Below are 55,701 nucleotides of genomic sequence, written 5' to 3'. Positions count from 1 at the left end.
CGCACCGACCTGGTCCCCGGCCACCGCAGCCCCTTCGAGGAGGCGCAGGTACCGGGCAGCGCCGCGTCCCTCGTCGAGTACCGCCTCCTGGAGGCGGGCCACGACGTATTGGGCGTCGCCGCGCACGTCCCGCACTACATCGCGCGCTCCGCGTACCCGGACGCGGCCCTCACGGTCCTGGAGGCGATCACCGCCGCCACCGGCCTGGTGCTGCCCGGTGTGGCCCACGGACTGCGCACCGAGGCGCACCGCACCCAGACCGAGATCGACCGGCAGATCCAGGAGGGCGACGAGGAACTGGTCGCGCTGATCCAGGGACTTGAGCACCAGTACGACGCGGCGGCCGGCGCCCAGGAGCGCGGCAACATGCTCGCCGAACCGGCGGACATCCCCTCCGCCGACGAGATCGGCCGGGAATTCGAACGCTTCCTCGCCGAGCGGGAGGGCGACGCGTGACCCGCAGGCCCTAAGCTGCCCGTCATGCTGAAGGTGGGCCTGACCGGCGGAATCGGCGCCGGCAAAAGTGAGGTGTCGCGGCTTTTTGTCGCGTCCGGTGCCGTCCTGATCGACGCCGACAAGATCGCGCGTGAGGTGGTGGAGCCGGGGACTCCCGGCCTCGCGGCCGTCGTCGAGGCGTTCGGACGGGACGTCCTGGCCCCGGACGGCTCGCTGGACCGCCCGAGGCTCGGCGCCATCGTCTTCGCCCACGCCGACAAGCTCGCCGCCCTCAACGCGATCGTGCACCCGCTCGTCGGCGCCCGCTCCGCCGAGCTCGAACGCTCCGCGTCCGGCGACGCGGTGGTCGTCCACGACGTGCCGCTGCTCACCGAGAACGGCCTCGCCCCGCTGTACGACGTGGTGGTCGTCGTCGACGCGAGCCCCGAGACACAGCTGGACCGCCTGGTGCGGCTGCGCGGCATGAGCGAGGCCGACGCCCGCGCGCGGATGGCGGCGCAGGCCACCCGCGAGAAGCGCCTGGAGATCGCCGACATCGTGATCGACAACGACGGCCCCCTGGAGGGGCTCCAGGAGCGGGTCGCCGAGGTGTGGGCGGACCTGGAGCGCAGGGCACGTACGCAGGATTAGGCCGCCCCGTGGGCCGTCGCATCGGAATAGGGACGGCCGCGACGGGCGTTGACCCAGGGGAGTGAGGGAAGGAGTCCAGCGTGCCCGAAATAACCCCGGAGACCCACGTCATCGACTTCCGAGCGGCGGAGCAGCTCCTCGCCGCGCGGGATCCGCGGGGCGCGGTGAAGCTGCTCGACACGGTCATCGCGGCCCATCCCGAGAACACGGCGGCCCGGCTGCTGCGCGCCCGCGCGTTCTTCGCCGCCGCGCAACTGCGCGCCGCGGAGCTGGAGTTCAGCATCGTCTTGGAGCGCGAACCGGACAACGCGTTCGCGCACTTCGCGCTCGCCCGCACCTACGAGCGCGGCGCCCGCCCCGAGCAGGCGCGGCGCCACTTCCGCCTCGCGGCCGCCCTCGACCCGCAGCCGGAGTACCTCGCGGCGGCCCGCTTCGACGAGCAGGACTGACGTCGACGAGCAGGACTGACCATGAGCGGGACTGGCCTCGCCGGAGCAGGGTGCCGCTAGGGGATGTCCGGCGGATCGTACGGCGGGACGTCTCGCCCCGGCTGATAGTGCGGGCCCTGCCGCATGCGGTGCGTCACCCACGCGAGGTCGGCCGCGACCACCAGGAGCAGCACCCCGCACGCCACCGCCCACCCGGTCCGCCCGGTCAGCGCGAACGCGGCCGTGCCGAAGGTGGCCCAGCCGAGGCCCCATACGCTGAACCAGAAACGCATCCGCAGGGGGCTGCGCGCCGTCAGCGGTTCACTGCCTGTGCGCATGTGAGGTCATCTCCTCCTCCCAGGATAGAGAGAGTGCGAGCCACGCGCCGGTGACGTGGCCGTGCGGCGCGGGACGCTGAGGGTCTGCCGGCGTCACGTCACGGACGGCGGCTGCACCGTCCGGATCGTCTCGGCGGAGCCCGTGGGCGATTCGAAAAGCCTTGCGGGAGCGATGAGTTCCGTGCGGTGGTCCTGTCTATCTCTGTGACAGCACAGCAGCGCGGCAGGCCGGCAGCTCACCAGGGCGACGGCTCCGCGACCCCGTCACCGAGGAGATGCCATGACGGCCACCGCCACCACCGCCGCAGCCACCACCCCCGTACCCGTCACCGCTCCTGGCGGCCGCGGCGCCCGCATCGCGCTGCGTACGCTCCGCGTGCTGCTCGCCGTGTTCTTCGGTGTCGCGAGCGGTGTCCCTAAGCTGATCGCGCATCCGACCGCCGTCGAGTCCTTCGACAAGCTCGGCTGGGGCGCCCCGGGGATGTACACGATCGGGGCGCTGGAACTGCTCGGCGGTATCGCGCTGCTGCTGCCGCTGCTGTCCTCGCTCGCCGCGACGGCGTTCATCGGGCTGATGGCCGGCGCGTTCATCGTGACGGTCACGGCGCTCGGCGGTGAGAACGCCGCGACGCCCCTGATCCTCGGCGGGCCCCTGGCCTGGATCGCCTGGGCGACCCGCGGCGAGACGACGAAGCTGATCGCTCGAATCCGCCGATGAGCCCCGCGCCGCCCCGGGGTTCCGACCGGCGCACCGGTCAGCCCTCCAGGCCCCGGAGGCGCTCCAGCTCGCGGCGGTCCCGCTTCGTGGGGCGGCCCGCGCCCCGGTCGCGGATGCCCGCCGGGGCGACGGCCTCGCGCGGCGGAGGCGGCGGGCTGTTGTCGACGTAGGCCTCGGCGGCGACCGGCGCGCCGACCCGCTTGCGCAGGACGCGCTTGACGACGACGACCCGCTCCCGGCCGCCCGCCTGCCGCAGGCGCACCTCGTCGCCCACCCGCACGCCGTACGCGGGCTTGACCCGCTCGCCGTTGACCCGGACGTGACCGCCCTTGCAGGCGGCGGCGCCCATCGAGCGTGTCTTGACGAGGCGGACCGACCAGATCCAGCTGTCGACGCGCACCGAGCCCTCGCCCGCGGGCGCCCCGCCCGCCGAAGCGCTGCCCGGGGCGCGGTCCGTGCCGCCTCCTGAAGTCTGCGAAGCCATGCTCCGACCTTAGTCCGGCTCCGCCGCCGCGGGCCCGGCTCACGGCGAGCCGTCCGGAATCCGCTGACCCCGGCCGCCGATAATCCGGACCAATCGCAATAAAAAGCCGGAAGCGGTCCGGACATGACGTACGACTCCCAGGGGTGCGGCCCATGACGCCTTTCGAAGCCACCGCCACGGAAGGCGGTGCCGGGTGCGGAAGTTCAGCTTCCCCAGCGCTCTGACCGTCCTCGTCGTCGTCACGCTCGCCGTATGGCTGCTCGCCTTCCTCGTCCCCTCGGGGCAGTACGACAGGAACGACTCCGGCGCCCCCGTCCAGGGCACCTACCACCGCGTCGACTCCGGACAGTCGTTCGTCGACCGGCTCAACGACCTGTTCCTGGCGACCGTCAACGGCCTCTACGGCATCCAGGACGAGAGGACCGCGCTGGTCGCGCCCGACAACGTCGGCGCGCTGTACGGCAGCGCGGGCGTGTTCCTCTTCGTGCTCGCCATCGGCGCCTTCATCACCGTCGTCTTCGCGACCGGCGCGCTCGACCGGGGCATCGGGCGGCTCGCGCACCGGTTGCGCGAGCGCGGCGCGCTGCTCATCGCCGGCGTCATGGTCGTCTTCTCCGTGCTCGGTACGGTGGAGGGCTTCGCCGAGGAGACGCTCGGCTTCTACGGACTGATCGTGCCGCTGATGCTCGCCCTCGGCTACGACCGCATGACCGCCGTCGGCGTGATCATCCTCGGCGCCGGCGTCGGCGTCCTGTGCTCGACCGTGAACCCCTTCGCGACGGGCGTGGCCTCCTCCGCCGCCGGTATCTCGCTCGGCGACGGCATCGTGCTGCGCTGCGCCATGTGGATCGTCCTGACCGGGGTGACGATCGCGTACGTCATCCGTTATGCCGCGCGGGTCCGGCGCGACCCGGAGCGCTCCCTGTCGGGCTTCCTGCCGGGCGACCGGGACGGCGGCGACCGGGACGGCGAGTCGGCCGTGCCCGCCGCGAGCGAGGTGCCCGCGCTGACCTCGCTGCACAAGACCGTGCTGGTCGCGACGGCGCTCGTCTTCGCGTTCATGATCTTCTCGGTGGTGCCCTGGTCGAGCGCGCTCACCGGTGACGCGGACGCCACCCCCTACGGCTTCGAACTCGGCTGGTCCTTTCCGCAGCTCGCGGCCCTGTTCCTGTGCGCCGCCGTCCTCGTCGGGCTCGTCGCGCGGATGGGGGAGCAGCGGCTGAGCTCCACGATCGTCCAGGGCGCCGCCGACTTCGTCTCGCCCGCGCTGGTCATCCTGCTGGCCCGCGGTGTCACGACGATCATGAACAACTCGAAGATCACGGACACCGTGCTGCACTCCATCGAGGGCGTGGTGAAGGGGACCTCCTCGGGACTCTTCGCGGTCATCGTCTTCCTCGTGAACTTGCCGCTCGCCTTCCTGATCCCCTCCACCTCCGGCCACGCGACGCTCGCCATGCCGATCCTGGCCCCGCTCGCCGACTTCGCCGGGGTCTCGCGCGCGGTCGTCGTGACGGCCTGGCAGGCGGCCAGCGGCCTGATGAACCTGTGGGTGCCGACGACGGCGGTGACCATCGGCGGCGTGGCGCTCGCCAAGGTCGGCTACGACAGGTATCTGCGGTTCGTGTGGCCCCTGCTGGCCGTCCTGTTGCTGCTGATCTGCGGTTTCGTGGGGCTGGGGGCGGCCGTGACATGACAGGGCGCACGCCGTGGACGGACGTACATTACGTACGGTGGAGGGCATGGACGGCCTGAGCGAACTGGACGAACGGATCACCGGCTGCCGGGCGTGCCCCCGCCTCGTCGACTGGCGCGAGGAGGTCGCGCGCACCAAGCGCGCGGCCTTCGCCGACTGGACGTACTGGGGGCGCCCGGTGCCCGGCTTCGGCCCGCACGACGCCTCGCTCCTGATCGTCGGCCTCGCGCCCGCCGCGCACGGAGCCAACCGCACCGGACGGATGTTCACCGGCGACCGCTCGGGGGAGTTCCTCTATCCGGCGCTGTACGACGTCGGCCTGGCCTCGCGGCCCACCGCCGTGAGCGCTGACGACGGCCTGACGCTGTACGGCACCCGCATCACCTCGCCCGTGCACTGCGCCCCGCCCGAGAACAAGCCGACCACAGGCGAGCGCGACACCTGCCGTTCCTGGCTGGTGAGCGAGCTGCAGCTGCTCGCCCCGACGCTCAGGTCCGTGGTCGTGCTCGGCGGCTTCGGCTGGCAGGCCGCGCTGCCCGCCTTCGCGGCGGCCGGCTGGCAGGTGCCGAAGCCCCGCCCGGCGTTCGGGCACGGGGCGCATGTGGTGCTGCCGGGCGGCCCCGAGGGGGAAGAGCTCGACGTCTTCGGCTGCTACCACGTCAGCCAGCGCAATACGTTCACCGGACGCCTGACGCCCGCGATGCTGCGGCAGGTGCTGAGCGCGGCGGCCTTCGAAGCGGGACTGTACCCGGACGGCCCAGCAGGTCGGGCCGAGGCGGACGGCGGTTCCTAGCGTGAGGGTGTGGACCACACACGAGCAGCCAAGCCCTCCGCCACCGCCTACCGCAACCTGGCCGTCGCGACGGCCGGTTTCACCCTCACCTTCTGGGCCTGGGCTCTGGTGGCGCCGCTCGGCAGCGACTTCAAGGACCGGCTCGGGCTGAGCTCCTTCGAACAGTCGCTCCTGGTCGCCGTGCCGGTGATCGTCGGCTCACTGGGCCGCGTACCGGTCGGCGCGCTCACCGACCGCTATGGCGCCCGGCTGATGTTCCCCCTGGTCTCGGCGCTGACCATCGTGCCGGTGCTGCTGATCATCCCGGCCAGGAACAGCTACCTCGCGATGCTCGCGGTCGGCTTCCTGCTCGGGCTCGGCGGGACCACGTTCGCCATCGGCATCCCGCTCGTCAACTCCTGGTTCCCGCCCGCCCGCAGGGGCTTCGCACTCGGCATCTTCGGCATGGGCATGGGCGGCGTGGCGCTCTCCGGCTACTTCACGCCGCGCATCGCCGAACACGGCGACAACCTGCCGTTCATCGTCGTGGCGATCGCGCTCGCCGCCTTCGCGGTGCTCGCCGCACTGCTCATCACCGACCGCCCCGACCGGCCCGTGCCCGCCGACCCGCTCACCACCCGGCTCGGGCGGGCGGGCCGGCTGCCGGTCACCTGGGAACTGTCGGCGCTGTACGCGATCGGCTTCGGCGGGATCGTCGCCTTCGGGGTGTACCTGCCCACGTACCTGAAGACCTGGTACGACCTGTCGCCCACCGACGCCGGGACCAAGGCGGCCGGGTTCGCGCTCGTCACCGTCGTCTTCCGGCCCATCGGCGGCTGGCTCTCCGACCGGATCCACCCCGCCACGGTCACCGCCGCCGCCCTCGCCGTGGTCGCGCTCTTCGCCGTCTTCCAGGCCTTCGACCCGGAGCTGTACCCCATCGGCACGATCTGCTTCCTGGTCATGGCCGCCGGCCTCGGCACCGCGAGCGGCAGCGTCTTCGCCCTCGTCTCCCAGGTCACCCCGCAGCCGCAGGTAGGCTCCGTCACCGGCATCGTCGGCGCGGTGGGCGGTCTCGGCGGGTTCCTCCCGCCGCTGGTCATGGGCGCGATCTACAGCGCCAAGGACTCGTACTCGATCGGCTTCATGCTGTTGTCGGACCTCGCGCTCGCGGGGTGCGTCTACGCGTACGGGCGGATGCGCACCGCCAAGCCCGTCTGACGCGGGGGCCGTTAGGGTGCCCCGATGGGCCTCTACCCGGACATCGACCCCTACGACCACGGCATGCTCGACGTCGGCGACGGCAACCGCGTGTACTGGGAGGTCTGCGGCAATCCGCTCGGCAAGCCCGCCGTCGTGCTGCACGGCGGGCCCGGCTCCGGCTGCACGCCCTTCTCCCGCAGGTACTTCGACCCCGACGCCTACCGCGTCGTCCTGCTCGACCAGCGCGGCAGCGGCCGTTCCACGCCGCACGCGAGCGACCCGGCGACCGACATGAGCGTCAACACGACCCCGCGTCTGATCGCCGACCTGGAGCTGCTGCGGCGGCACCTGGGCATCGAACGGTGGCTGGTGTGGGGCGCGTCGTTCGGCTCGGTGCTGGGGCTGCGGTACGCGCAGACGCACCCCGGCCGGGTCTCGGAGCTGGTCCTCACGGGGCTCGCGACCGGCAGCCGCGCCGAGGTGGCCCTGCTGACCCGGGGGCTCGGGAAGATCTTCCCCGCGGCGTGGCGGGCCTTCCGGGACGGGGTGCCGGAGGCGGAGCGGGACGGGGACCTCGCCGCCGCCTACAACCGGCTCCTGGAGTCGCCCGACCCGGCGGTCCGGGCGGCCGCCGCGCGCTCCTGGACGGACTGGGAGACGGCGTTCCTGCCGGCCCCGCCGCGTTCCGTGCCCCGCTACGAGGACGCCGTCTTCCGGGCCGGTTTCGCACGCACGGTCACGCACTACTTCGCCCACGACCACTGGCTGGGCGGTGACGAGGTCGTCCTGCGGGCCGCGCCGTCGCTGGCCGGGATCCCGGGCGTCATGGTGCAGGGAAGCCTGGACTTCGGGAACCTCCTCGGCATCCCGTGGCGGCTCCGGCAGGCGTGGCCGGACAGCGAGCTGATCCTCGTCGAGGAGGCCGGGCACAACGCGGGGGCACGCGGGATCGCGGACGAACTGACGGCGGCGACGGACCGGTTCCGGCCGGGCGCGGGCTGAGGCGCACCGGTCCGTACCGGAGCAGTGGGGCCGGTGGTGAGTACCGCAAGCGCGTACCAGGGGGTGTCGGGGACCGAGACACGCCGCCGAAAGGGTGGTTTTGTCCGGTCGTCGGTGGAAAACGAGGCCGCGACGGGCACCACGACCGCAGACTCCGGGAAACGCGTCGGGCAGGACCGGCGCCGAGCAACTGGAGCCGTCCGGTGTCCCAGCCGCCTTGCCCCCGCCTCGGGCCCCGCCGTCCCTCCCGCCACCGCTTCCCGCTCCTGCGGGGGGTCCTCGCCGCCGTCCTCCTTCTGGGCGCGGCGGCCTCCGGCAGCGCACAGGCGGCCCGCGCCGAGCCCGGGGACGCCCCGGTGTTCTGGGTCGACCCGGACAGCGCCGCCGCCCGGCAGGCCGACGCATGGTGGGAGCAGGGGCGTGTCGAGGACGCCCTGCTCATCGAGCGCATCGCGGAGCGCCCCCAGGCCGTGTGGCTCAACGACGACGAGCCGGGCGCGGTCGTGCGGGCCAAGGTGGGGGCGGCGGAGCGGGCGGGCCGCACCGCCCTCCTCGTCGCCTACTTCGTTCCGCAACGCGACTGCGACGGCTACTCCTCCGGGGGCGCCCGCGACGCCGCGCACTACCGCGAGTGGATCGACGACTTCGCCACGGGCCTCGGCACCACGGGCGCCTACGTGATCCTGGAGCCGGATGCCGTCGCGCACATGGTGGCCGGCTGCGAGGACGCCGACGCCGACGAGCGGTACGCCCTGCTCGCCCACGCCGTCGAGCGCCTCAAGCGGCAGCCGGACACCAAGGTGTACCTGGACGCGGGCAACGCCGGCTGGATCCCGGACGAGCGCCGCCTGGTCGCCCCGCTGCGCAGCTCCGGGATCGACGAGGCCGACGGTTTCGCGCTGAACGTATCCAACTTCCATACGGACGAGGAGAGTGCGGACTACGGGCACCGGCTCGCCGCCGAACTCGGCGGCGACAAGCACTTCGTCATCGACAGCAGCCGCAACGGCAACGGCCCCTACGCCGGCACCGAGGCCTGGTGCAATCCGCCGGGCCGCGCGCTCGGCACCCCGCCCACCACCGCCACCGGAGACGCCGCGCTCGACGCCTACCTGTGGATCAAGCGGCCCGGCGAGTCCGACGGAACCTGCCGGGGCGGCCCACGGGCCGGGCAGTGGTGGCCCGAGTACGCGCTGGGGCTCGCCGAGCGGGCGCGCGGCTAGGGCCTGTCTGACAATTCGCGTCGTCGCCCGGAGGGTCGCGAGGCCGGCGGGAATTGTCAGACAGGCCCTAGCGCTCTGACGGCGAAGAAGAACGCCGGCCTGCCCGCCTGGAGCTTCCCGGTGCCCACCATGTTGCCGCGCTGCTGGACGGGCACCCCGTTGGCAGCCGGAAGCTTGCGGTGCTCCCGGGCAACGAATCCGCCATCGCCCTATAGGTCGGAGCGCTAGCGGGGCCGCCAGACGCAGCGGACGTCGGGCTCGCGCTCCTCGTTGCCGGAGCCGTCGGTCCGTTCGGCCTCGGCGAAGCCATGGCGTGCGTAGAACCGCCGCGCCGGGGCGTTCACCTGGAACGTCCGCAGCCACAGGCCCTCGGGGCTGCGCTCCTTGGCCAGCGCCACGAAGCGGTCGCCGATGCCGCGGCCCCGCCACTGGGGGTCGAGGTAGAGCTGGCTCAGCTCGTCGCCGTCGAGCACCATCATGCCGACGGCCCCGCCCGCCGCCTCCGCGAGCCACGTGCCGCCGGCCGGCACGACGACGTACCGGAAGAACTCCCGCACCTCGGCGTCGGAGTGGGCCCGGCGCACGGTCGGCAGCGCGGCGTCATAGGAGCGCAGGTAGACGTCGGCGACGGCCGCGCCGTCGGACGCGGCGGCCGGGCGCAGAGCGACCGGGGTGGCTGTCACGGGCGCTCGGCAGGACGGTCGTTCGCGGGTGGGCCGGGTACGTCGGGGACGACCGCGGTGGCGGTGATCTCCACGAGCTGGCCCCGGTAACCGAGGCAGGTGGTGCCGAGCAGCGTCGAGGTGTGCGGGCCCGCGTGCAGGCCGCAGGCGCGTACGACCTCCCAGGCCTCGTCGAGCACCGCGGGCGTGTCGCCGACGACGTACACCGTGCTGGCCACCACGTGCGACAGGTCGCTGCCCACCGCCCGCAGGGCCTCGTCGAGGTTGGCGACGACCTGCTCGGTCTGGCGGGCGATGTCGCCCTCCCCGACGAGCCTGCCCGCGGGGTCGAGCGGGACGGACCCCGCCATGAAGGCGAGGCGGGTGCCCGCCTCGACGACGGCGGCGTGGGCATAGCCGGGTGGCGGGAAGAGGGTGGGAACGACGGTGCGTTCCGGGACGGCGGTCATGGAGGGATCATGCGGGGCCCCGGCCGCGTACGCACCCGAATTTCGTACGTGACCGGAGCGCCGGCTCAGCGCACGGCCGCCGGTGAACTGCCGCCCCGTACCCGCAGGGTGGGCTTGCCCGAGCCGTCGGCGGGCATCGCCCAGATGTCCTGCTTGCGGCCGCCCTCGCCCGGCAGCGCGTACGCGAGAGTGCCGTCGTCCAGCCAGGCGGCCTGGTCGTCGACGTTCCGCCGCTCGGCGAGCGGGCGCTCCCGCATCGTGCGGAGGTCCAGGACGTACAGCCGCCACGGGTCGCGGGTCCCCTCGCGTACGCGCTTCTTGAAGGCGAGGCGCGTGTCGTCGGGGGAGAGGGAGGGGCATTCGACGTTCTCGCGCAGGGCGGTCGCCGCCCACTTCTTCATGTCGCCGCGCACGAGGTACGTCTTGCCCTTCGTCGAGACGGTCGCGTAGAAGACGTTGTCGTCCTTGGTGAACGTCACGCCCCAGTAGTTGACGTCGGGCGCGTGGTAGCGGCGGCCGTCGAGGGTGAGGGGGATCTCCTCCATGTTCTTGATGAGGTAGCCGGTGCGGGTGTCCAGGATCGAGGTGCGGGTGGAGAAGGAGGAGCCCGCGTAGGAGTCGCCGGTGGCGAACATCGTCCAGGACAGCATCCGGCCCGACGCGGAGACACGGGCCCGGTTGGGGATGCCGGTCAGCGCGATGCGGCGTTTCTCGCGGAGCTTGTCGTCCAGGACGACGGCGTACGACTTGGGCGGGATCCCGGAGCGGCGCTGGAGGCAGAGCCCGGTGCCCCCGGCGGCGTAGAAGCGCTCGCAGGACGGGCCGCCGGTGGTGCGCGCGGTCTGTGGGGCGGCCTTGCCGGACGCGGGGAGGCGGGCGACGCGGCCCGCGCCCGCCTCGGTGCTGCGGAAGTACAGCTGCCCCCGGTCGAGGCCGAACTCGGAGGTGGTGTCGGCGGACTGGGCGCGCTGCGCCGCGTGCAGGGTGTACGCGACCGCGACGCCCGCGAGGACGGCGGCCGCCACGGAGATCGCGACGATGCGGGAGCGCAGCGATCGCGGTGCGCCGGGAACACCGGGAATGCCAGGAACGCCAGGAACGCCGGGAGCTGACTCGGTCATGAGGGCCTTTCGGTACGGGGCCTTTCAGTACGGGGCCTTTCGGTACGCGGGAGCAGCACGGCCGCCCCCGCGAGCGCCACCGCCAGGGCGGCGACCGCGCAGGTCAGCGCCGTGCCGACGCCCCACAGCGTCCAGGCGGCGCCGAAGCCCGCGGCGGCGACAAGGCGGGCGAGGGCCTGTCCCGTCTGGAGCACGGCCATGCCGGCGGCCCGCCGCTCGCTCGGTACGAACGGTGTGGCGAGGGCCATCAGGACGCCGTCGGTGGCGGCGTAGAAGACACCGAGCAGGAGCAGGACGCCGACGAGCAGTGGCCGGCCGTCGGTGGGCGCGAGCAGGAGGGCGTAACCGCCGAGGAGCGCCAGGTGCCCGGCGAGGAAGGGCACGCGGCGCCCGACGCGGTCGGCGAGCCGCCCGGCCGGGACGGCGAGCAGCAGATAGACGGCGGCGGCGCCCAGCGGGAGCAGCGGGAACCACGACACGGCGAAGTCGAGCCGCCGTTGGAGCAGGAGGTAGAGGAACGCGTCGCCGATGGTGGCCGCGCCGAGCAGCGAGGCGGCGTACAGGACGCGGCGGAAGGCGGGGACGCGGAGCAGGTCGAGCGCTCCGGGGCCCGCCTGCTTCCGGGGGCCGGGCGCGGAGAACTCCCGGTGGCCGGGTACGAACGCGACCAGCATCAGTACCCCGAGCAGCCCGAAGCAGAAGCTGACGACGAACACGGCGTCGTACGCGTCCGCGGTCGCCCACAGCAGCGCGAACGCGGCGAGCGGCCCGAGCAGCGCGCCCGTGGTGTCCATCGCGCGGTGCACGCCGAAGGCGCGGCCGAGGGTGTCGGGCGGGCTGCTCAGCGAGATGAGCGCGTCGCGCGGCGCGGTCCGCACGCCCTTGCCGATGCGGTCGGCGGCGAGCGCCGCGCCGATCCCGGCGGTGGCGCCGCCCGCGAGCAGCAGCCCGAGGCGGGAGAGCGCGGAGAGGGCGTAGCCGCCCCCGGCGACGAGCTTGTGCCGCCCGCCGCGGTCGGCGGCGTACCCGCCGGCCAGGCGCACCAGCGCGGTCACGCCGTTGTAGAGCCCGTCGAGGAAGCCGAACTGCAGTGGGGAGAGGCCGAGTTGGAGGACGAAGTAGAGCGGCAGGACCGCGGTGACCATCTCGGACGAGATGTCCGTGACCAGGCTGACCGCGCCGAGCGCGAGGACGGGCCCGGCGACGCGGCCGCGCCGGGCCCCGGAGGCGTCGGGCCTCTCCGAGGCCTTGGCGGCCGCGTCGGTGGTGGCCAGATACATGGCGCTCGTCTCAGCGGCAGGTGTAGGACGGGCTGGTGTCCTTCGTCGAGCCGTCCGTCGCGACGAGGTTCCAGGAGAACCCGGTGTCGGTGAAGTTCAGCTTGATCACGCCGAAGGTGCCGGTGATCCGCTTCTGGCTGTTGGGCTGCACCTCCTCGATGTCGTACGGGTTGGCGCCACCCATGCCGCCGAGCAGCTCGACGATGCCGTTCGGGTCGGCCTTGCCGTCGGCGTTCTGCGGCGCGAACCGCTCGTAGTGGTGGTCGTGGCCGTTCAGCACCAGCTCGGCCTTGTTCTCCTGGAGCAGCTTCCATACGGGGCGGCCGACGGGGTCGTTGCCGTGGCCACCGGAGGAGAAGAGCGGGTGGTGCCAGTACGCGGCGACGCACTTCTTGTCGTTGGCGGCGAGGTCGGCCTTGAGCCAGTCGATCTGCTCGTCGTCGTCGAAGCTGTTGGAGTCGAGGGCGATGAAGTGCCAGTTGCCCTGGTCGTAGCTGTAGTAGCTCTTGCCGTCGGGGTAGGCGATGGACCCGAAGTAGGACTTGTAGCCCTTGAGCGGACCGGCCGGGTCGTAGGTCTCGTGGTTGCCGGGGATGGGGCGGGTCTTGCTCTTGAAGGCGCCCCAGGTCTTGTCGTAGTAGTTCTTGTAGTCCTTCAGACGCGCGTCGTCGTACTGGTTGTCGCCCATGGTCATCACGAAGGACGGGTTGATCTGCTTGACCAGGGCCGCCGTCTTGGGGTGCTTGCAGCTGCTGCTGCTCGCGGTGCACTGCTCGGCGATGTCACCGGCGGCGACCGCGGTGAAGCCGGCTCGGGGCCCCGCGGCGGGGGAGGCGTCGGCCTCCTCGGCCGGGGACCAGAGCAGGACGCCGCCGACCAGCGCGAGCGAGGCGCCCACGGCGATCGGGACGCCCCAACGGGCCTTGCGTGAACGGGTGCTGGGCGTGCGGGAGTTCGTGACGCGGGGGGTGGGCGGCATGTCCGTCTCCTCGGTTGGCGTGGGGGTGCCGGGCCGTTGCGGGGAATCCTGGCGAGGCGGCATGTGCGCGTCAAGGAGTTGGGATGAATTTTTGTTAGGAAACTTTCCTTCCAGTGCTTGGTGGAGCTGGAGAAGGTGGGTGGCGGGTGGCTGGCGGCTGGCTGGGGGGCCGGCGGTGCGGGCGGGACGTGGGAGGGGCGGGGCGGTCCTGGCCGGAGGGGCGCGGGCGGTGCGGGGGCGGTCATGGGGCGGTCGCGGGGCGGGGTTGTCAGTGGTCTCGCCTAGGGTGGCGAAGGTGGGGGACGGGTGGCGTGAGCAGGGGCTGAGTGAGGCGGTGCGGCGATGACGGCAGAGACGGCGGCGGTGGAGGACGCCCTCCCGCTCGTACGTTCCTGTGCGGCTGTCTTCCTTCCGGCGGAGGTGCCGAGGCGGGGGCGGGTGGCGTTGTGGCGGCCGGGTGGGGGAGCGCCGCTGGATGGGGTGGCGGCGGGGGTCGGTGAGGGGCGGGGCTGGGCTGCGGGTGGGGGCAGGCGGGTGGCTGACCTCGGAGGTCTGGGGGGTTCCGAAGGGCTCGGAGGGCGGTTTGGGGGAGCGGCGGGTTCCGAGGGGCTCGGAGGGTTTGGGGAGCTTGGGGGAGCGGCGGATTCCGGGGGCCCTGAAGGGCGGTTTGGGGGAGCGGCGGATTCCGGGGGCCCAGGAGGGCATGGGGGAGGGGTGGGTTTCGCAGGCCCTGGAGGCTCCGAGGGGCCGCGAGAGCCCCGCGATTTCGGCGCCGGTAGGCATGGGTCCGGCGATCCCGTGGTCGCCGGTAGGTACGGGTTCGGCGATCTCATCGCCGCCGGTAGGTACGAGTTCGGCGATCTCGTCGTCGCCCGCAGGCACGGCAAGGGCGCCCGTTCCCGGACCGTGCCCGCGCTGTTCCTGCCGGTGCCCGAGGCCGTGCCGCTCCTGCTGCGCGCCGCGCACCCGCATCCCACCGCCGCCTGCTGGGCCGCCGCCGCCCGGCACGCGCTGCACCTGGCCGCGCGGGGCAGGCTGCTGCCCGGCCTCACCGCGGAGGACCTGGACGCGTGGCGGGCCGGGCCACTCGACGAGGCCGATGTCGTCCAGCTGAGGGCCATCGCCGCGGCCCTGCCCGCCGAGGCGCACGCCGTACCGCTGCCGGGGGGCGGGCCACTGCTGCTGCCCGAACCGTTCGCCCTGGTCAGAGCCTTCGTGGACGCCGTGGTGGACACGCTGCCGCGCACCCCGGCCGCCGCGCACGCGGTCGGCGCCCCCTTCGCGGCGCGCGAGCCCCAGCGGCTGCCGGGCGCGCGGGAGTGGGCGGCGGAGGTCGCGGCCGGGATGGACGCCGGGGTGCGGGTGTCCCTGCGGCTCGACCTGCGGGCGCACGAGGTGTTCGACAGGGCGGAGGAGACGGGGGCCGGGGCCGCTCAGGAGGCCGGGGACGAGCCGGGAGCCGCGTCGGCGTCCCAGGGCGCGGGCCGGGCACAGGTGCCCCGCGCGGCCGTGGCCAGCCCCGCGGCCGCCGTCGTGCAGGTCCACAGCCTCGCCGACCCGTCGCTCGTGACCGACGTCCCCGGACTCTGGGCGGACACTGACCACTTCGGCCCGCGCGCCAGGGTCGACACCCTGCTCGCCCTGCGCCGCGCCGCCCGCGTATGGCCGCCGCTCGCCAGGCTCCTGGAGCGGCCGCGCCCCGACGTACTGCCGCTGAGCGAGGAGGAGCTGTACGACCTGCTGGGCTCGGCGGCCGGCCGGCTCGCCGCGGCGGGGGTGGCCGTGCACTGGCCGCGCGAGCTGACGCGCGGCCTCACCGCGACGGCCGTCGTCCGCCCCGCGCCCGGCACCGCCGCCGACAACTTCGACTTCTTCAAGACCGAGAAACTGCTCGAATTCCGCTGGCAGCTGGCCTTCGGCGACCAGCCGGGCGACCCGCTGACCGACGCCGAACTGGACCTGCTCGCGGAGGCGCACCGCCCGGTGGTCCGCCTCCGTGACCAATGGGTGCTGGTCGACCCCGAACTCGTACGCAAGGCACGCAAGCGCGACCTCGGCCTGCTCGACCCGGTGGACGCCCTCTCCGTCGCGCTCACCGGCACTGCGGAGGTCGACGGCGAGCAGGTGCCCGCCGTACCCGTCGGCGCGCTCGCGAAGCTCCGCGAGCGCGTCACGGACGACCTCGCCGCGATCGCCCAGCCGCCCGGCCTCCACGCCACCCTGCGGGACTACCAGCTCAGGGGCCTCGCCTGGCTGGACCGCATGACCTCGCTGGGCCTCGGCGGCTGCCTCGCCGACGACATGGGCCTCGGCAAGACGATCACGCTGATCGCCCTCCACCTCCACCGCGCGCACCCCGCGCCGACGCTCGTGGTCTGCCCCGCGTCACTGCTCGGCAACTGGCAGCGGGAGATCGAACGCTTCGCGCCGGGCGTACCGGTACGCCGCTTCCACGGCCCGGGCCGCAGCCTCGCCGGACTGACCGGCGGCTTCGTCCTCACGACGTACGCCACGATGCGTACGAGCGCCTCCGAACTGGCCGGCCGGCCCTGGGGCCTTGTGGTCGCGGACGAGGCGCAGCACGTCAAGAACCCGCACGCGGCGACGGCGAAGGCGCTGCGCACGATCCCCTCTCCGGCCCGCGTCGCGCTCACCGGCACGCCCGTGGAGAACAACCTCTCCGAGCTCTGGGCCCTCCTCGACTGGACGACGCCCGGTCTGCTCGGCCCCCTGAAGGCGTTCCGGGCCCGCCACGCGCGTCTGGTGGAGGGCGGCGATCCCAGCGGAACCGGCGAGAACGACGAGGCGCTGGCCCGCCTGTCCCGTCTGGTGCGGCCCTTCCTGCTCCGCCGCAAGAAGTCCGACCCCGGCATCGCCCCGGAACTCCCGCCGAAGACGGAGACCGACCACCCGGTCGCGCTCACCCGCGAACAGACCTCGCTGTACGAGGCGGTGGTGCGCGAGACGCTGGCGCGCATCGAGGCGTCGGACGGCATCGCCCGCCGCGGCCTGGTGATGAAGCTGCTCATGGCGCTCAAGCAGATCTGCAATCACCCGGCGCAGTACCTGAAGGACGGCGTGCTCACCACGCGGTCGGGCCGCGCCCGCTCGGGCAAACTGGAGCTGCTCGACGAACTGCTCGACACGATCCTCACCGAGTCGGAGAGCGCGGGCGCCGTCCTGATCTTCACGCAGTACGTGGAGATGGCCCGCCTCCTGGAGACGCACCTGGCAGGGCGCGGCATCCCCACGCAGCTCCTGCACGGAGGGACGCCGGTGGCGCGCCGCGAGGAGATGGTGGACCGCTTCCAGTCGGGCGAGGTCCCGGTGTTCCTGCTGTCACTGAAGGCGGCGGGCACGGGCCTGAACCTCACCCGGGCGGGCCACGTGATCCACTACGACCGCTGGTGGAACCCGGCGGTCGAGGAGCAGGCCACCGACCGCGCGTACCGCATCGGCCAGACCCAGCCCGTCCAGGTCCACCGCCTGGTCACGGAGGGCACGGTCGAGGACCGCATCGCCGAACTCCTGGCGGCGAAGCGGGCGTTGGCGGACGCGGTGCTCGGCGAGGGCGGCGAATCCGCGCTCACCGAGCTGTCGGACGCGGAGCTGGCGGACCTGGTGGCGCTGAGGAGGACGACGTGAGCGGGGCGGTTGGCGCCGACGGCAGTCGGGGGCCGGCGGACGACGGCGACACGAGGCCGACGCGTGCCGGGCGGGAGCCGTCGCGTGCCGGGCGGGATCCGTCACGGGGTGAGCGGGACTCGTCACGGGGTGAGCGGGACTCGTCACGGGGTGGGCGGGGGCCTTCGCGGGGCGGTGGCCTCGGCTGGGCCAGCGGCATGAGCGAGACGAGCCGTATGGGCAGTGGCCGTGTCTTCCCCGCTCTGCCGGCGCACCCGGACCCCACGGAACCCTTCGCCGCGTCCTGGTGGGGCAACGCGTGGATCGACGCGCTGGAGGAGAGCGCCCTCGACCAGGCCCGCCTGGCGCGCGGCCGCACGTACGCCCGCGAAGGGGCGGTCGACACGATCACCGTCGCGCCGGGCCGCATCGTCGCGTACGTCCACGGGAGTCGTCCCCGCCCCTACCGCGCGGAGATCCGCCTGCGGACGATGCTCCCCGAACACTGGGACCGCTTCCTGGACGCGGTGGCCGCGGACCCCGCGCACATCGCGGCGCTGCTCGACAAGGACATGCCGCACGCGCTGGCTGCGGCTGCGGACCGGGCCGACGTCCAACTGCTGCCGGGCGCCCGCGAGCTGTCCCCCTCCTGCACCTGCCCCGACCGGGGCCACCCCTGCAAACACGCGGCAGCGCTTGCCTACCAGACGGCCCGCCTCCTGGACGCCGACCCCTTCGTCCTGCTGCTGCTGCGCGGAGGCGAGGAACAGGACCTCCTGGACGAGCTGTCCCGCCGCAACGCGCACAAGTCGGCGGCGGAACAGCAGACCACGCCGCCACCGCCCACCACGTCCGCCGAACCGGCACTGCCCGGCACCCCGGCGCGGGACGCGCTGACCTCGGAGTACCGCCCAGCGCTCCCGCCCCCGATGGCGCCCCCGGCCCACCCGGGCGAGCCGCCGGTGCTGCCGTCGCTGCCCGGCGCCCCGGACGCGACGTCCCTGGAATTCCTGATCACCGACGCGGCGGCCAGGGCCCACGCGTTCCTGACCACGGGCGCCGACCCCTTCACGGCCACGTCCCCCTGGCACGACGCGGTCCGCCTGGCGGCCTCGCACCCCGGCCTCACGGGCCGCCGCACCTTCAGCCGCCAGTTCGCCGAACTGGCCCGCTCCGTGGGCCGCACCCCCGCGGACCTCTCCCGAGCGGCGGCGGCCTGGCGCCAGGGCGGCGAGGAGGGCCTAGCGGTCCTGGAATCCCCCTGGGACCCCCCGGCGGGCCCCTTCGACCGCGCCCGCGGCGCCCTGGCGGCGGCGGACCTCCCCCGCATGACGATCCACCGCAACGCCCTCACGACCGCGGACGGCTCCCTCCAACTCCGCTTCGGCCACGACAACCGCTGGTACCCATACCGAAGCGAGCCGGGCGCGGATGACTGGTGGCCGGAGGGGGAGGCGGACATGGATGTGGTGGGGGCGGTGGCGGGGGTGCTGGGGGGATGAGGAGGCCTCCGTCCAAGGAGCCATGGGAGGGCGGCGTGCCGGGAGTGGTGGCGGGGCGGCAGCGCGTTGTCGGTGCCGCGCGTTACCGTGAAGGGGTCGGAGGCGGAGAAGGGGGGCCCGTGGACGCTGAGTTGACGGCATTGGCGGCGGCCGGGGCGACGGCGCTCGTGCAGCAGATGGTCACCGAGGGATGGGCGCAGGCCCGGGATCGCGTCGCCCGGTTCTTCTCGCGGGACAGCGGGGGTGACGAGGACGTTCTCGTCGGGGAGCTGGAGGAGGCGCGCGCCGAGGTCGTCGCCGCGCATGACGCCGGGGACAGCGAGACCACGGCCGACGTGCGGACGGAGTGGCGTTCCCGGCTGCGCCGCAGGCTCGCCGCCGATCCCGCCGCCGCTGCCGAACTGCGGTCACTGCTGGACGAGTTGGCGCCGGACGCCGATGCGGGCGCGCCTCAGAGCGGCGACACGTACAACCACATCAGCGGTGGCGTGATTCACGGCACGGTGATCCAGGCGGGGAGCGTCGGGCAGCTGAACACCGGCGACGGACGGCGACCGTGACGACCGTGGACGCCGGGGTGGTTCCATGACGACGCGTTCCACGCGTTCCATGAGCGACGAAGCCTTCCTCGACCATGTCGCCGACCGGCTCGCCGCCCTCCCCGGTGTCGAGGCCGTCACCCTCGGCGGCTCCCGCGCGCAGGGCACGCACGCCGCCGACAGTGACTGGGACACCGCCGTGTATTACCGCGGGCCCTCCTTCGACCCCGCCGCGCTGCGTGCGATCGGCTGGGAAGGGGAGGTCTCGGGGATCGGCGAGTGGGGCGGCGGGGTCTTCAACGGCGGGGCGTGGCTCACCGTCGACGGGCGCCGCGTCGATGTGCACTACCGCGATCTCGACGTGGTCGAGCGCGAGGTCGAGGAGGCCGAGGAGGGGCGGTTCCGCTGGGAGCCGCTGATGTTCCACCTCGCCGGGATCCCCAGCTACCTGGTCGTCGCCGAACTCGCCGTCAACCAAGTGCTGAGGGGCGAACTGCCGCGCCCCGCCTACCCCGAGGCCCTGCGCGGCACGGCTCCCGGCGTCTGGCTCGGCCGGGCCCGCATGACCCTCGGCTACGCCCGCGACAACAACGCCCCGCGCGCCCAGCACACCGAGGTCGCGGGCGCCCTCGCCACGGCTGCGATGGAGGGCGCGCACGCGGTGCTCGCCGCGCGCGGCGAATGGGTCACCAACGAGAAGCGGCTCCTGGAGCGGGCGGGTCTGCGGGGCATCGACGCGATTCTGGCCTCCCTGGCGGCGACCGGGCCCGTGGACCGTGAGCGCCTAGTGAGGGCGCTTGACGAGGCGGAGCAGCTCATTGTGACGGGCGTGACGGCGGAGGCGTGACGGCCGGGATGTGGCAGCGGGGGCGCGCACCGTGGCGGCGGTGGGTGCGTCTGTGACGGCTGGTGCGCACCATGGCGGCCACGGGCGTGGCCGCGGGCGCTGTTGTGGTTGAGGCGCACCGTGCGGCTGGTGCGCGCCGTGCCGCCGCAGGGCGTTGACGGCGGTTGAGGTGCACCTTGCGGCTGTGCGCGTCGTGACGGCCGCAGGTGCCCTGTGGCGGCCGGGCAGGGAGGCCTTGCGTGACCGGCGGCCGGGGACCCGCATAACGGCCGGGGCACCGCGTGTCGGACGAGGGCCCGCATAACGGCCGGGGCTCCGCGTGATGGCCGCGAGGCTCTGCGAGCCGGGCCCACAGAGATCGCCCGGCCGCCTCCCTCCGCGCGCCGCCGGTCAGAAATCGACCCTCGTCCGCTCGTCCAGCCGCGCCACCGACTCCTGCGCGAACGCCTTCTCGTAATCGCTGCGGATCTCCTCGATCAACACATCCCGCTTGCGGGCCTCGCCCGCCGGATACAGCAGGATCAGTTCGTACGAACGCTCGCGCTCGATCGTGCCGTTGGCGTCGCGCCACTGCCCGCGCCCGTCCTGGATGGTCAGCCCGTCGGGGAAGCCCGGCGTGACCTCCTTGTCGATGAAGGCCATGAACTGCTTGTCGGTGACGGCGGGGCCACCGTCGGGACGCTCCGTGCCGAAGAAGAGCCGGGTCTCCGTGTAGGGCTCGCCCCGGACGGGCGTCGACGGGGCGGCCGTTGAGGTGGCAGCGGTGGAGGACGAGGACCGCGGGGCGTCGTCCAGCGAGGCGTACGCCGCCGGGGCCGCGACCGCGAGGACCGCGGTCGCGGCCCCGGTCACGGCGAGTCGGGTACGGGTGAGGCGAGAGAGGGTGAGAGCCACGGGGCGGCTCCTTTCGGGTGAGGAGGGTCCGCGAGCCCACCCCCGCCGGGTACGGGAGTGCGGGAGCCGTGAACCCATGTCGGCGGCAAACCGTAGCGGACATGCCCACCCCGCCCGCCCTACTTCTCGGGGGAAGTCCTGACTCCTGCCCGGCGGTTTCACATCCGCTTCGTACGCGCGTCACAGAGCGCGGGCCCGGCCACGCCCTCTCCCAGGCGGTACGTCCTGAGGTCCCGCCAGCCGCCCGCGCCGTCCGTCACGATCAGATTGACCTCGTTCACCTGGCTGACGAGGGGCAGGTGCGGGGCGAGCCGGTTCTCCAGGGCGTCGTAGGCGGCTTCGTACGTGTCCGGGCCCTCGTGGTTCGCGAGGGTCAGGTGGGGCGCGAGGGGAGGAGTGAAGATGCCGCGGTACGGGACCGCTTCGGGCCAGCGGCCGGTGAGGGACTCGGTGAGGGCGCGTACGGGGGCTTCGGGTTCCGGCGGGAGGTAGAGGACTCCCGGGTAACGGCGGAACCCGGTGAAGGTGAGGGTGAAGGGCGCGTGGGCCGCGAACACCTCCGCCAGGTCGGCGTGGGCCGACGCGCAGAGGCGGGACTCGTTGAGGAACGGGTAGAGCACCGTGACGTGGGCCGGGAAGCCCGCGCTCACCAGATCGTCCGCCTCGGGGACGCGGATGCTGAGGGCCGTGTCACCGGGCAGATCGGCCCAGCCACCGGGTTCGTCCCGCGTCGCCGTCGCCGTCGCCGTCGCTGTCTCCGTCACGGCGCCCCCTCGGTTGAGTCTCGTACGTACGTGCCCACAGTGCGGCATGGTGTCACGGTGGCATGGGCGGGCACCGGCGGTACCGGCGGTACCGGATGCCACACCGACCGCCCCAGCCGCCCCGCCCCCCCCCACAGTCACAGCCCACCCTCACGCCGCCCCCCCCCGCCGCCCTGGACGCCACTACCGTGAAGAAATGACGCCGCCCCCATCCCCAACGCCCCCATCCCCCACACCCCCCGCCGACCTCCTCATCACCCGCTGCACCGCCCTGACCCACGGCCCGGACGGCGAGATCGTCTTCGTGGACGACGCGGTGATCGTCGTACGTGACGGAGTCATCGCCTCGGTCACAGCAGCCGATCCCGCCGGCACGACCACCACCCCGGAGGCACTCGTGGCCGCCGAGCACATCGACGCCCGCGGCACCGTCGCCCTCCCCGGCCTCATCAACTGCCACACGCACACGCCGATGGTCGCCCTGCGCGGCCTCGCAGAGGACCTGCCCGCCCACGCGTGGTTCAACGACTGGATCTGGCCCATCGAGGCCAACCTGACCGAGCGCACGGTCGGGCTCGGCGCGCGCCTCGCCTGCGCCGAGATGATCCGCGGCGGCGTCACCACCTTCGCCGACCACTACTTCGCCATGGACACGGTGGCCGACGTCGCCGAGGAGAGCGGCCTGCGTGCCGTCCTCGGCCAGGCCTACTTCAGCTCGCAGGGACCGGACGGGCGGGCCGCGTCCCTCGACTTCGCGCTGCGGCGGCGCGGTGCCGCCGACGGGCGCGTCACCACCTGCCTCGCCCCGCACGCCCCGTACACCGTCGATGACACCGACCTCGCCGCGACCGCCGGACTCGCCCGCGAACACGGGCTGCTCGTCCACATCCACGCCGCAGAGAACCGCGAGCAGACCGAGAACAGCCTGGCCCGGCACGGCCGTACGCCCATCGAGGTCCTGGAGCGCGCCGGGCTCCTGGACGTGGACCTCCTCATCGCCCACGCCACCGGCCTCGACCCCGCCCGCGACCTCCCCGCGCTGCGCCGTTCCGGTGGTCGCGTCGCCGTCGCCTCGGCGCCCCGCGGCTATCTGAAGTTCGGCTGGGACACCACACCCGTGCGGACGCTGCGCGAAGCCGGCGTCCCGGTCGGCCTGGCCACGGACGGCGCCGCGTCCAACAACACCCTCGACGTGTGGGAGTCCATGACGCTCACCGCGCTCGTCCAGAAGCACGCGGAGAACGACCCCACCTGGCTCACCGCCCGCCAGGCCCTTGACCACGCCACGTCGCAGTCCGCGCGAGCCGTCGGCCTCGGGCGGGAGGTCGGCAGCCTCGCCGAGGGGCGGCGCGCCGACATCATCCTCGTGGACCTGAGCGGACCGCACACCCAGCCCGTGCACGACCTGGCTGCCACCCTGGTGCACAGCGCCCGCTCCGCGGACGTGCGCACCACGATCGTGGACGGCCGGGTCCTCATGCGCGACCGTGAACTGCTGACCCTGGATGTACGGGAGACGGTCCGGGAGTTGGGCGAACTGCTGCCCGAACTCGTCGACCGGAGCCACGGCAGACGCGTCCAGGAGTACGAGGGCTGACCGCGCCGCCCCTGCGACCTCTCACCTCTCACTCTCACCTCGCGTCTCGCACCTCGCACTTCTCACCTCGCACCCCTCACCTCAGATTCCCTTTTCGGCTTTTCTCGCCCGGGAGCGATGAGTTCCGCACACCCCGCCGGTCCACCCTTCGCCGAGGTACGCGCCCGAAGGGTGGAGGAGACACACCATGGGACTTCCGGACATCGTCACGCGCGAGGAGTGGCTGGTAGCGCGTGAGGAGTTGCTGGCCAAGGAGAAGGCCGCCACCCGCGCGCGCGACGCGCTCAACGCCGCGCGGCGCCGACTGCCGATGGTGGAGGTCGACAAGGAGTACTACTTCGACGGCTCCGACGGGAAGGCGACGCTGCTCGACCTCTTCGACGGCCGGGACCAGCTGATCGTCTACCACTTCATGTACGCCCCCGAGTGGGAGGCGGGCTGCCGCAGCTGCTCCGCCTTCCTCGACCAGATCGGGCACCTCGCACATCTGCGGGCCCGCGGCACGAACTTCGTCGCCGTCTCCCGCGCGCCCTACACCGCGCTCCTCACTTTCAAGGCCCGCATGGGGTGGACCGTGCCCTGGTACTCGACGCACGGCGGCGACTTCAACCACGACTTCGGCGCCTCCTCCACCGAGGAGCCGTGCGACATCCCCGCGATCAACTGCTTCCTGCGGGACGGCGACCGCGTCTTCCACACCTACGCGACATTCGCCCGCGGCCTGGACGGCCTCGGCTCCACCACCAGCCTCCTGGACCTCACCGCGCTCGGCCGGCAGGAGGAGTGGGAGGAGCCGAGGGGGCGGGCATCGGCGCTCGGCGCCCCGGCGGGCAGCGCGCGGGTGCGCTACCACGACGAGTACGAGGACTGAGGCCCCGGAGTTCCGGAGCCCCCGGAGTTCCGGAGCCCTCCGATCCCCGGAGCCCCGGAATGACCCTGGGAAATGCCGCAACTCTGTGTCAGTTCGGTCACGTCGCGAGCCCTGGAGGGCGCTACGAGCGTTCTCACCGGTACAGAGTCTCGAACAGCGCACCGAACCACACGGGGGCAGGAACACGATGAACGGACGACTGGTGCTGGAGCGTTTCCCCGCGGGCGGACCCCGCGGGTCATGGCCCGCGGAGGAGTTCGCACGGGCCCGCCGTGCGGAAGGCCGGCCCGCGGAGGTCGTGATGGACCTCGCCTCCGACGCCTTCCTGGTGATCGTGCGCGTCACCGACTCCGAGGAGGTCCCCGCGGCCGCTTGAACCGCCCGGGCCACCCTGAGCGCCAGGAGCCCCAAGCCCCCTATGCGCTAAGCGCGACAGGCCCGCGACCACCCCGGCGTCGTCCCCGTCACCCCGCACAGCGCCAGGTAGAGCGGGATCGGCGGAGTGTAAGGGACGTCGCCGTCGGGGCGGTTGATCAGTACCGGGCGGCGTCGGCCGCCGTCCCGCACGACCGCGCCCGCCGAGTAGGCGGCCGCCGCCGGCCATTCCATGGCGACATCGGAGTCCGCGGGCACGATCCACCACCAGCGCGGTCCGTCCTCGTACACGCACCCCACGCGGGGCAGCCGGGACATCAGGCGGGGCCCGAGCGCCGCCGGTACCGCCACCGCGTCGCAGCCGAGCGGCTCGGTCATGCCCTCGGGCAGGTCGAGCCGCAAGGGTGGTGGCGGAGCCCCGGCGAGCTGTCGCCGCCGGGAGAGCCGGACCAATGTGTTCAGATCCAACGACCGCACCGTACCCGCGCTCACATGCCCCCCGCCCGCATCACTGCCACGCTCGACTCACCCGTTCTCGCACCCGCGACACCGCCGTGCTGGTCCACGCCGGCCGCGGGTTCTCGGAATCCGCGTCACCGCCGCGCTGGTCCACGCCGGCCCCGCGATCGGTCTATGCGAACGGCGACACCTGTGCCGCCGTCCGTCGCAACTCCGCCCACACCGTGCGCCCGTTTCCGGGCCCCGCTTCGTGGACGCCCCACGCGCTGCTCACCGCGTCGACGAGAAGCAATCCCCTCCCGTGCTCCTCATCTGCCCCCCTGTGCACGGGGCGCGGCACACCTGGCCCGCACCCTTCGTCACGCACGGATATCCGCAGCTTCCCCGAATCCGCGCAGAACTCGCAGACGATCCACCGGCTCGTGGTGTGCACCACGGCATTGGTGACCAGTTCGGAGAGGACGAGTGCCGCCGCGTCGCAGGCGTCCTCGTCACGCACGGCCCAGACGCCGAGCTGCGCGCGCAGCAGGCGTCTGGCCTGCGCGACGGAGTTCGGTTGCGGGGCGAGCGCGAAACTGACGCAGACCTCGGCAACGCTCACAGGACGTGCCTCGGCGAGATCACCAAGACGGCCTTCGGCGGCTTCGGTTCCTAACGGCGCGGGCGGAGTCACGCTCTCCACTATCGCCCCGCCCAGAACACCTTGGCAAGAGCCACTCTGAAATGTGCACAGTGGCGTGTCCCTCCGAGACGACGCATGGCACACTGCTCGCAACGGCTCACGGTGCGGTGTGGGTTGTGGCAACGCGCAGTCAGGTGGAGGTAGGAGACGTGAGCGAACCGCGGTCCGCGCCGACCGTCGGCCAGGTCGTTCTCGGTCGTCGCCTACAGGATCTGCGGGAGAGCGCCGGCCTGAGGCGCGAGGAGGCGGCGAAGATCCTGCGCGTCGCCCCGGCCACCGTCCGCCGCATGGAGACGGCCGAGGTCGCGCTGAAGATCCCGTACCTCCAACTGCTCCTGAAGGCCTACGGCGTCGCCGACGACGAGGCCGACGCGTTCGTGACCCTCGCCGAAGAGGCGAACAAACCGGGCTGGTGGCAGCGGTTCCACGACATCCTGCCGGGCTGGTTCAGCATGTACGTCAGCCTGGAGGGCGCGGCCAGCCTCATCCGCTCCTACGAGCCGCACTTCGTGCCCGGCCTGCTCCAGACCGAGGAGTACGCGCGCGGCGTGATGCTCTCCGGCGCCATCGGCCAGACCCGGCCCGCGGACATCGAGCGGTACGTGGCGCTGCGCATGGAGCGTCAGGCGCTGCTCACCCGCGAGGACGCGCCCCGGCTGTGGGTGGTGATGGACGAGACCGCGCTGCGCAGGCCCGTCGGCGGCCCCGAGGTGATGCGCGCGCAGCTCGACCGGCTGCTCGAGGCCACCGAGATGCCCCATGTCACGCTCCAGGTCGCGCCGTTCGCGGCGGGCCCGCACCCCGGAACGTACGGACCGTTCGTGCTCTTCCGCTTCGCCATGGCGGAGCTGCCCGACATGGTCTACAGCGAGTACCTGACCGGCGCCGTCTACCTGGACGCGCGCAAAGAGGTGGCCACCCACCTGGAGGTCATGGACCGCATGGCGGCGCAGGCCGCCACCGCACAACGCACGAAGGACATCCTCCGGGACGTCCGCAAGGAGCTGTGACATGGACCGACATCGAGCCGGAACGCGCCCCGCCGGTCCGCGTTCGCCCGGGGCCCGCGACGACTCGCGTGCCGAGTCCCGCATCTACAACGGCATGCCCGCCCGTGACCTCGGCAACGACGGCTGGCACAAACCGTGGAGCGGCGGCAACGGCGGCAACTGCCTGGAGGCCATGAAACTCGACGACGGCAGGGTCGCGGTGCGCCAGTCGGCCGACCCCGACGGCCCCGCGCTCATCTACACGCACGGGGAGATCAACGCCTTCATCCAGGGGGCGAAGGCCGGCGAGGCGGACTTCCTGCTGTCGTGACCACCGCGTCCCTCCTCCCCGACCGCAACCTACCCGTGGAGCTGCCGTGACCGACCCGTCGTACATCGACACCAGCAAGCCGCACCCCGCTCGAATGTACGACTGGTTCCTGGGCGGCAAGGACAACTACCCGGTGGACGAGGAGATGGGCCGTCGGCTCGTCGCCATGGACGGGCAAGTTCTGACGATGGCGCGGGCCAACCGCGCGTTCATGCACCGCGCCACGCGCTGGCTCACGGTCCAGGGCATCCGGCAGTTCCTGGACATCGGCACGGGCATACCGACCGAACCGAACCTCCATCAGGTCGCCCAGGCCATCGCCCCGGAGACCCGCGTCGTCTACTGCGACAACGACCCGATCGTCCTCGCCCACGCCGAGGCGCTGCTCCGCTCGGCGCCGCAGGGCGCCACCGAGTACATCCAGGCGGACTTCCGCGAACCGGAGAAAATCCTCGAAGAGGCCGGGCGGGTCCTCGACTTCGACCGGCCGGTCGCCCTGTCGCTCGTCGCGCTGCTGCACTTCATCGCGGACGAGGACGGCGCGTACGAACTGGTGGACCGCCTGATGAGTGCCCTCCCGTCGGGCAGCCACCTGATGCTGTCGCACGGCACGGGCGAGTTCACCCCGGACACGGCGCGGCAGGCGGCGGAGCTCTACAAGTCACGCGGCATGACGCTGGCGCTGCGCACCCGCGCGGAGGTGGAGCGCTTCTTCGAGGGGTACGAGATGGTGGACCCCGGAGTGGCGATCATCGACCGCTGGAAGCCGGAACCGGGCGAGGGGACGCCGAAAACGGGGGAGGGGCCCACGCCCGGGTACGGGGCGGTGGGGCGCAAGCGCTGAGCGCTGACCGCCCGTGTCCACCCTGGTCTTGTCTCGTCAGGTCAGGTCATAGCAGGTCAGGTCAGGGCGAGGACGAAGCACGCCGCCGCGGCGAGCGAGGCCGCGCCGCGGACGTGGTTCCACGCGGTCCACTCACGGACGTAGGCACGCCAGTACGCCGCGCCCTCCGCGCTGTCCGGGTCGACCTTCGCGAGGGCGTCGTTGCGCGGGATGTTCGCTGCGACCGTCACGCCGAACGAACCGACGAGATACAGCGCACAGCCGAACAGCAGCTCGAAGGTGCCCTCGTCCGGCCAGAGCACGAACGTCACGACGGCGAGCACCGCGCACAGCCCCGTCGCCCCGAGGAAGACGGCCATGAACGCCGGGTTGACCGCGGCGACGTTCATCGAGTTCATCGCGGCGATGCCCTGGGCGGGCGGCAGCGCGGCCAGGCCCTTCATCACGAAGGTCGAGAACGCGGCGAAGGCCCCGGCGGCGAGACCGCAGGCGAGCGCCCCCAGCACGGTGAGAACGAAGTACGGTCCGTCGATCATGGCAACTCCCGCGGTGATTAGGGCCGTTACGTCGGATGGGCGGGCCGCGAGTGATCCTGCACGGCGGGCCGTTTCCCCACAAGTCAATTGCCGCGGGCGGCCGACGGCCATACGTACGGCTCGCGGGCGCATGCGTGGACGTCTCAGGGGCTCGGGTGGTGGTGCGCGGTCGGGGCCGGGGCCGGGGTCGGGGTCGGGGCCGGGATCGGGGGAGGCGGCGGTCGGCCGGGCGGGCGGTCCGGTGTGTCGCGCCACTTCCGCAGCGTCGTCTCCGTCAGGGAGGCGATCCGGCGCCGCGCCTCGCCTCGCGCCACCCCGCTCATCAGCAGCCGGTCGTACGGCGTATCGGTGTGCCGCACCGCGGCGATGACCGCTGCCCTCACCGCCGCCTCCGAGAGCGCCCGCCCCGCCGCGCTGCGCCCCACCCGCCCGCTGCCCCGGACCGAGGCGTGCGCGGCGATGGCGAGGGCGCGCTCGGCCGGGCAGCCGGGAAAGAGCCGCCGGATCTCGGCGGCGAAGGCCGCGGTGAACCGCACGTCCTCAGCGGCCCGCCGCGCCGCGTCCCGTTCCCTGCGCCGCGCCCGCGCCTGCGCGTCGGCGAGGCACCGCTCCTCAGCGCGGGCGAGGGCCGCCTCCTCGACCAGCACGCCCTGCCGTTCGTACCGGGCGCGGCGCCGGTGGAAGCGGACGACGACCGCGCAGAGCCCACTGGCCTCACGCGCCCGGCGCGTGAGCGCGGTGTCGCCGCGCGGCAGGTACACGAGGTGCCCGAGGTCGGCGCAGTCCAGGCAGCGCGGCTCACCGTGTTCGAGGACGAGCAGGGGCAGGGGGCCGAGACGGCACTCGGCGCAGCGCCGCCGTTTCAAGGGCTGAAAGACCACAAGGCCGGGGGGAGGGCTCGCCATGCCCGTCTCATTCCCCGAATCCTCCGCCGACCCGCCACCCCGGGCCCGGCGCTCGGAGCACGGCGGCATCATGGGCCCGTGCGACTCGAACCGATCACCTGGGAACGCCTGGCCGACACCCTCGCCGACCGCCTGCTCGACCTGAGGACAGCGGACAAGAGCCCCTGGCCGCGCGTCGCCGTGGACGGTGCGCCGGCGGGCGGCACCGGCGAACTGGCGCGGCGCGTGAGCGACGCGCTGCGCCTGCGCGGGCGGTCCTCGCTCGTGGTCGCCACCGAGGGGTTCCTGCGGCCGGCGTCGCTGCGGCTGGAGTACGGGCGCCAGGACGTGGAGGCGTACTACAGCGGGTGGTTCGACACCGGAGCGCTGTGGCGCGAGGTCCTCGGACCGCTGGACCCGGGCGGCACGGGCCGTGTCCTGCCCGACCTCTGGGACCCGGCCGCCGACCGCGCGACCCGCAGTCCCTATGTCCAACTCCCGCCCGGCAGCGTGCTCTTGCTGCACGGCCCGCTGCTGCTCGGCCACTGGTTCCCGTTCGACCTGACGGTGCACGTACGCCTCTCGCCGGGCGCCCTGCGACGGCGCACACCGGAGGACGAGCGCTGGACGCTCCCGGCCTTCGAGCGGTACGAGACGGAGACGGACCCGGCGGCCGTGGCCGACGTGGTGGTGCGGGCGGACGACCCCCGGCATCCGGCGTGGAGCGGTGGAGACGCCCCGGACTCCTGAAACCCCTGTCTGTAGGCCTCCTGAAACCCCTATCTATATGCACGTGCATGTAGATAGGGTGAGGTCATGACCTCGAACCCGAGCACGGCCCCCCTTGTCATCGCCGATTCCGTCCGCGCCCTCCTCGACGGCAAGAACTTCGCCAGTGTCGCCACCCTCGGCCCCACCGGCGCGCCGCAGAACTCGGTGGTGTGGATCAAACGGGAGGGCGACACCGTCCTCTTCTCCGCCACCGCGGGACGCCAGAAGGTGCGCAACCTCGAACGCGACCCCCGCGTGAGCGTCTCGGTCTACGACCTCGCGAACCCGTACTCCTCGGCCGAGATCCGCGGCGTCGCCGAGATCCTGCCGGACGAGGGCAAGCGGCTCCCGCACGAGCTCTCGCACAAGTACCTGGGCATCGACCCGTCGGCGGAGAAGGACGAGGAGACCCGGGTCATCGTCCGCGTGACCCCGCGCAAGATCATCACGTTCGCCCCCTGAGGCGGCCGCCCGCTTCCGGATGCGGGGCGCCGGGGGCGCCACGAGAATGAGGGGCGCCGGGACCAACGGCGCGCTCGCGCCGCTCCGGACACTGCCCGGCCACGGGAGGTACCGATGACCACCGCCGGAGACATCATGCATCAGGGGGCCCAGTGGATCCCCAAGCACGAGACGCTGGACCGCGCCGCCCAGCTGATGCGCGAACTCGACGTGGGCGCCCTGCCCATCGGCGACGAGAACGAACGGCTCTGCGGCATTCTCACCGACCGCGACATCGTCGTCGGCTGTGTGGCCATGGGCCACGATCCGTCCCGGGTCACCGCGGGCGACCTGGCCAAGGGCACGCCCCGGTGGATCGATTCGAACGCCGACGTCGACGAGGTCCTGCGGGAGATGCAGGGCCACCAGATCCGCCGCCTGCCGGTGATCGAGAACAAGCGGCTCGTCGGCATGATCAGCGAGGCCGACCTGGCCACGCACCTCACCGACGACCAGCTCGCGGGCTGGGTCGAGAGTGTGTACGCCAAGAACTAGCCGCGCCCGCGCGAGCGAAGCGCACCCCGGGCCGCCTACAGCCAGCCGCTGCGCCGGAAGCCGCGGTACAGCGTGAAACAGGCCGTCACCACCAGGCCCATCACCACGGGATAGCCGTACTTCCAGTGCAGTTCGGGCATGTGGTCGAAGTTCATGCCGTACATGCCGCAGACCATCGTCGGCACGGCGATGACAGCGGCCCAAGCGGTGATCTTCCGCATGTCCTCGTTCTGCGCGACGGTCACCTGGGCGAGGTGCGCCTGGAGGATGGAGTTCAGCAACTCGTCGAAGGCGGCGATCTGCTCGGTGGCCCGCTTCAAGTGGTCGTCGACGTCCCGGAAGTACGCCTGTATCTCCGGGGCGATGACGCGCATCGGCTGGGTTGCCAGCACCTGGAGCGGGCGGCCCAGCGGCACCACCGCGCGCTTGAGCTCCAGCAGTTCGCGCTTGAGCTGGTAGATGCGGCCGGGGTCGAGCCGCTCGCCGTCCGGGGCGAAGACGGCCGTCTCGACCTGGTCTATGTCGGACTGCACCGCGTCCGTCGCCGCGAGGTAGTCGTCCACGACATGGTCCGCGATCGCGTGCAGCACCGCGGCCGGGCCCTGGGCGAGCTGCTCGGGCGCGCCCTCCAGCTCCTCGCGCAGTGGGCCGAGCGAGCCGTGCCGGCCGTGCCGGACCGTGATGACGAAGTCGCGGCCCACGAAGACCATGATCTCGCCGGTGTCCACCACCTCGCTGGTGGCGGTCAGTTCGGTGTGCTCCACATAGCAGACCGTCTTGAAGACGGCGAAGAGCGTGTGGTCGTACCGCTCCACCTTCGGACGCTGGTGCGCGTGCACCGCGTCCTCCACGGCGAGCGGGTGCAGGTCGAAGAGGTCGGCGATGCCGGCGAACTCCCGCTCCGTCGGCTCGTGCAGACCCAGCCAGACGAAGCCGTCGTCCGTCTTGCGGATGCGCTCCACCGACTCGACGAGGTCACGGCCGACGGGCTGGCGGACGCCTTCGCGGTACGTCACGCAGTTCACCACCGACGAGCCCAGCGGGGAGCGGGCCGGGTGGCTCAGGTCGACGCGCGCGCCGCGGCGGCCCAGGCGGGCCACTCTGCGCAGGCCGCCGACCTTCCGCAGGCTTCCGACCCTGCCCAGGCTCCCGACTTTCCGCAGGTTGCCTGCCATCGACATGTGGGGCTCCTCGCGCTGACGACGTGACGTGCCAGTCTGCCAGGACGGCCGCCCACTCCGCTGACCCCTGGGGGAACGGATTATTCCGCTCCAGAATGGTCCCGGAATGGCCGGTTCTGCTTCCGGGGTGCAAGCCTGACAAATGGGATGATCGCGGCATGACGCGTATCGACGGTCACCTCCTCGACCCCCGGCGACTCCCCGACCCCCGACAGCTCTCCGACGCCCGGCAGGCCGAGGCGAAGCAGCGCTTCGCCGCTTACGCCGCCCTCTTCGACACCACCACCTTCGGACACATCGAACGCCTCGGCCTCGGCCCCGGCTGGCGCTGCTGGGAGGTCGGGGCGGGCGGCACGTCCGTGATCTCCTGGCTGGCCAAGCGGGTCGGCCCCACCGGCAGGGTCCTGGCGACGGACATCGACACGTCCTGGCAGATCAGGACCGCGCGCTCGCCCCTGGAAGTGCGCACGCACGACGTCGCCGCCGATCCGCCGCCCGCCGAGGCCTTCGATCTCGTGCACGCGCGGCTCGTCCTCGGCGAGGTGGCGGACCAGGAGCGGGCCCTGAAGTCGATGCTCAGGGCGCTGCGGCCGGGCGGCAGGCTGCTGATCGAGGAGGCCGACCCCGCGCTCCAGCCGCTGGCCTGCCCCGACGACCACGGCGCCGCGCAGGAGCTGGCGAACCGGCTGCGTCAGGCCGTGCGCGCGCTGCTCGCGGAGCGCGGCGCCGACCTCACGTACGGCCGTCGGCTGCCCCGGCTGCTGCGCGAGGCGGGCCTGCGTCAGGTGGAGGCCGACGCGTACTTCCCGCTGGCGTCACCGGCCTGCGCGGCCCTGGAGACCGCGACGCTCCAACAACTCCGCCCGGCCCTGATCACAGCGGGCCTGGCCACCGCGGACGACCTGGACCACCACCTCTCCAACATCACCGCGGCCCCCCTGGACCTGGCCACCCCACCCTTGATCTCAGCCTGGGGCAGAAAACCCTGACACCCTCACCCCGCGCCCCACCCCGGAAGGGGCGCGGGGAACTGCGCGCTCAACCCCCACGAACCCGCAGCCAAAAACCCGATCGGCACCCCCCAATAGGGGCGCGGGGAACTGCGCGACGCCCCCCGGCTAGGGTGACCGCCCATGACCACGAACGATCAAGCCGCCACCGCCGCCCCCTCCTTCGCCGTGCACATCCCGGATGTCGAACTGGAGGCCGAGCCACTCACCCCCGAGCAAATCGTCTCCGGCACCCCGGTGGTGACCGGCAAGGTCCTGTGGGAGTCCGCCGACGGCAAACAACTGCGCGGCATCTGGCAGATCACGCCGGGCGTGGTCACCGACACCGAGGCCAACGAACTCTTCGTGGTCGTCAGCGGCCGGGCCACCGTCCAGGTGGAGGGCGGCGACACCCTGGAGCTCGGCCCCGGCGACGCCGCCGTGCTGCGCGAGGGCGACCGTACGACGTGGACGGTGCACGAGACGCTGCGCAAGGCGTACCACATCACGCTGCCCTGACCCCGCCCCCCGCCGCGCGGGATCACGCCTTCTTGGCAGCCACCGCCCGGCGAACGGCGAGCGCGGCCATCGGCAGCAGGACGCAGGCCCCGACGAGGTTGAGCCAGCCGTAGCTCGCCCGGGCCACGATCAGGCCGGCGACCGCGCCGCCGATGCCCGCCGCGGCGTTCATCGTGAGGTCCGAGAGGCCTTGCACGGCGGCCCTGGCCGGCTGCGCCACCGAGTCGGTGAGCAGCGCCGAGCCGGAGACCAGGCCCGCCGACCAGCCGAGGCCGAGCACGAAGAGACCGGCGGCGGTCTGGCCGTGGCTCGGCCCCGCCGTTCCGGCGAGCAGCGCGGCGCAGCTCAGCAGCCCCACGGTCAGGCCGATCACGGACAGGCGGCCGAACCGGTCGGCCAGCCAGCCCATCACCGGCGAAAACGCGTACATGCCCGCGATGTGACCGCTGATGACGAGCCCGACCAGTTGCAGGCTCGCGCCGTGGTGCCCCAGGTCGACCGGGGTCATCACCATGATCGAGACCATCACCGTGTGCGAGACGGCGACCGTCACCAGCGCAAGGCGGGCCATCGGGGAGGCGGCCACGGCGGCGATCCCGGCCCTCAGCGAGCGGCTCTGCGCGGTGTCGTCCTCCTGGGGGGCCAGCGCGCGGGCGGTGAGCAGCGGGTCGGGGCGCAGCAGCAGCGCCACCACGAGCGCGGCGACCGCGAAGATCCCGGCCGCGAAGAGAAACGGTCCCGCTGTCTCGGGGATGGCGGTGCCGGCGAAGAGCCGGCTCGTGGGCGCGGCGATGTTCGGCCCGAGGACCGAGCCGATGGTGGTGGCCCAGATGACGAGGGAGATGGCGCGGCCCCGCCGCTCGGGCTCGGCGAGGTCGGCCGCGGCGAAACGTGCCTGCAGCGTGGCCAGCGACCCCCCGCCGAAGGCCGCCATGCCGAGCAGCAGCAGCGGAAAGCTTCCGATGACGGAGGCCAGCACCACGAGCCCCGCCCCGAGCGCGCCGATCGCATACGCGAGGACGAGACCCGCCCGCCGCCCACGGGACGTCATCAGCGCGGCGAGCGGCAGCGAGAGCAGCGCCGTACCGGCCACGGAAGCGGTGGGCGCCAGACCCGACACCGCCTCCGTCCCGCTCACCTCGGTGGCGAGCACCGGGGCCAGCGCGATGCCGACCGGGATCCCGAGCCCGCCGAGGATCTGACTGGCGATCAGCACCGCGGTCGTGCGGCGGCGCAGGGCGGGCAGCGCCTCCGGCGCCGGTATGTCAGGAGCGTCGAGGGTCTTGGTCACTGACGCAGTGTGCCAGGGGCTGGGGGGACGCGAAACAGAGTTGACGGGGAAACAGGGCGCCCGCGCCGAGCGGCGGCGGCTCAGAACAGCGGCTGGGGGAGCACCCCCTCCAGGGCGAGCAGCTGCCGCTTGGTCTCCAGGCCGCCGCCGAAGCCGCCGATGCCACCGTCGCTCTCCACCACGCGGTGGCACGGCACCACGACCGGCAGCGGATTGGAGCCCATGGCGATGCCGACGGCCTGCGCGGCGCGCGGCTGCCCGACCCGGCGGGCCAGGTCGCCATAGCCCACCACCGTGCCGAACGGCACCCCGGAGGCGAGCTCGCGCAGCACCTGGCGGTTGAAGCCGGAGATCAGCGACCAGTCAAGCGGCAGCTCAAAATCGCGCCGCTCGCCCGCGAAGTAGGCCGCGAGCTGCCGTATCGGCTCGACGAGCAGCGGTGACTCCGGCGCGCACACCGGCTCGACGCCCAGGCGGGAGCCGAGCCGGTCCACGGCCTTGTCGCGCACGTCGTCCGTGGCGTGGAAGACCACGGTGACGAGACCGGTGCCGGTCGCGGCGAGGAGCAGGGGGCCGATGTCGCTGCCGACGACGGCCCACACGGCCCGGCGCCGCTCCTGAGCGTTGGCGTTCATGCCGACCACCGTACGACCGGCCACTGACAACGCGCCGCGTCAGTTGTCCCGCAGGGCCTTGCGTACCACGTCGGGCGTGTTGGTGATGATCCCGTCCACGCCGAAGCCCGCGGCGCGCCGCGCGTTCGCCGCGTCGTTCACGGTCCACGTGAAGATCTCCAGGGGCTTGCCGTGCGGCCCCTTGAACGCGTGGATCGCGGCGACGTAACCGACCGAGATGGACGTGTGCGGCGAGTTGATCTGGTCGGAGAACTTCGCGTACGCGGGCAGTTCGGTGACCGAGGGGGTGCCGAGGAAGCCCGTCTTCACGTCGGGCCGCAGCTTGTGCACGGTCTTCACGCTGTCGGCGCTGAAGCTCTGGATGACCAGCTTGCTCTTGACGTGGTGCTTGTCGAGCCAGCCCGTCTCGCGGAGCACCCGCAGGCCCTGCTTCTCGATGCCCGGGTAGAGCTCGGGCTTCTTGAATTCGAAGACGAGCTTCTGGTGGTTGCGCGAGACCCGGCGCATGTACTGCGCGAGGGTCGGCACCCGCTCTCCCGCGTACTTCGGGCTGAACCAGCTGCCCGCGTCGAGCTTCGCGATCTCGGCCGCCGTGAAGTCCGCGACCTTCCACGGGGCGCGGCCGGGGAAGACCTCCTCCACGTTCGTCGTCCGCTTCAGGTTGTCGTCGTGCATGATCACCAGCTCGCCGTCCTTGGTGCGCTGGACGTCGTTCTCGACCCAGCGGAACCCCATGTCGCGGGCCTTGTCGATGGCCGCCAGGGTGTTCTCCGGGGCGTAGGCGGAGGCGCCGCGGTGGGCGACGACCAGCGGTCTGTCGTGGTCGCCGGTGGCCGGCGCGGCCGGTGTCCGCGCGGCGGCGGTGGCGGTGGGGAGGACGAGTGCACCGGCGCCCATGAGGGCGGCGGTGGCGGCAGCGGCAGCGCGTGCGTACACGGGTACTCCTCGCGTCGTTGAGGTCACGGACCGGTCGAGAGTGACAGTCCACGGCCAACGAGAAACAGGTGCAGGATGGCCACAGGTTGAACGAAGTCACCACGGTCGAGGACCCCGCGCGCGGGTAACGCGATTCTTTGCCGGAAAATCATTCGGACGTCCTGGGGTGAGCTTTACTCTCTGCCTCAACCGACGGTCTTTCAGATGACCGACGGTAGGGGGTGTATGGGGCGTTTCGGGGCATTTGGGCACAATAGGCGGAAGGGCTACCGCGCATGCAGGGCACGGTCGACGGGTTCAGCTACGGAGTCGTCACACCGGTGGTGGCCTACGTCATGGCCTGCCTCGGAGGAGCGCTCGGGCTGCGCTGCACGACCAGATCGCTGCTCGTCGCCCACTCTTGGCGGCCCGGCTGGCTCGCGCTCGGCTCGGCCGCGATCGGCTCCGGCATCTGGACCATGCACTTCGTGGCGATGATGGGCTTCACCGTCGCGGAGACACCGATCCACTACGACAAGGCGCTGACCTTCGCGAGTCTCGCCGTCGCCATCGTCATGGTCGGCATCGGCATCTTCATCGTCGGATACCGCGGCGCGACCGGCACCGCCCTGTTCACCGGCGGGACCATCACGGGCCTCGGCATAGCCTCGATGCACTACCTCGGAATGGCCGGTATGCGTCTTCGCGGGACGCTGGAGTACAACACGCTCACCGTCGCCGCCTCCGTGGTGATCGCCATGGTGGCCGCCACCGCCGCCCTGTGGGCGGCCGCGCAGGTCAGGGGCTTCCTGTGGAGCCTCGGTGCCAGCCTTGTCATGGGGCTGGCCGTCAGCGGCATGCACTACACCGGGATGGCGGCCCTCAGCGTCCATCTGCACGGCCCTGACACGGAGCCACCCGGTGCCTCGTCCGCCGAGATCCTCGCGCCGATGATGATCGGCCCGCTCGCCTTCCTGCTCCTCGCGGGCGTCATCGTGATGTTCGACCCGCTGATGCTGACGGGCGGCCGGCATCCGGACACCAGGAACGGCGCGCACCCCGGACGGCGCGCCCACCCGCCCCACCCCCTCCCGCGCCCGGGCGACCGCCACGCTCCCGGCCCCCGCCGCGGGCCCCGTCAGCGGCCCGGCTCGCGCACCTCGCAGAGCAGGTGAGCGAGCGCCGCCGAGCCCCCGATCCCGCCCGGTTGTCAGTGCGGGGTCGTACGGTGGATTCCATGCGGCCCGTATCCAAGATCGAACGCACGGTGGCGCCTTTCGAGGTCGTCAGTCCGTACCAGCCCAGCGGCGACCAGCCGGCAGCCATCGCCGAGCTGGAGCGGCGCATCCGCGCAGGTGAGAAGGATGTCGTCCTCCTCGGCGCGACCGGCACCGGCAAGTCCGCCACCACCGCGTGGATGATCGAGAAGCTTCAGCGCCCCACCCTCGTGATGGCGCCGAACAAGACACTGGCCGCCCAGCTGGCGAACGAGTTCCGCGAGCTCCTGCCGAACAACGCCGTCGAGTACTTCGTCTCGTACTACGACTACTACCAGCCCGAGGCGTATGTCCCGCAGTCGGACACCTACATCGAGAAGGACTCCTCGATCAACGAAGAGGTGGAGCGCCTGCGCCACTCCGCGACGAACTCGCTGCTGACCCGCCGCGACGTCGTCGTGGTCGCCTCCGTCTCCTGCATCTACGGCCTCGGCACCCCCCAGGAGTACGTAGACCGGATGGTCCCGCTCAAGGTCGGCGACGAGATCGACCGCGACCAGCTGCTGCGCCGCTTCGTGGACATCCAGTACACGCGCAACGACCTGGCGTTCACCCGCGGCACCTTCCGCGTCCGCGGCGACACCATCGAGATCTTCCCGGTCTACGAGGAGCTGGCCGTCCGCATCGAGATGTTCGGTGACGAGATCGAGGCGCTCTCCACCCTCCACCCGCTCACCGGCGAGGTCATCAGCGACGACGACCACCTGTATGTCTTCCCGGCCTCGCACTACGTGGCGGGACCGGAGCGCCTGGAGAAGGCGGTCAACGGCATCGAGAAGGAGCTCACCGACCGCCTCGCCGAGCTGGAGAAGCAGGGCAAGATGCTGGAGGCCCAGCGCCTGCGCATGCGCACCACGTACGACCTGGAGATGCTCCGCCAGATCGGCTCCTGCTCCGGCGTCGAGAACTACTCGATGCACTTCGACGACCGCGCGCCCGGCACCGCCCCCAACACCCTTCTCGACTACTTCCCCGAGGACTTCCTCCTCGTCCTGGACGAGTCGCACGTCACGGTCCCGCAGATCGGCGCGATGTACGAGGGCGACGCCTCCCGCAAGCGCACCCTCGTCGACCACGGCTTCCGGCTGCCCTCCGCCCTGGACAACCGCCCCCTGAAGTGGGAGGAGTTCCTCGGCCGCATCGGACAGACGGTCTACCTCTCCGCGACCCCGGGGAAGTACGAGCTCTCGCGCGGCGACGGCTTCGTCGAGCAGATCATCCGCCCCACCGGCCTCGTCGACCCCGAGGTCGTCGTCAAGCCCACCGAGGGCCAGATCGACGACCTGGTGCACGAGATCCGCACGCGCACCGAGAAGGACGAGCGCGTCCTGGTCACCACCCTCACCAAGAAGATGGCCGAGGACCTCACCGACTACTTCCTGGAGCTCGGCATCCAGGTCCGCTATCTGCACAGCGACGTCGACACCCTGCGCCGCGTCGAGCTCCTGCGCGAGCTGCGCGCCGGGGAGTACGACGTCCTGGTCGGCATCAACCTCCTCAGGGAGGGCCTCGACCTGCCCGAGGTCTCCCTGGTGGCCATCCTGGACGCCGACAAGGAGGGCTTCCTGCGGTCCGGGACCTCCCTGATCCAGACCATCGGCCGCGCCGCGCGCAATGTCTCGGGCCAGGTCCACATGTACGCCGACAAGATCACCCCGGCGATGGAGAAGGCCATCGACGAGACCAACCGCCGCCGGGAGAAGCAGATCGCGTACAACAAGGAGAGGGGGATCGACCCGCAGCCGCTGCGCAAGAAGATCAACGACATCGTGTCGGCGATCGCGCGCGAAGAGGTCGACACCGAACAGCTCCTCGGCTCCGACTACCGCAAGCCGAAGGCAGGCAAGGGCGCCAAGGCCCCGGTGCCCGCGCTCGGCGGCGAGGCGGGCAGGGCCGGCGGTGCGGCCACCTCCGCCAAGGCCAAGGGCAAGAAGGGGCAGACGGTCCCCACCGACCGCCCCGCGGCCGAACTGGCCGAGCAGATCGAGGAGATGACCGAGCGCATGCGCGCGGCCGCCGCCGACCTCCAGTTCGAGATCGCCGCGCGGCTGCGCGACGAGGTGTCGGAGATGAAGAAGGAACTGCGGCAGATGAAGGAGGCGGGGCAGGCCTAGGAGTACGCCCGGGGGAGGTGGAGCGGCGTACTGGCCGGTCTGTTGCAGGACCGCCACAAAGTGCGGCCCGCGCTGCGGCCGCGCAGGTGACGCTGCGTAGGGTGCTGGGCAACCGCAAGAGGCGGTTGCCCAGGCAGTTCGAGAGGGGACAGCGCGTGACGGTCAACATGACCAAGGGTCAGGCCATCAGCCTGCAGAAGGACGACGGGGGCGCCCTGTCCGCGGTGCGCATGGGGCTCGGATGGCAGGCGGCCCCGCGCCGCGGCCTGTTCGGCACACGGACGCGGGAGGTCGACCTGGACGCCTCGGCGGTCCTGTTCGCGGACAAGCAGCCCGTGGACGTCGTCTTCTTCCGGCACCTGGTCAGCGACGACGGCTCCGTGCGGCACACCGGCGACAACGTCGTCGGCGGTGTCGGCCAGGGCGGCGACGACGAGGCGATCCTCGTCGATCTCCAGCGGATTCCCGTCCACATCGACCAGATCGTCTTCACGGTGAACTCCTTCACCGGCCAGACCTTCCAGGAAGTGCAGAACGCGTTCTGCCGCCTGGTCGACGAGACCAACGGCCAGGAGCTGGCCCGCTACACCCTGGACGGCGGCGGCCAGTACACCGCCCAGATCATGGCGAAGGTCCACCGCGCGGGCGCCGGCTGGCAGATGACGGCCATCGGCAACCCCGCCAACGGCCGCACCTTCCAGGACCTGATGCCGTCGATCCTGCCGCACCTGTAAGCCGCATCCGGCTCACATCAAAAGGGCCCTGGGCAGGCCACATCCAGCCCATATCCATAGGGGCGAGGGCTCGACGAGAGCTCTCCGAGGGGGGAACAAGACGATGACGGCCGAGCTGGTGCGGGGGCAGAACCATCCGCTGCCTGGGACCCGCCTGGAGATCCGGGTCTCGGCCGGCGAGCCGATCGTGGCGGGGGCCACGCTCGGCGACGACCGGGGCAGGGTCCCCGGCGCGGAGTGGGTGGCCCACCCCGGCTCGCCCACCCTGCCGGGCCTGGAGGTGTCCCGCCAGGCGGCGGCCGACCACCGCCTCGCCGTCGACCTCGGCGCCCTGCCGGACACCGTCCACCGGGTCAGCGTCCTGCTCGCGCTGCCCGTCGCCGCCGGGGGCCCCGCCAGCTTCCGCGCCCTCGCGGCTCCCTTCGTCGCGGTCACCGGACTCGACGGCGCGGAGGTGGCCAGCTACACCATCACCGACCTCGACGCCGAGTCCGCCGTCGTCGCCCTTGAGCTCTACCGCCGCCAGGGCGCCTGGAAGGTCCGCGCCGTCGGCCAGGGGTACGCGGGCGGCCTCGCCGAGATGCTCACCGACCAGGGCCTGCCCCAGGCCCGCGAGCTCGCGGACGCCATCGACGACGCGGTGGCCCAGGGCCTGGCCCGCTCCGTGGCCGCGCCTTCGCCCCGCCCCGCCAACGACGCCCGCGTGCGCACCACCACGGAGGACCACGGCCCGGCGCACGGCCGCCCCGCCCCGCCCGTACAGCGGCCGGGCGGCGAGCCCCCCGTACAGCCGCCCGCTCAGCAGTCCGGCGGGGCCCCCGTGCCCCCCGGCGACACGCCGACCGGCGGCGGTCCCGTCGACTACACCCACCCCGGGCGCCGGACCACCGCGCCACCGCCACCGCCTCCCGCGGCGCCCCCGGCCGAGCCCGGCCTGCCCGCGCGGCCCGTGGCGGGCGACGCCACCGGCTGGTCCATGGAGGAGCGGCTCTACAACCAGGTCTGGGGCATGTTCGAAGACCTGGCCCGCACCACGGCCGCGTACCGGAGCGCCGTCGACTTCGCCGACTCCCGCATGGAGCAGGAGCTCGACAAGGTCCTCGACGACCCGCGCAGCCGCATCGGCGGCGCGGGTGACGCCGCCCGCGAGAGCGCACGGACCAAGCACGCCGACCTCGTCGGCCAGGCCAGGGCGGCCCTCGACCGTGACCTCAGCCAGCTCGCCGCCGAGGCCGATGTCGTCGAGCCCGCCCTCCCCCCGGCGTTCGCGGCGTGGAGCAACCCCGTCTGGCACGCCTACCGCGCCCCCATGGAGATCCCGATGGCGCTGCGCCTCGGCGACCTCCACCTCCCCGAGCGCCCCGACCTGCGCATCCCGATGCTCGTCAGGCTGCCGCTGGAGCGCGGCCTGTGGATCGACAGCGGCAAGGCCCTCACCAACCACCGCACCGACTCCACCGCGCTGCGCCGCCTCGCCATGGACACCGCGGTCGCCCACGCCGCGCGGCTGCTCGCCGTCCACCCCGCGGGCGAGTTCCAGGTGCACGTCATCGACCCCGCGGGCTCTGCGACGGCCGCCCTCGCCCCGCTCGTGTCCGCCGGTGTCCTCGCCGGGCCCCCGGCGGCCGGGGCGGCCGGAGTCTCCGACGTCCTCGCCAGGCTCACCCAGCGCGTGGACCTCGTCCAGATGGCGATCCGCGGCGGCGCCGCCGACGCGCTGCCCCCGGACCTGGACACCGCCGAGCAGCTCCTGATCGTCAACGACTTCCCGCACGGCTTCGACGACCGCGCCGTGACCCAGTTGCGCTACCTCGCGGACGAGGGCCCGTCCGTCGGCGTGCACCTCATGATGGTCGCCGACCGCGAGGACGCCACCGAGTACGGCCCGCTGCTCGACCCCCTGTGGCGCGCGCTGCTGCGCCTGACGCCGGTGCCCGACGACCACCTCGCCGACCCGTGGGTCGGGCATACGTGGACGTACGACCCGCCGGTCCTCCCGGCGGGCAGCCAGATCCTGCGGCAGGTCCTCGAACAGGTCGCCACGGCCCGGCGCACCGGCGGCCGGTGACGGCGAAGTGAGCCGGTAGAGCGCCTTTACCACCCCTCTGACCTGGCCTTTTGTCTTTTGTTTACCATCTCCTTTACCAATCCTTGGTGTTTCGCGTACTCTTCTACCAGCGGAGGGGAGTACTCCCGGCTGCGACGTTCCCGTCAATACGGACCGCCATCGGTCCCGGGGCGTCGGCCCGATTCATGGCGGTGACCGCCTAGGGTGGAAGAGACCTCCGGCAGCGACGACGCTGATCAGTAGCCGTACGAAGCCGGAGGCGCAGTGGACGTTTCAATGACCCTGTGGGTAACGACCGTTCTAGGTCTGTGTGCCCTGATCGCGGTTGACTTCTTCATCGGGCGCAAGCCCCATGACGTGTCGATCAAGGAAGCCGGAGTATGGACGGTCGTCTGGATCGTCCTCGCGGCGCTCTTCGGCGTCGGCCTGCTGATCGCGGGTGAGACCCAGGCGTCCGGCGAGTTCTTCGCGGGCTTCATCACCGAGAAGTCGCTCTCCGTCGACAATCTCTTCGTCTTCATCCTGATCATGGCGAAGTTCTCGGTGCCGAGCCACCTCCAGCAGCGCGTGCTGCTCTTCGGTGTGCTGATAGCCCTGGTCCTGCGCGCGATCTTCATCGCCGCCGGCGCCGCGGTCATCGCCAACTTCTCGTGGGTCTTCTACATCTTCGGCGCGTTCCTGATCTACACCGCCTGGAAGCTCATCCAGGAGGCGCGCGCCGACGAGGAGGAAGAGGACTGGGAGGAGAACCGCCTCCTGAAGTCCATCGAGAAGAAGTTCGGCGTCTCCGACCGGTACGAGGGCACCAAGCTCTTCGTCCGGAAGAACGGCAAGAAGATCATGACGCCCCTCATGGTCGTCATGCTCGCCATCGGCACCACCGACGTGCTCTTCGCGATGGACTCCATCCCGGCGATCTTCGGCCTCACCCAGGACCCGTACATCGTCTTCACCGCCAACGCCTTCGCCCTCATGGGCCTGCGGCAGCTGTACTTCCTCATCGGCGGTCTGCTCAGGAAGCTGGTCCACCTCAGCTACGGCCTGTCGGTGATCCTCGGCTTCATCGGCGTGAAGCTCGTCCTCCACGCCCTCCACGAGAACGGGGTGCACGTCCCCGAGATCTCCATCCCGGTCTCGCTCGGCGTCATCTGCGGCGTCCTGGTGATCACCACGATCACCAGCCTCATCGCCTCCAAGAAGCAGGCGGAGAAGGACGCGGCCGAGGCCGCGGACGGCGCGGAGAAGGACAGCGTCGAGGCCTGACGGTCACGGCTTCCGCCCGGCACCGGGCGCCAGACACCGAGTAGCGGCACCCAAGCGCCCGGGGCAGCATCGAGTCATGGTCACTCGGCTCCGGGCGCTCGGCATGCAGTGGACGGCCGTGGTCCCGCTCCTCGCAGTCGTCCTTCTCGCCCTCACCTGGGGGCGCGACCTGCCCGGCGCGGTCATCGCCGTGATGACCCTGGTCCTCGCGGGAGCGGTGCTCGCCGCCGTCCACCACGCCGAGGTGATCGCGCACCGCGTCGGCGAACCCTTCGGCTCGCTCGTCCTCGCCGTCGCCGTGACCATCATCGAAGTGGCGCTGATCGTCACCCTCATGGCCGACGGCGGCGACAAGAGCGCCACCCTCGCCCGGGACACCGTCTTCGCCGCGGTGATGATCACCTGCAACGGCATCGTCGGACTCTGCCTCCTGGTCGGCGCCCTGCGCCACCGCACCGCCGTCTTCAACCCCGAGGGCACCGGCGCCGCCCTCGCGACCGTCGCGACCCTGGCCACGCTCTGCCTGGTGCTGCCGACGTTCACCACCACCAAGCCGGGCCCGGAGTTCTCCACGGGCCAGCTCACCTTCGCCGCCGTCGCCTCGCTCACGCTGTACGGCCTGTTCGTGACCACCCAGACCATGCGCCACCGCGACTACTTCCTGCCCCTGACCAAACAGGGCGAGGTCATCGACGCCGACAGCCACGCCGAAGGCCCCTCCACGCGGCAGGCGCTGACCAGCCTCGGACTGCTCGCGCTGGCCCTGATCGGCGTGGTCGGCCTCGCCAAGGGCGTGTCACCGACGATCGAGTCGGGAGTGGAGAGCGCCGGCATGCCGCACGCCGTCGTCGGCGTGATCATCGCGCTGCTCGTGCTGCTGCCGGAGACGATCGCGGCCGTGCGGGCCACCCGTCGCGACCGGGTGCAGACCAGCCTGAACCTCGCCCTCGGCTCGGCGATGGCCAGCATCGGCCTGACCATCCCCGCCGTCGCCCTCGCCTCCCTGTGGCTGTCCGGGCCGCTCGTGCTCGGCCTGGGCGCGACCCATATGGTGCTGCTCGCCCTCACGGTGGTCGTCGGCACGCTCACGGTCGTACCGGGGCGCGCCACTCCGCTCCAGGGCGGCGTCCACCTGGTGCTGTTCGCGGCCTACCTGGAACTGGCGGTCACGCCGTAGGCGAGCAGAGGCTCACCCCGCGGCCGGCACCGCCTCGCGCACCGGTCGTGTCTCGGGAAGCAGCGCGAAACAGCCGAGGCTCAGCACGGCGATACCCGTCAGATACGCGGCCACGCCCCACGGCGTCCCGTCCCCTTGGGCCACCGCCGTCGCCACGATGGGCGTGAGCGCCCCGCCGAGCACGCCGCCGAGGTTGTAGCCGACCGCGGCGCCCGTACAGCGCACGCGCGGTTCGTACAGCTCGGGCAGGTACGCGGCGATCACGGCGAACATGGTGATGAACGCGATCATCGCCACCAGGAAGCCGAGGAACATCAGCAGCGGCTGCCCGGTCGCGAGCAGCGCGATCATCGGGAACATCCACAGCGCGGACGCGGCGCACCCGAGCAGACACAGCGGCCGCCGGCCGTACCGGTCGCCGAGCACGGCCACCACCGGGGTCAGGGCGCCCTTCACCACCACGGCCGCCATGATGCACGTCAGCATCACCGTGCGGCTCACGCCGAGCCGCTCCACCGCGTAGGCGAGCGACCAGGTCGTCACCGCGTAGAAGACGGCATAGCCGACCGCGAGCGCGCCCGCGGTCAGGAGCACCAGGCGCCAGTGGTCGCGGACCACTTCGACGAGCGGCACGCGCGCGTGCTCACGCACGCGCAGGAAGTCGGGGCTCTCCGCGAGCGAGGTGCGCAGCGCGAGTCCGGCCGCCGCGAGCACCCCCGCAGCCCAGAACGGCACCCGCCATCCCCAGGCGGCGAACTGCGCGTCGGAGAGGGTCGCCGAGAGCGCCAGCATGATGCCGTTGGCAAGGAGGAAGCCGACCGGCGGCCCGATCTGCGGAAAGCTCGCCCACAGCCCGCGCCGCTCGGCCGGCGCGTGCTCCGCGGTCAGCAGCACGGCGCCACCCCACTCGCCGCCGAGCCCGAGCCCTTGCAGGAAGCGCAGCACAAGGAGGAGCACAGGAGCGGCGATCCCGATCGATTCGTACGTCGGAACGCAGCCGACGGCGACCGTGGCGACGCCGGTGAGGAGCAGCGACCCGACGAGTACGGGCCGCCGCCCGCGCCGGTCCCCGATGTGCCCGAAGAGGACCGACCCCAAGGGGCGTGCCACGAAGCCCACGCCGAAGGTCGCGAAGGCGGCGAGCGTGCCCGCCAGCGGCGAGAACGTCGGGAAGAACAGCGGCCCGAGGACCAGTGCCGCGGCCGTCCCGTAGATGAAGAAGTCGTAGAACTCGATGGCGGTCCCCGCGAGCGAGGCCGCCGCGAGCCGCGGCAAGGAGGGTGGTTCAGTGGTGCGCATGTCGCTCGGACTACCCACAGTGACGGGTGGTTACGGGGGGCGCACGGGGGTGATCGGGTCGTTCAGTACGTCACCGTGATCCGCCGCCCCGCCCCGTCGACCCGCACGGTCCCGCCGTACGGGATCACCAGCTGGGGGTCGGTGTGCCCGAGGTCCACGTCGAAGACCGCCATGGTGTCCGGGGCGTACGCGTCGAGGGCCCGCAGCACGGCTTCTCGCTGCTCACGCGCGTGCGTGGCCTTGGCCTCCGCGTCGTTGGGGCGGGTGAACGACCAGGCCTTGGCGCGGCCCATCAGGAGGGCCGGGAAGCGGTGGAGGAGCCCGCGTTCCCCCATGTTGCGCAGGATGCGGAACACCGCGTCGGCGCTCAGCAGTTCCTCCGAGGTCTCCAGGAACAGCACGCATCCGTCGTACGCCGACAGGTCGCGCGCGATCTCACGGTCCGTCATCAGCAGCCAGGAGAGGATCTCCAGCTCGCCGCCCCAGGAGCGGCCCTCCACGACCCGCTCCGGCCGGTGCCAGTGCCAGCCGCCGCCCGGCTCGGTCGGCGGCTCCTCGGCGAGGCTCGCGGGGTCGTCCCAGGGCAGGTCGACGTCGCGGTAGCGGTCGGCCGGATGGAGTTCGTAGGGCCCGGAGGTGAAGAGCGCGGCCCGCAGCGAACGCTCGGTCAGCGGCGCCATCGCGCCCGGCCGGCCGAGCTCGCACATCACGGACGCGCCGTGGTAGCCGACGATGCCGCACTGCCAGAGGTAGGCGAGCAGATTGGTGTTGTCGCTGTAGCCGAAGAACGGCTTCGGGTGCGCGCGGAGCAACTCCCGGTCCAGATGCGGCAGTACGGTGATCTGGTCGTCGCCGCCGATGCTCGCGATGACGGCCTTGACGGTCGGATCGGCGAACGCGGCGTGGATGTCGTCGGCCCGCTCCCGCGGCGACGCCCCCATCTTCCGTGTCGACGGATACTCCACCGGTTCCAGGCCGTACTCCGTGCGGAGCCGTTCGAGGCCGAGTTCGTAGGGGAGCGGGAAGAGCTCCGGAAGGCCGCTGGACGGTGAGATCACGGCGATGCGGTCCCCCGGCGAGGGCTTGGGCGGGTACAGGGGTTCGGCGATCATGGGGGGCAGCGTAGGGCCGTACTCCCCGAGGCCGCACGCGAGTTCCCGCGCGGGAGGCGTGATAGACCTCGTCCATGACCCTCAGTACCCGTAGCCTCGCCACCGCCCCGATCATGATCCTGAACGGCCCGAACCTGAACCTCCTCGGGCAGCGCCAGCCCGAGATCTACGGCTCGGACACCCTCGCGGACGTCGAGGCGCTGTGCGCGAAGGCGGCGGCCGCGCACGGCGGCACGGTGGACCTGCGGCAGAGCAACCACGAGGGCGAGCTGGTCGACTGGATCCACGAGGCGCGCGAGCGCCACGCGGGCATCGTCATCAACCCCGCGGCCTACTCCCACACGTCCGTCGCGATCCTGGACGCGCTCAACACCTGTGACGGCATGCCGGTGGTGGAGGTGCACATCTCCAACATCCACCAGCGCGAGGCGTTCCGGCACCACAGCTACGTCTCGCAGCGCGCCGACGGCGTCATCGCGGGGTGCGGCGTCCAGGGCTACGTCTTCGCGGTGGAGCGGGTGGCGGCGCTGGTGGCCGCCGGGGCGTGACGCCGCCCCCGCGGCCCGTCGGCGCCGCCCGGGCTCACCAGCCCCGGAAGCGCCACTCCGCAAGGTGCGGCCGCTCGGCGCCCAGCGTCGTGTCGTTGCCGTGGCCGGGGTAGACCCACGTCTCGTCCGGAAGCGTCCCGAAGATCTTCGTCTCGACGTCGTCCATAAGGCTCGCGAAGGCCTTCGGGTCGTTCCATGTGTTGCCGACGCCACCCGGGAAGAGGCAGTCGCCGGTGAACACGTGCGGATGGCCGTGCGGGTCGTCGTAGACGAGCGCGATCGAGCCCGGCGTGTGGCCCACCAGGTGGCGTGCGGTGAGCTCGACCCGGCCGACACGGACGGTGTCGCCGTCGTCCACCGGCACGTCGGTCGGCACCGGGATGCCCTCGGCGTCCGCACGGCCCGCGTACGTCCGCGCGCGGGTCGCCGCCACGACGGCGGGCAGCGCCTGCCAGTGGTCGCCGTGCTGATGCGTGGTGACGACGGACGCGATGCCGTCGTCACCGATCAGCGTCAGCAGCGTCTCGGCGTCGTTCGCCGCGTCGATCAGCAGCTGCTCACCGGTGGCCCGGCACCGCAACAGATAGGCGTTGTTGTCCATCGGTCCGACCGCGACCTTCGAGATCATCAGGTCCGGCAGCTCGTGCACATCCGCGGGCCCGCCGACCTTCACCGCTCCGCTGTACGTCATGTGCGTCAGCCTATAGCGGGGGCAGGGCGGGCAGGAGGCCGCCTTCGGCCGTGAGCCCGGAGCCGTCGCGGCGGCCGGCGAGCCAGCCGACCACCTCGGGCGCGGGGCCCGAAACGGTGATGGTGCCATCGTCGGGGGCACCCTGCCGGCCGGTGCTCCACGCGTGCGTGCCGTCCGTGATCCGCGTGGGCGGCACATCGGGGTTGCCCGAGAAGCGTGCGGCGAGGAAGGCGATCTCCCGGCGCACGAATTCCTCCGGCAGGTCCTCCAGCTCGTACCCGATGCCGAGGTCGACGTGGTGCAGCTCGACCTCGACCCACCGCCGGAACGGCACCCGTGACGCGGAGTCCGTGACGCCGTTGCGGAGCTCCACCGTGCGGGACCAGTCCGCGGGCTTCGCCGCCTCGTCCTGGAAGCGGGCCGCGCTCTCCCGTACGTCCGCGAGCTGCTCGACGACGGCGCGCGGGGCGTCCCGCTCGATGTCCGCGTCCCGCACCTTCGCGTCGACGTACATGGGGCGGCCGGCGAGGACGTTCACCAGGGCGTCCGCGTTCCGGGCGAGGTGGGCGAGGACATGACCGCGGGTCCAGCCCGGGAGCCGGGACGGCTCGGTGGTCGCATCGCTGTTCAGTTTTCCGGCTGCGGTGAGCAGCCGCTCGGTCGCGTCACGTACAGACGCCAGGTCGCGCACATGATCAATCATGCGCCCGACGATAGCTGGGTCACACGTATGGGTGAAGGTGTCCAGGTCACCCCGTAATTCGAATGTGCGTGCTATATGGTCGGGGGCGGCATCGGGCATTCTTGAAGGTCCGGGCTTGTTGTGCATGCGGAACCAGGGAAGCGGCCCGGCGTTGTCAGTGGCTCGCCCTAGTCTGTGAACGACGGGGGTTCTGCCCCTGGAACGACGGGGTTCTGCCCCTGTCACTTCTCTCAAGAAAGGTGCGGACCGGCGTGGCCGACCGTCTCATCGTCCGTGGCGCGCGCGAGCACAATCTCAAGAACGTCTCGCTCGACCTCCCGCGTGACTCCCTCATCGTGTTCACCGGACTCTCCGGCTCGGGCAAGTCCTCGCTCGCGTTCGACACGATCTTCGCCGAGGGCCAGCGGCGGTACGTCGAGTCGCTGTCCTCGTACGCCCGGCAGTTCCTCGGCCAGATGGACAAGCCCGACGTCGACTTCATCGAGGGCCTCTCCCCGGCGGTCTCCATCGACCAGAAGTCGACTTCGCGCAACCCCCGCTCGACGGTCGGCACCATCACCGAGGTCTATGACTACCTGCGCCTGCTCTTCGCGCGCATCGGCAAGCCGCACTGTCCCGAGTGCGGCCGCCCCATCACCCGGCAGTCGCCGCAGGCCATCGTCGACAAGGTCCTGGAGCTGCCCGAGGGCAGCCGCTTCCAGGTCCTGTCCCCGCTGGTGCGCGAGCGCAAGGGCGAGTTCGTCGACCTCTTCGCCGACCTCCAGACCAAGGGGTACTCCCGCGCGCGGGTCGACGGACAGACGATCCAGCTCTCCGAGCCACCCACGCTCAAGAAGCAGGAGAAGCACACCATCGAGGTGGTCGTCGACCGCCTCACGGTGAAGGACTCCGCCAAGCGCCGCCTGACCGACTCCGTGGAGACCGCCCTCGGCCTCTCCGGTGGCATGGTCGTGCTCGACTTCGTCGACCTCCCCGAGGACGACCCCGAGCGCGAGCGCATGTACTCGGAGCACCTCTACTGCCCGTACGACGACCTGTCCTTCGAGGAGCTGGAGCCCCGCTCCTTCTCCTTCAACTCACCCTTCGGCGCCTGCCCGGACTGCACGGGTATCGGTACGCGCATGGAGGTCGACCCCGAGCTGATCGTCCCGGACGAGGACAAGTCACTCGACGAGGGCGCCATCCACCCCTGGTCGCACGGTCACACCAAGGACTACTTCGCCCGCTTGGTGAACGCGCTCTCCGACGCCCTCGGCTTCGCCACCGACATGCCCTGGGCCGGGCTTCCGCAGCGCGCCAAGAAGGCCCTGCTGTACGGCCACAAGACGCAGATCGAGGTGCGCTACCGCAACCGCTACGGCCGCGAGCGGGTCTACACCACCGCCTTCGAAGGCGCCGTGCCCTTCGTCAAGCGCCGGCACAGCGAGGCCGAGAGCGACGCCAGCCGCGAGCGCTTCGAGGGCTACATGCGCGAGGTGCCCTGCCCCACCTGTGAGGGCACGCGCCTCAAGCCGATCGTCCTGGCCGTCACGGTCATGGGCAAGTCCATCGCCGAGGTCTCCGCGATGTCCATCAGCGACTGCGCGGACTTCCTCGCCGAGCTGAGGCTGGGCGCCCGTGACAAGAAGATCGCCGAGCGCGTCCTCAAGGAGGTCAACGAAAGGCTGCGCTTCCTGGTCGACGTCGGCCTGGACTACCTCTCGCTGAACCGCGCCGCGGGCACCCTCTCCGGAGGTGAGGCCCAGCGCATCCGCCTCGCCACCCAGATCGGCTCCGGCCTCGTCGGCGTGCTCTACGTCCTGGACGAGCCGTCCATCGGCCTCCACCAGCGCGACAACCACCGGCTCATCGAGACCCTCGTACGCCTGCGCGACATGGGCAACACGCTCATCGTCGTCGAGCACGACGAGGACACGATCAAGGTCGCCGACTGGGTCGTCGACATCGGCCCCGGCGCGGGCGAGCACGGCGGCAAGGTCGTGCACAGCGGCTCCATGAAGGAACTGCTGGCCAACGACAAGTCGATCACCGGGCAGTACCTCTCGGGCAAGAAGGCCATCCCGGTCCCTGACGTGCGCCGCCCCGCCGACCCGGCGCGCCGGCTCACGGTCCACGGCGCCCGGGAGAACAACCTCCAGGACATCGACGTCTCCTTCCCGCTCGGCGTCCTCACGGCCGTCACCGGCGTCTCGGGGTCCGGCAAGTCGACGCTGGTCAACGACATCCTCTACACGCACCTGGCAAGGGAGCTGAACGGCGCCCGTTCCGTCCCCGGCCGCCACACGCGCGTGGAGGGCGACGACCTCGTCGACAAGGTCGTGCACGTCGACCAGTCGCCCATCGGCCGCACCCCGCGGTCGAACCCGGCGACGTACACCGGAGTCTTCGACCACGTCCGCAAGCTCTTCGCGGAGACCACGGAGGCGAAGGTGCGGGGCTACCTCCCCGGGCGCTTCTCCTTCAACGTCAAGGGCGGTCGCTGCGAGAACTGCTCCGGTGACGGCACCATCAAGATCGAGATGAACTTCCTGCCGGACGTGTACGTCCCGTGCGAGGTCTGCCACGGCGCGCGCTACAACCGCGAGACGCTGGACGTCCACTACAAGGGCAAGTCCATCGCCGAGGTCCTCGACATGCCGATCGAGGAGGCGCTCGACTTCTTCGAGGCCGTGCCCGCCATCGCCCGCCACCTGAGGACGCTCAACGACGTCGGCCTCGGGTACGTGCGCCTCGGCCAGTCCGCGCCCACGCTCTCCGGAGGCGAGGCCCAGCGCGTGAAGCTGGCCTCCGAGCTGCAGAAGCGCTCCACGGGCCGGACCGTCTACGTCCTGGACGAGCCGACCACCGGTCTGCACTTCGAGGACATCAGCAAGCTGATCACGGTCCTCTCCGGCCTGGTCGACAAGGGCAACACGGTCATCGTCATCGAGCACAACCTCGACGTCATCAAGACCGCGGACTGGGTCGTCGACATGGGCCCCGAGGGGGGCAACGGCGGCGGCCTGGTCGTCGCCGAGGGCACGCCGGAGGAGGTCGCCGGGGTGCCGACGAGCCACACCGGCAAGTTCCTGCGGGAGATCATCTCGGCCGACCGGATCAGCGACGCGCTGCCCTCGCAGGGGCGCAAGCCGGCCAAGAAGGCGACGGCGAAGAAGGCCACCGCCAAGCGGGCGGTGGCGGCGAGCGCCACGGCCACGAAGAAGACGGCCACGGTCAGGACCGGCACGGCCGCCGCGAAAAAGCCGGCGGCCACGGCCAAGAAGGCCGCCACCACCACGAAGAAGACGGCCGCCGCCACCAAGAAGGCCGCCGCGAAGAAGACGGCGACGCGGGCCCGCAAGGCCTGACCGGCTCCGCCTGCGCCGAAGGCGTCTCTCCCCTCACCGGGCGGGACGCCTTCGGCGTATCCGCACCCGCACCCGTACCCGTACACGTCCGGCGCCCGGAAGAGGCCTTGTCCGGTACCCGTCGCCGTGGTCGGCTGCTCCCATGTCCGTACGTACTGAACGCGCAGGCCCCGTCACCACCGTCGTACTGTCCCGCCCCGCCGCGCGGAACGCCGTCGACGGACCCACCGCGCGCGCCCTGGCCAACGCCTTCCGTGCCTTCGACGCCGACCCCGAGGCATCCGTCGCCGTTCTGTGGGGCGAGGGCGGCACCTTCTGCGCGGGCGCGGACCTCAAGGCCATCGGCACCCCGGACGGCAATGAAGTGACGCGGGACGGCGACGGCCCCATGGGCCCCACCCGGATGCGCCTGGCCAAGCCGGTGATCGCGGCGATCTCCGGTCACGCCGTCGCGGGCGGCCTCGAACTGGCCCTCTGGTGCGATCTGCGGGTCGCCGAGGAGGACGCCGTCCTCGGCGTCTTCTGCCGCCGCTGGGGTGTGCCGCTCATCGACGGCGGGACGGTGCGGCTGCCCCGGCTGATCGGCGAGGGTCGCGCCATGGACCTGGTCCTGACGGGCCGTCCGGTGGACGCGGCGGAGGCGCTCGGCATGGGCCTGGTCAACCGCGTGGTCCCCGCGGGCACCTCGCGCGCCGCGGCCGAGCGGCTCGCCGCAGAGATCGCCGCGTTCCCGCAGACGTGCCTGCGGGAGGACCGGCTCTCCCTCCTCGAACAGGGCGGCCTGTCCGAACAGGACGCGATGGCAGGCGAGTTGCGGCACGGGCTGCGCTCCCTGACCGAGGGGAACGAGGCGGCCGAGGGCGCCGCCCGGTTCGCGGCGGGGGCGGGACGGCACGGGGCGTTCACGGACGACTGAGGACGCCGAAGGCTGGAGGGGCTGCCGGAACGCTTGCCGTGCTGGACGCCCCCCACCTCGGCGTCGTACGGCCGCGCGCCGGGCAGCGGCTGCCAGTTGCCGGTCACCTCCCAGACGGTGGCCGGCAAACCGCGCGACCGGCTCTCTCACTCCATGCCCTGGTCGAGTTCCGCCGCGTACGGAGGCTCCGCCCCCGCCCGTGAGCAGGTGATCGCCGCTGCGCGTGCCGCGAAGCGGAGGACGGCCGTCCAGCCGTCCTCGTCCAGGGCGGCCAAGGCCTCCGCCGAGAGCGCGTCCCGGGCCGCGAGGCCGTGCAGGAGGGCCGCGTTGACGGTGTCGCCCGCGCCGATCGTGTCCACCACGTCGACCGGTTCGCCGGGCACCCGCACCTCCGTGCCGTCCCGTGTGTAGAGGGAGAGGCCCTCGCCGCCGTGCGTGACCACCACGGCCGATGGCCCGGCGGTCAGCCACTCCCGCGGGGTGCCGCCGAGCCAGTGGGCGTCGTCCTGCGAGAGCTTGAGCAGCGTGACGGACGGCAGCCAGCTCGTGAACCGCGCGCGGTAGGCGTCGGCGTCGGGGATCAGCCCGGCCCGTACGTTGGGGTCGAGCACCGTGAACACCCCGCGCGCCGCCGCCCGGCGCAGCAGTTCCTCGTACGCGCTCGCGCCCGGCTCCAGGACGAGCGAGCAGGTGCCGAACGACATGGCCCGTACACCGTCGGGCAGTTGACCGGGGGCGCTGAAGAGCCGGTCGGCCGTGCCCTCCACGTAGAAGGCGTACCCGGCCGAGCCGTCCGCGCCGACCGACGCCACGGCGAGCGTCGTCGGCTCGGGGCCCCGCTGCACGTACGAGACGTCGACACCGGCCGCCCGCAACCCGTCGAGAAGCGCCTCGCCGAACGCGTCCCGCGAGACGCGCGAGCAGAAGGCGACGGGGGAACCGAGACGGCCGAGCGCCACGGCGGAGTTGTACGGGCCCCCGCCGAGGCGCGGCACGAGCGCCGGCAGCCGGGCCGCGGCGCCCCCCTCCGCCTCCTGCGGCACGAGGTCGATCAGGGCCTCTCCTGCGACGACTATCACGGCGGTTCCTCTCCGGCGCTGCCTCGGCTCGGCTCGGGCCGCGCGGGCCCTGCGTCCCGCACAGGCTAGGCCGTGCGGGACCCCTCGGCGGGAAGCGGGCACCACTCGGGCACGCCCGCGCCGCACCCGGTCCAAACGGCTCCCGCCGGTATCGTCTGCCCCGTCACCGACGCCCCTGACCTGTGGAGACACCATGCCCGGCACGCCCCCCGCCCGCCGCACCGTGCTGCGGGCCGCCGCCCTCGCCCCGGCCGTCGGGCTCGGGCTCACCGCCTGCTCCTCGGGTGACGGGGGATCGAACCGGTCGGCGCCGACCGCGCCGGTGGACCTCGGGAAGTCCGACGACGTGAAGGTGGGCGCCTCGAAGCTGTACACCGATCAGAACGTGGTCGTCAGCCGGATCTCCGACGACGAGTACACGGCGTACAGCACGATCTGCACCCATGCCCGCTGCCCGATCAACAAGCTGGAGGGGCGCAAGCTGATCTGCCAGTGCCACGGCAGTCAGTTCGACGCCACGAACGGCGAGGTCCTGAAGGAACCGGCCGTCAAGCCGCTGCCCGAACTGCCGGTGAAGGTGGAGAACGGCAAGATCATCGCGGGCCCGGCGAAGAAGGCCTAGGGCCTGTCTGACAATTCGCGTCGTCGCCGGAGGCAGGCGGGAATTGTCAGACAGGCCCTAGGACCCGCCCGGCCTCACTCCCAGTCCCACGCGATCCCCAGCAGCCCCGCCCGCACCTGCGGCTCCACCAGGTGCACCGAGCGGTGGCTGCCGCTCAGCGTCAGCTCCTGGCGTCCGCCGCGCGGGCCCGCGGCCGACTGCTGGGCGAAGCGGTGGCAGCGTACGGGCAGGGCCTGGTCGTCGAAGCGGATCTG

57 protein-coding genes (2 of these 57 only partly in view) are annotated in these 55,701 nt (G+C 72.2%); 34 read left to right on the top strand and 23 right to left on the bottom strand.

Annotation, left to right across the window (positions count from 1 at the left end):
* The 3 genes from ACF062_RS01150 to ACF062_RS01140 all read left to right on the top strand — a co-directional run.
* Positions 1–456, top strand: partial view of a PAC2 family protein gene (locus ACF062_RS01150; RefSeq protein WP_392134105.1) — the final stretch only. It extends 483 nt beyond the left edge of the window; 456 of the gene's 939 nt are visible here — the last part of the coding sequence; its start codon lies off the left edge, out of view; the stop codon is at positions 454–456.
* 24 nt (positions 457–480) lie between these two features.
* The gene (gene coaE, locus ACF062_RS01145) at positions 481–1,086 is read left to right on the top strand and encodes a dephospho-CoA kinase (RefSeq protein WP_392134102.1); all 606 of its coding nucleotides are present in this window, start codon (positions 481–483) and stop codon (positions 1,084–1,086) included.
* Positions 1,087–1,166: 80 nt separating this feature from the next.
* Entirely contained in the window at positions 1,167–1,535 is a 369-nt protein-coding gene (locus ACF062_RS01140; protein ID WP_392134099.1) for a tetratricopeptide repeat protein, read from the top strand.
* A gap of 56 nt (positions 1,536–1,591) precedes the next feature.
* On the opposite strand, the gene ACF062_RS01135 is transcribed toward ACF062_RS01140, so the two are convergent.
* Positions 1,592–1,852: a DUF6343 family protein gene (locus ACF062_RS01135; protein WP_392134096.1), complete on the bottom strand. Its 261-nt coding sequence runs from the start codon at positions 1,850–1,852 to the stop codon at positions 1,592–1,594.
* Positions 1,853–2,132: 280 nt separating this feature from the next.
* On the opposite strand from ACF062_RS01135, the gene ACF062_RS01130 reads away from it, so the two are divergent.
* On the top strand, positions 2,133–2,570 hold the full coding sequence (locus ACF062_RS01130; protein WP_392134093.1) for a DoxX family protein: 438 nt from the start codon (positions 2,133–2,135) through the stop codon (positions 2,568–2,570).
* Between the two features lie 37 nt (positions 2,571–2,607).
* Here the strand turns inward: ACF062_RS01130 and ACF062_RS01125 are convergent, their stop codons facing one another.
* On the bottom strand, positions 2,608–3,054 hold the full coding sequence (locus ACF062_RS01125) for an RNA-binding S4 domain-containing protein (RefSeq protein WP_223774034.1): 447 nt from the start codon (positions 3,052–3,054) through the stop codon (positions 2,608–2,610).
* 193 nt (positions 3,055–3,247) lie between these two features.
* Here ACF062_RS01125 and ACF062_RS01120 point away from each other — a divergent pair, with 193 nt between their 5' ends.
* The 5 genes from ACF062_RS01120 to ACF062_RS01100 all read left to right on the top strand — a co-directional run bounded on the left by ACF062_RS01120 (position 3,248) and on the right by ACF062_RS01100 (position 8,950).
* Complete coding sequence (locus ACF062_RS01120) at positions 3,248–4,750, top strand: YfcC family protein (protein ID WP_392134090.1); 1,503 nt, start codon at positions 3,248–3,250, stop codon at positions 4,748–4,750.
* Positions 4,751–4,796: 46 nt separating this feature from the next.
* A complete protein-coding gene (locus ACF062_RS01115; protein WP_392134087.1) occupies positions 4,797–5,543 on the top strand; it encodes a uracil-DNA glycosylase in 747 nt (248 codons plus the stop codon).
* 9 nt (positions 5,544–5,552) lie between these two features.
* Positions 5,553–6,743, top strand: coding sequence for a nitrate/nitrite transporter (locus ACF062_RS01110; RefSeq protein WP_392134085.1), 1,191 nt, complete (start codon positions 5,553–5,555; stop codon positions 6,741–6,743).
* Between the two features lie 24 nt (positions 6,744–6,767).
* Positions 6,768–7,727, top strand: a complete 960-nt coding sequence (gene pip, locus ACF062_RS01105; RefSeq protein ID WP_392134082.1) for a prolyl aminopeptidase — start codon at positions 6,768–6,770, stop codon at positions 7,725–7,727.
* A 203-nt stretch (positions 7,728–7,930) separates the two neighbouring features.
* A complete protein-coding gene (locus ACF062_RS01100) occupies positions 7,931–8,950 on the top strand; it encodes a glycoside hydrolase family 6 protein (protein ID WP_392134080.1) in 1,020 nt (339 codons plus the stop codon).
* 224 nt (positions 8,951–9,174) lie between these two features.
* Here ACF062_RS01100 and ACF062_RS01095 read toward each other — a convergent pair whose 3' ends face one another.
* The 5 genes from ACF062_RS01095 to ACF062_RS01075 all read right to left on the bottom strand — a co-directional run bounded on the left by ACF062_RS01095 (position 9,175) and on the right by ACF062_RS01075 (position 13,462).
* Entirely contained in the window at positions 9,175–9,633 is a 459-nt protein-coding gene (locus ACF062_RS01095) for a GNAT family N-acetyltransferase (RefSeq protein ID WP_392134077.1), read from the bottom strand.
* Positions 9,630–10,082 (bottom strand): RidA family protein, encoded by a 453-nt coding sequence (locus ACF062_RS01090; protein WP_392134074.1) that lies wholly within the window; start codon positions 10,080–10,082, stop codon positions 9,630–9,632. Before ACF062_RS01090 ends, ACF062_RS01095 begins: the two co-directional genes overlap by 4 nt.
* Positions 10,083–10,147: 65 nt before the next feature.
* On the bottom strand, positions 10,148–11,203 hold the full coding sequence (locus ACF062_RS01085; protein ID WP_392134071.1) for a TolB family protein: 1,056 nt from the start codon (positions 11,201–11,203) through the stop codon (positions 10,148–10,150).
* Entirely contained in the window at positions 11,200–12,483 is a 1,284-nt protein-coding gene (locus tag ACF062_RS01080) for an MFS transporter (protein ID WP_392134068.1), read from the bottom strand. Before ACF062_RS01080 ends, ACF062_RS01085 begins: the two co-directional genes overlap by 4 nt.
* Before the next feature lie 10 nt (positions 12,484–12,493).
* The gene (locus ACF062_RS01075; protein ID WP_392134065.1) at positions 12,494–13,462 is read right to left on the bottom strand and encodes a metallophosphoesterase family protein; all 969 of its coding nucleotides are present in this window, start codon (positions 13,460–13,462) and stop codon (positions 12,494–12,496) included.
* A 798-nt stretch (positions 13,463–14,260) separates the two neighbouring features.
* Here ACF062_RS01075 and ACF062_RS01070 point away from each other — a divergent pair.
* The 4 genes from ACF062_RS01070 to ACF062_RS01055 all read left to right on the top strand — a co-directional run bounded on the left by ACF062_RS01070 (position 14,261) and on the right by ACF062_RS01055 (position 19,974).
* Positions 14,261–17,107 carry a DEAD/DEAH box helicase gene (locus ACF062_RS01070; protein WP_392134063.1) on the top strand — a complete coding sequence of 949 codons (2,847 nt, stop codon included), beginning with the start codon at positions 14,261–14,263 and terminating at the stop codon, positions 17,105–17,107.
* Positions 17,108–17,304: 197 nt separating this feature from the next.
* The gene (locus ACF062_RS01065) at positions 17,305–18,588 is read left to right on the top strand and encodes an SWIM zinc finger family protein (protein WP_392134060.1); all 1,284 of its coding nucleotides are present in this window, start codon (positions 17,305–17,307) and stop codon (positions 18,586–18,588) included.
* Positions 18,589–18,707: 119 nt separating this feature from the next.
* Positions 18,708–19,148, top strand: a complete 441-nt coding sequence (locus ACF062_RS01060; protein WP_392134058.1) for a hypothetical protein — start codon at positions 18,708–18,710, stop codon at positions 19,146–19,148.
* Between the two features lie 49 nt (positions 19,149–19,197).
* Complete coding sequence (locus ACF062_RS01055; protein ID WP_392134055.1) at positions 19,198–19,974, top strand: nucleotidyltransferase domain-containing protein; 777 nt, start codon at positions 19,198–19,200, stop codon at positions 19,972–19,974.
* Between the two features lie 390 nt (positions 19,975–20,364).
* Here ACF062_RS01055 and ACF062_RS01050 read toward each other — a convergent pair whose 3' ends face one another.
* Together ACF062_RS01050 and ACF062_RS01045 are read right to left on the bottom strand one after the other, a co-directional pair.
* Complete coding sequence (locus ACF062_RS01050; RefSeq protein ID WP_392134052.1) at positions 20,365–20,868, bottom strand: DUF3574 domain-containing protein; 504 nt, start codon at positions 20,866–20,868, stop codon at positions 20,365–20,367.
* 158 nt (positions 20,869–21,026) lie between these two features.
* A complete protein-coding gene (locus ACF062_RS01045; RefSeq protein ID WP_392134049.1) occupies positions 21,027–21,632 on the bottom strand; it encodes a 2'-5' RNA ligase family protein in 606 nt (201 codons plus the stop codon).
* 196 nt (positions 21,633–21,828) lie between these two features.
* Here ACF062_RS01045 and ACF062_RS01040 point away from each other — a divergent pair, with 196 nt between their 5' ends.
* The 3 genes from ACF062_RS01040 to ACF062_RS01030 all read left to right on the top strand — a co-directional run bounded on the left by ACF062_RS01040 (position 21,829) and on the right by ACF062_RS01030 (position 24,476).
* Complete coding sequence (locus ACF062_RS01040) at positions 21,829–23,229, top strand: amidohydrolase (RefSeq protein ID WP_392134046.1); 1,401 nt, start codon at positions 21,829–21,831, stop codon at positions 23,227–23,229.
* Positions 23,230–23,416: 187 nt separating this feature from the next.
* Complete coding sequence (locus ACF062_RS01035) at positions 23,417–24,100, top strand: DUF899 domain-containing protein (RefSeq protein ID WP_356577493.1); 684 nt, start codon at positions 23,417–23,419, stop codon at positions 24,098–24,100.
* 187 nt (positions 24,101–24,287) lie between these two features.
* Positions 24,288–24,476, top strand: a complete 189-nt coding sequence (locus ACF062_RS01030) for a hypothetical protein (RefSeq protein ID WP_392134043.1) — start codon at positions 24,288–24,290, stop codon at positions 24,474–24,476.
* Positions 24,477–24,523: 47 nt separating this feature from the next.
* Here the strand turns inward: ACF062_RS01030 and ACF062_RS01025 are convergent, their stop codons facing one another.
* Both ACF062_RS01025 and ACF062_RS01020 read right to left on the bottom strand, forming a co-directional pair.
* A complete protein-coding gene (locus ACF062_RS01025) occupies positions 24,524–24,943 on the bottom strand; it encodes a hypothetical protein (protein WP_392134040.1) in 420 nt (139 codons plus the stop codon).
* A gap of 163 nt (positions 24,944–25,106) precedes the next feature.
* Positions 25,107–25,607, bottom strand: coding sequence for an ATP-binding protein (locus ACF062_RS01020; RefSeq protein WP_392134037.1), 501 nt, complete (start codon positions 25,605–25,607; stop codon positions 25,107–25,109).
* A 158-nt stretch (positions 25,608–25,765) separates the two neighbouring features.
* Between ACF062_RS01020 and ACF062_RS01015 the strand changes: the two genes are divergently transcribed.
* From ACF062_RS01015 to ACF062_RS01005, 3 genes are all read left to right on the top strand, one after another.
* The gene (locus ACF062_RS01015) at positions 25,766–26,626 is read left to right on the top strand and encodes a helix-turn-helix transcriptional regulator (protein ID WP_223774015.1); all 861 of its coding nucleotides are present in this window, start codon (positions 25,766–25,768) and stop codon (positions 26,624–26,626) included.
* Between the two features lie 94 nt (positions 26,627–26,720).
* Positions 26,721–26,936: a DUF397 domain-containing protein gene (locus ACF062_RS01010; protein WP_223778973.1), complete on the top strand. Its 216-nt coding sequence runs from the start codon at positions 26,721–26,723 to the stop codon at positions 26,934–26,936.
* Between the two features lie 46 nt (positions 26,937–26,982).
* Positions 26,983–27,780 carry an SAM-dependent methyltransferase gene (locus ACF062_RS01005; protein ID WP_392134034.1) on the top strand — a complete coding sequence of 266 codons (798 nt, stop codon included), beginning with the start codon at positions 26,983–26,985 and terminating at the stop codon, positions 27,778–27,780.
* A 56-nt stretch (positions 27,781–27,836) separates the two neighbouring features.
* Here the strand turns inward: ACF062_RS01005 and ACF062_RS01000 are convergent, their stop codons facing one another.
* Together ACF062_RS01000 and ACF062_RS00995 are read right to left on the bottom strand one after the other, a co-directional pair.
* Positions 27,837–28,316, bottom strand: coding sequence for a DUF1772 domain-containing protein (locus ACF062_RS01000; protein ID WP_392134032.1), 480 nt, complete (start codon positions 28,314–28,316; stop codon positions 27,837–27,839).
* A 143-nt stretch (positions 28,317–28,459) separates the two neighbouring features.
* Positions 28,460–29,221 (bottom strand): DUF2293 domain-containing protein, encoded by a 762-nt coding sequence (locus ACF062_RS00995; protein ID WP_392134029.1) that lies wholly within the window; start codon positions 29,219–29,221, stop codon positions 28,460–28,462.
* Positions 29,222–29,299: 78 nt separating this feature from the next.
* Here ACF062_RS00995 and ACF062_RS00990 point away from each other — a divergent pair, with 78 nt between their 5' ends.
* The 3 genes from ACF062_RS00990 to ACF062_RS00980 all read left to right on the top strand — a co-directional run bounded on the left by ACF062_RS00990 (position 29,300) and on the right by ACF062_RS00980 (position 30,967).
* Positions 29,300–29,950: a uridine kinase gene (locus ACF062_RS00990; RefSeq protein WP_392134026.1), complete on the top strand. Its 651-nt coding sequence runs from the start codon at positions 29,300–29,302 to the stop codon at positions 29,948–29,950.
* 66 nt (positions 29,951–30,016) lie between these two features.
* Positions 30,017–30,433 (top strand): PPOX class F420-dependent oxidoreductase, encoded by a 417-nt coding sequence (locus ACF062_RS00985; RefSeq protein ID WP_392134023.1) that lies wholly within the window; start codon positions 30,017–30,019, stop codon positions 30,431–30,433.
* A 114-nt stretch (positions 30,434–30,547) separates the two neighbouring features.
* Entirely contained in the window at positions 30,548–30,967 is a 420-nt protein-coding gene (locus tag ACF062_RS00980) for a CBS domain-containing protein (protein ID WP_223774009.1), read from the top strand.
* 35 nt (positions 30,968–31,002) lie between these two features.
* On the opposite strand, the gene ACF062_RS00975 is transcribed toward ACF062_RS00980, so the two are convergent.
* A complete protein-coding gene (locus ACF062_RS00975) occupies positions 31,003–32,148 on the bottom strand; it encodes a magnesium and cobalt transport protein CorA (RefSeq protein ID WP_392134020.1) in 1,146 nt (381 codons plus the stop codon).
* A gap of 158 nt (positions 32,149–32,306) precedes the next feature.
* Here ACF062_RS00975 and ACF062_RS00970 point away from each other — a divergent pair, with 158 nt between their 5' ends.
* Both ACF062_RS00970 and ACF062_RS00965 read left to right on the top strand, forming a co-directional pair.
* On the top strand, positions 32,307–33,137 hold the full coding sequence (locus tag ACF062_RS00970; protein WP_392134018.1) for a methyltransferase domain-containing protein: 831 nt from the start codon (positions 32,307–32,309) through the stop codon (positions 33,135–33,137).
* A 144-nt stretch (positions 33,138–33,281) separates the two neighbouring features.
* Positions 33,282–33,656: a cupin domain-containing protein gene (locus ACF062_RS00965; protein ID WP_392134015.1), complete on the top strand. Its 375-nt coding sequence runs from the start codon at positions 33,282–33,284 to the stop codon at positions 33,654–33,656.
* Positions 33,657–33,678: 22 nt separating this feature from the next.
* Here the strand turns inward: ACF062_RS00965 and ACF062_RS00960 are convergent, their stop codons facing one another.
* The 3 genes from ACF062_RS00960 to ACF062_RS00950 form a co-directional block, all read right to left on the bottom strand.
* A complete protein-coding gene (locus ACF062_RS00960; RefSeq protein WP_392134013.1) occupies positions 33,679–34,947 on the bottom strand; it encodes an MFS transporter in 1,269 nt (422 codons plus the stop codon).
* 80 nt (positions 34,948–35,027) lie between these two features.
* On the bottom strand, positions 35,028–35,582 hold the full coding sequence (locus ACF062_RS00955; RefSeq protein WP_392134010.1) for a methylated-DNA--[protein]-cysteine S-methyltransferase: 555 nt from the start codon (positions 35,580–35,582) through the stop codon (positions 35,028–35,030).
* A 39-nt stretch (positions 35,583–35,621) separates the two neighbouring features.
* Positions 35,622–36,518, bottom strand: coding sequence for a glycerophosphodiester phosphodiesterase (locus tag ACF062_RS00950; protein WP_392134007.1), 897 nt, complete (start codon positions 36,516–36,518; stop codon positions 35,622–35,624).
* 275 nt (positions 36,519–36,793) lie between these two features.
* Here ACF062_RS00950 and ACF062_RS00945 point away from each other — a divergent pair, with 275 nt between their 5' ends.
* From ACF062_RS00945 to ACF062_RS00920, 6 genes are all read left to right on the top strand, one after another.
* Positions 36,794–37,672: an MHYT domain-containing protein gene (locus ACF062_RS00945; RefSeq protein ID WP_392134004.1), complete on the top strand. Its 879-nt coding sequence runs from the start codon at positions 36,794–36,796 to the stop codon at positions 37,670–37,672.
* A gap of 62 nt (positions 37,673–37,734) precedes the next feature.
* Entirely contained in the window at positions 37,735–39,888 is a 2,154-nt protein-coding gene (gene uvrB / locus ACF062_RS00940; RefSeq protein ID WP_392134002.1) for an excinuclease ABC subunit UvrB, read from the top strand.
* A gap of 155 nt (positions 39,889–40,043) precedes the next feature.
* Complete coding sequence (locus tag ACF062_RS00935; protein WP_392133999.1) at positions 40,044–40,622, top strand: TerD family protein; 579 nt, start codon at positions 40,044–40,046, stop codon at positions 40,620–40,622.
* Positions 40,623–40,725: 103 nt separating this feature from the next.
* Positions 40,726–42,690, top strand: a complete 1,965-nt coding sequence (locus ACF062_RS00930; protein WP_392133997.1) for a TerD family protein — start codon at positions 40,726–40,728, stop codon at positions 42,688–42,690.
* A gap of 264 nt (positions 42,691–42,954) precedes the next feature.
* Positions 42,955–43,953 (top strand): TerC family protein, encoded by a 999-nt coding sequence (locus tag ACF062_RS00925; RefSeq protein ID WP_392133994.1) that lies wholly within the window; start codon positions 42,955–42,957, stop codon positions 43,951–43,953.
* Positions 43,954–44,029: 76 nt separating this feature from the next.
* Positions 44,030–45,130 (top strand): calcium:proton antiporter, encoded by a 1,101-nt coding sequence (locus ACF062_RS00920; RefSeq protein ID WP_392133991.1) that lies wholly within the window; start codon positions 44,030–44,032, stop codon positions 45,128–45,130.
* A gap of 12 nt (positions 45,131–45,142) precedes the next feature.
* On the opposite strand, the gene ACF062_RS00915 is transcribed toward ACF062_RS00920, so the two are convergent.
* Complete coding sequence (locus ACF062_RS00915) at positions 45,143–46,429, bottom strand: MFS transporter (protein WP_392133988.1); 1,287 nt, start codon at positions 46,427–46,429, stop codon at positions 45,143–45,145.
* A 62-nt stretch (positions 46,430–46,491) separates the two neighbouring features.
* Positions 46,492–47,541 (bottom strand): S66 peptidase family protein, encoded by a 1,050-nt coding sequence (locus ACF062_RS00910; protein ID WP_392133985.1) that lies wholly within the window; start codon positions 47,539–47,541, stop codon positions 46,492–46,494.
* A gap of 74 nt (positions 47,542–47,615) precedes the next feature.
* On the opposite strand from ACF062_RS00910, the gene aroQ reads away from it, so the two are divergent.
* Positions 47,616–48,089: a type II 3-dehydroquinate dehydratase gene (aroQ, locus tag ACF062_RS00905; protein ID WP_320591293.1), complete on the top strand. Its 474-nt coding sequence runs from the start codon at positions 47,616–47,618 to the stop codon at positions 48,087–48,089.
* 34 nt (positions 48,090–48,123) lie between these two features.
* Here the strand turns inward: aroQ and ACF062_RS00900 are convergent, their stop codons facing one another.
* Together ACF062_RS00900 and ACF062_RS00895 are read right to left on the bottom strand one after the other, a co-directional pair.
* The gene (locus ACF062_RS00900) at positions 48,124–48,780 is read right to left on the bottom strand and encodes an MBL fold metallo-hydrolase (protein WP_392133982.1); all 657 of its coding nucleotides are present in this window, start codon (positions 48,778–48,780) and stop codon (positions 48,124–48,126) included.
* A gap of 10 nt (positions 48,781–48,790) precedes the next feature.
* Positions 48,791–49,483 (bottom strand): maleylpyruvate isomerase family mycothiol-dependent enzyme, encoded by a 693-nt coding sequence (locus ACF062_RS00895; RefSeq protein ID WP_392133979.1) that lies wholly within the window; start codon positions 49,481–49,483, stop codon positions 48,791–48,793.
* Positions 49,484–49,734: 251 nt separating this feature from the next.
* Here ACF062_RS00895 and uvrA point away from each other — a divergent pair, with 251 nt between their 5' ends.
* A complete protein-coding gene (gene uvrA, locus ACF062_RS00890) occupies positions 49,735–52,830 on the top strand; it encodes an excinuclease ABC subunit UvrA (RefSeq protein WP_392133976.1) in 3,096 nt (1,031 codons plus the stop codon).
* A 142-nt stretch (positions 52,831–52,972) separates the two neighbouring features.
* Positions 52,973–53,746, top strand: coding sequence for a crotonase/enoyl-CoA hydratase family protein (locus tag ACF062_RS00885; RefSeq protein WP_392133973.1), 774 nt, complete (start codon positions 52,973–52,975; stop codon positions 53,744–53,746).
* A 146-nt stretch (positions 53,747–53,892) separates the two neighbouring features.
* Here the strand turns inward: ACF062_RS00885 and ACF062_RS00880 are convergent, their stop codons facing one another.
* Positions 53,893–54,825 (bottom strand): carbohydrate kinase, encoded by a 933-nt coding sequence (locus ACF062_RS00880; protein WP_392133970.1) that lies wholly within the window; start codon positions 54,823–54,825, stop codon positions 53,893–53,895.
* A 193-nt stretch (positions 54,826–55,018) separates the two neighbouring features.
* Between ACF062_RS00880 and ACF062_RS00875 the strand changes: the two genes are divergently transcribed.
* Positions 55,019–55,447 carry a Rieske (2Fe-2S) protein gene (locus ACF062_RS00875; RefSeq protein WP_392133967.1) on the top strand — a complete coding sequence of 143 codons (429 nt, stop codon included), beginning with the start codon at positions 55,019–55,021 and terminating at the stop codon, positions 55,445–55,447.
* A 74-nt stretch (positions 55,448–55,521) separates the two neighbouring features.
* On the opposite strand, the gene ACF062_RS00870 is transcribed toward ACF062_RS00875, so the two are convergent.
* Positions 55,522–55,701, bottom strand: partial view of a hypothetical protein gene (locus ACF062_RS00870; protein WP_392133964.1) — the 3' end only. It continues 894 nt past the right edge of the window; 180 of the gene's 1,074 nt are visible here — the last part of the coding sequence; the start codon falls outside the window, past its right edge; its stop codon occupies positions 55,522–55,524.

The organism is Streptomyces sp. NPDC015345 (assembly GCF_043078805.1).
GTDB lineage: Bacteria > Actinomycetota > Actinomycetes > Streptomycetales > Streptomycetaceae > Streptomyces.
Note: the sequence above shows the minus strand (reverse complement) of the source record. Positions and strands in the feature narration are given on the sequence as shown.

What these genes read in the sequence shown, in the direction of transcription:
- coaE (WP_392134102.1), top strand. Translation starts at nt 481, where the DNA reads ATGCTGAAGGTGGGCCTGACCGGCGGAATCGGCGCCGGCAAAAGTGAG.
- ACF062_RS01135 (WP_392134096.1), bottom strand. Translation starts at nt 1,852, where the DNA reads ATGCGCACAGGCAGTGAACCGCTGACGGCGCGCAGCCCCCTGCGGATG.
- ACF062_RS01130 (WP_392134093.1), top strand. Translation starts at nt 2,133, where the DNA reads ATGACGGCCACCGCCACCACCGCCGCAGCCACCACCCCCGTACCCGTC.
- ACF062_RS01125 (WP_223774034.1), bottom strand. Translation starts at nt 3,054, where the DNA reads ATGGCTTCGCAGACTTCAGGAGGCGGCACGGACCGCGCCCCGGGCAGC.
- ACF062_RS01115 (WP_392134087.1), top strand. Translation starts at nt 4,797, where the DNA reads ATGGACGGCCTGAGCGAACTGGACGAACGGATCACCGGCTGCCGGGCG.
- pip (WP_392134082.1), top strand. Translation starts at nt 6,768, where the DNA reads ATGGGCCTCTACCCGGACATCGACCCCTACGACCACGGCATGCTCGAC.
- ACF062_RS01090 (WP_392134074.1), bottom strand. Translation starts at nt 10,082, where the DNA reads ATGACCGCCGTCCCGGAACGCACCGTCGTTCCCACCCTCTTCCCGCCA.
- ACF062_RS01085 (WP_392134071.1), bottom strand. Translation starts at nt 11,203, where the DNA reads ATGACCGAGTCAGCTCCCGGCGTTCCTGGCGTTCCTGGCATTCCCGGT.
- ACF062_RS01080 (WP_392134068.1), bottom strand. Translation starts at nt 12,483, where the DNA reads ATGTATCTGGCCACCACCGACGCGGCCGCCAAGGCCTCGGAGAGGCCC.
- ACF062_RS01075 (WP_392134065.1), bottom strand. Translation starts at nt 13,462, where the DNA reads ATGCCGCCCACCCCCCGCGTCACGAACTCCCGCACGCCCAGCACCCGT.
- ACF062_RS01065 (WP_392134060.1), top strand. Translation starts at nt 17,305, where the DNA reads ATGAGCGAGACGAGCCGTATGGGCAGTGGCCGTGTCTTCCCCGCTCTG.
- ACF062_RS01055 (WP_392134055.1), top strand. Translation starts at nt 19,198, where the DNA reads ATGAGCGACGAAGCCTTCCTCGACCATGTCGCCGACCGGCTCGCCGCC.
- ACF062_RS01040 (WP_392134046.1), top strand. Translation starts at nt 21,829, where the DNA reads ATGACGCCGCCCCCATCCCCAACGCCCCCATCCCCCACACCCCCCGCC.
- ACF062_RS01035 (WP_356577493.1), top strand. Translation starts at nt 23,417, where the DNA reads ATGGGACTTCCGGACATCGTCACGCGCGAGGAGTGGCTGGTAGCGCGT.
- ACF062_RS01030 (WP_392134043.1), top strand. Translation starts at nt 24,288, where the DNA reads ATGAACGGACGACTGGTGCTGGAGCGTTTCCCCGCGGGCGGACCCCGC.
- ACF062_RS01010 (WP_223778973.1), top strand. Translation starts at nt 26,721, where the DNA reads ATGCCCGCCCGTGACCTCGGCAACGACGGCTGGCACAAACCGTGGAGC.
- ACF062_RS01000 (WP_392134032.1), bottom strand. Translation starts at nt 28,316, where the DNA reads ATGATCGACGGACCGTACTTCGTTCTCACCGTGCTGGGGGCGCTCGCC.
- ACF062_RS00995 (WP_392134029.1), bottom strand. Translation starts at nt 29,221, where the DNA reads ATGGCGAGCCCTCCCCCCGGCCTTGTGGTCTTTCAGCCCTTGAAACGG.
- ACF062_RS00985 (WP_392134023.1), top strand. Translation starts at nt 30,017, where the DNA reads ATGACCTCGAACCCGAGCACGGCCCCCCTTGTCATCGCCGATTCCGTC.
- ACF062_RS00980 (WP_223774009.1), top strand. Translation starts at nt 30,548, where the DNA reads ATGACCACCGCCGGAGACATCATGCATCAGGGGGCCCAGTGGATCCCC.
- ACF062_RS00975 (WP_392134020.1), bottom strand. Translation starts at nt 32,148, where the DNA reads ATGTCGATGGCAGGCAACCTGCGGAAAGTCGGGAGCCTGGGCAGGGTC.
- ACF062_RS00970 (WP_392134018.1), top strand. Translation starts at nt 32,307, where the DNA reads ATGACGCGTATCGACGGTCACCTCCTCGACCCCCGGCGACTCCCCGAC.
- ACF062_RS00965 (WP_392134015.1), top strand. Translation starts at nt 33,282, where the DNA reads ATGACCACGAACGATCAAGCCGCCACCGCCGCCCCCTCCTTCGCCGTG.
- ACF062_RS00955 (WP_392134010.1), bottom strand. Translation starts at nt 35,582, where the DNA reads ATGAACGCCAACGCTCAGGAGCGGCGCCGGGCCGTGTGGGCCGTCGTC.
- ACF062_RS00945 (WP_392134004.1), top strand. Translation starts at nt 36,794, where the DNA reads ATGCAGGGCACGGTCGACGGGTTCAGCTACGGAGTCGTCACACCGGTG.
- uvrB (WP_392134002.1), top strand. Translation starts at nt 37,735, where the DNA reads ATGCGGCCCGTATCCAAGATCGAACGCACGGTGGCGCCTTTCGAGGTC.
- ACF062_RS00930 (WP_392133997.1), top strand. Translation starts at nt 40,726, where the DNA reads ATGACGGCCGAGCTGGTGCGGGGGCAGAACCATCCGCTGCCTGGGACC.
- ACF062_RS00920 (WP_392133991.1), top strand. Translation starts at nt 44,030, where the DNA reads ATGGTCACTCGGCTCCGGGCGCTCGGCATGCAGTGGACGGCCGTGGTC.
- ACF062_RS00915 (WP_392133988.1), bottom strand. Translation starts at nt 46,429, where the DNA reads ATGCGCACCACTGAACCACCCTCCTTGCCGCGGCTCGCGGCGGCCTCG.
- ACF062_RS00910 (WP_392133985.1), bottom strand. Translation starts at nt 47,541, where the DNA reads ATGATCGCCGAACCCCTGTACCCGCCCAAGCCCTCGCCGGGGGACCGC.
- aroQ (WP_320591293.1), top strand. Translation starts at nt 47,616, where the DNA reads ATGACCCTCAGTACCCGTAGCCTCGCCACCGCCCCGATCATGATCCTG.
- ACF062_RS00900 (WP_392133982.1), bottom strand. Translation starts at nt 48,780, where the DNA reads ATGACGTACAGCGGAGCGGTGAAGGTCGGCGGGCCCGCGGATGTGCAC.
- ACF062_RS00895 (WP_392133979.1), bottom strand. Translation starts at nt 49,483, where the DNA reads ATGATTGATCATGTGCGCGACCTGGCGTCTGTACGTGACGCGACCGAG.
- ACF062_RS00885 (WP_392133973.1), top strand. Translation starts at nt 52,973, where the DNA reads ATGTCCGTACGTACTGAACGCGCAGGCCCCGTCACCACCGTCGTACTG.
- ACF062_RS00875 (WP_392133967.1), top strand. Translation starts at nt 55,019, where the DNA reads ATGCCCGGCACGCCCCCCGCCCGCCGCACCGTGCTGCGGGCCGCCGCC.